This window comes from Caballeronia sp. LZ035 (assembly GCF_031451175.1).
Lineage (GTDB): Bacteria > Pseudomonadota > Gammaproteobacteria > Burkholderiales > Burkholderiaceae > Caballeronia.
Map to the genome: position 1 here is coordinate 201,693 of NZ_JARUXS010000002.1, position 56,574 is coordinate 258,266.

At 64.4% G+C, this 56,574-nt stretch carries 55 protein-coding genes (1 of these 55 cut by a window edge); 24 read left to right on the forward strand and 31 right to left on the reverse strand.

The annotated features are described in order from the left end of the window. The coding region (locus QCE88_RS16485) for an RHS repeat-associated core domain-containing protein (RefSeq protein WP_309903999.1) at positions 1-706 on the forward strand (706 nt) is incomplete at its 5' end. Then, on the forward strand, positions 707-985 hold the full coding sequence (locus QCE88_RS16490; RefSeq protein WP_309904001.1) for a hypothetical protein: 279 nt from the start codon (positions 707-709) through the stop codon (positions 983-985). 179 nt (positions 986-1,164) lie between these two features. On the opposite strand, the gene QCE88_RS16495 is transcribed toward QCE88_RS16490, so the two are convergent. The 3 genes from QCE88_RS16495 to QCE88_RS16505 form a co-directional block, all read right to left on the reverse strand. Continuing rightward, positions 1,165-1,302, reverse strand: coding sequence for a hypothetical protein (locus QCE88_RS16495; protein ID WP_309904003.1), 138 nt, complete (start codon positions 1,300-1,302; stop codon positions 1,165-1,167). 316 nt (positions 1,303-1,618) lie between these two features. After that, complete coding sequence (locus QCE88_RS16500) at positions 1,619-2,203, reverse strand: UbiX family flavin prenyltransferase (RefSeq protein WP_309904005.1); 585 nt, start codon at positions 2,201-2,203, stop codon at positions 1,619-1,621. Further along, positions 2,200-3,534 carry a UbiD family decarboxylase gene (locus QCE88_RS16505; RefSeq protein WP_309904007.1) on the reverse strand — a complete coding sequence of 445 codons (1,335 nt, stop codon included), beginning with the start codon at positions 3,532-3,534 and terminating at the stop codon, positions 2,200-2,202. The genes QCE88_RS16500 and QCE88_RS16505 overlap by 4 nt, the downstream gene beginning before the upstream one ends. Before the next feature lie 47 nt (positions 3,535-3,581). Here QCE88_RS16505 and QCE88_RS16510 point away from each other — a divergent pair, with 47 nt between their 5' ends. The 3 genes from QCE88_RS16510 to QCE88_RS16520 all read left to right on the forward strand — a co-directional run bounded on the left by QCE88_RS16510 (position 3,582) and on the right by QCE88_RS16520 (position 6,515). Further along, a complete protein-coding gene (locus QCE88_RS16510; RefSeq protein WP_309904009.1) occupies positions 3,582-3,773 on the forward strand; it encodes a hypothetical protein in 192 nt (63 codons plus the stop codon). Positions 3,774-3,823: 50 nt separating this feature from the next. Then, positions 3,824-4,954 carry an AraC family transcriptional regulator gene (locus QCE88_RS16515; RefSeq protein ID WP_309904011.1) on the forward strand — a complete coding sequence of 377 codons (1,131 nt, stop codon included), beginning with the start codon at positions 3,824-3,826 and terminating at the stop codon, positions 4,952-4,954. A 136-nt stretch (positions 4,955-5,090) separates the two neighbouring features. Further along, a complete protein-coding gene (locus QCE88_RS16520) occupies positions 5,091-6,515 on the forward strand; it encodes an aldehyde dehydrogenase family protein (protein WP_309904013.1) in 1,425 nt (474 codons plus the stop codon). A 989-nt stretch (positions 6,516-7,504) separates the two neighbouring features. Here QCE88_RS16520 and andAa read toward each other — a convergent pair. The 4 genes from andAa to andAc are packed head-to-tail and all read right to left on the reverse strand — an operon-like array spanning position 7,505 to position 10,815. Beyond that, positions 7,505-8,722, reverse strand: coding sequence for an anthranilate 1,2-dioxygenase system ferredoxin--NAD(+) reductase (gene andAa, locus QCE88_RS16525; protein ID WP_309904015.1), 1,218 nt, complete (start codon positions 8,720-8,722; stop codon positions 7,505-7,507). Then, positions 8,712-9,035 (reverse strand): anthranilate 1,2-dioxygenase ferredoxin subunit AndAb, encoded by a 324-nt coding sequence (gene andAb / locus QCE88_RS16530; RefSeq protein ID WP_309904017.1) that lies wholly within the window; start codon positions 9,033-9,035, stop codon positions 8,712-8,714. Before andAb ends, andAa begins: the two co-directional genes overlap by 11 nt. A 10-nt stretch (positions 9,036-9,045) precedes the next feature. Next, positions 9,046-9,519, reverse strand: coding sequence for an anthranilate 1,2-dioxygenase small subunit AndAd (gene andAd, locus QCE88_RS16535; RefSeq protein ID WP_309904019.1), 474 nt, complete (start codon positions 9,517-9,519; stop codon positions 9,046-9,048). Between the two features lie 24 nt (positions 9,520-9,543). Further along, positions 9,544-10,815, reverse strand: coding sequence for an anthranilate 1,2-dioxygenase large subunit AndAc (gene andAc, locus QCE88_RS16540; RefSeq protein WP_309904021.1), 1,272 nt, complete (start codon positions 10,813-10,815; stop codon positions 9,544-9,546). A 193-nt stretch (positions 10,816-11,008) separates the two neighbouring features. On the opposite strand from andAc, the gene andR reads away from it, so the two are divergent. From andR to QCE88_RS16560, 4 genes are all read left to right on the forward strand, one after another. Continuing rightward, positions 11,009-11,983, forward strand: a complete 975-nt coding sequence (andR, locus tag QCE88_RS16545; protein ID WP_309904023.1) for an anthranilate 1,2-dioxygenase regulatory protein AndR — start codon at positions 11,009-11,011, stop codon at positions 11,981-11,983. 112 nt (positions 11,984-12,095) lie between these two features. Then, positions 12,096-14,219 carry a hydantoinase/oxoprolinase family protein gene (locus QCE88_RS16550; protein ID WP_309904025.1) on the forward strand — a complete coding sequence of 708 codons (2,124 nt, stop codon included), beginning with the start codon at positions 12,096-12,098 and terminating at the stop codon, positions 14,217-14,219. Between the two features lie 5 nt (positions 14,220-14,224). Then, positions 14,225-15,931, forward strand: coding sequence for a hydantoinase B/oxoprolinase family protein (locus QCE88_RS16555; protein WP_409018185.1), 1,707 nt, complete (start codon positions 14,225-14,227; stop codon positions 15,929-15,931). 84 nt (positions 15,932-16,015) lie between these two features. Further along, positions 16,016-17,176, forward strand: a complete 1,161-nt coding sequence (locus QCE88_RS16560) for an AraC family transcriptional regulator (RefSeq protein ID WP_309904030.1) — start codon at positions 16,016-16,018, stop codon at positions 17,174-17,176. Here QCE88_RS16560 and QCE88_RS16565 read toward each other — a convergent pair. Further along, positions 17,133-18,029, reverse strand: a complete 897-nt coding sequence (locus tag QCE88_RS16565) for an oxidoreductase (RefSeq protein WP_309904032.1) — start codon at positions 18,027-18,029, stop codon at positions 17,133-17,135. The genes QCE88_RS16560 and QCE88_RS16565 overlap by 44 nt on opposite strands. Positions 18,030-18,181: 152 nt before the next feature. Then, the gene (locus tag QCE88_RS16570; protein WP_309904034.1) at positions 18,182-18,595 is read right to left on the reverse strand and encodes a thioesterase family protein; all 414 of its coding nucleotides are present in this window, start codon (positions 18,593-18,595) and stop codon (positions 18,182-18,184) included. Between the two features lie 178 nt (positions 18,596-18,773). On the opposite strand from QCE88_RS16570, the gene QCE88_RS16575 reads away from it, so the two are divergent. Genes QCE88_RS16575 through QCE88_RS16585 form a run of 3 tightly spaced genes read left to right on the forward strand, consistent with a single transcriptional unit; the run spans position 18,774 to position 21,531 of the window. Further along, positions 18,774-19,907 carry an acyl-CoA dehydrogenase family protein gene (locus tag QCE88_RS16575; RefSeq protein WP_309904037.1) on the forward strand — a complete coding sequence of 378 codons (1,134 nt, stop codon included), beginning with the start codon at positions 18,774-18,776 and terminating at the stop codon, positions 19,905-19,907. 2 nt (positions 19,908-19,909) lie between these two features. Beyond that, positions 19,910-20,677, forward strand: coding sequence for a 3-ketoacyl-ACP reductase (locus QCE88_RS16580; protein ID WP_309904039.1), 768 nt, complete (start codon positions 19,910-19,912; stop codon positions 20,675-20,677). An 8-nt stretch (positions 20,678-20,685) separates the two neighbouring features. Continuing rightward, positions 20,686-21,531, forward strand: a complete 846-nt coding sequence (locus tag QCE88_RS16585) for a sugar phosphate isomerase/epimerase family protein (RefSeq protein ID WP_309904041.1) — start codon at positions 20,686-20,688, stop codon at positions 21,529-21,531. Positions 21,532-21,546: 15 nt separating this feature from the next. On the opposite strand, the gene QCE88_RS16590 is transcribed toward QCE88_RS16585, so the two are convergent. The 16 genes from QCE88_RS16590 to QCE88_RS16665 all read right to left on the reverse strand — a co-directional run bounded on the left by QCE88_RS16590 (position 21,547) and on the right by QCE88_RS16665 (position 37,494). Then, a complete protein-coding gene (locus QCE88_RS16590; RefSeq protein ID WP_309904043.1) occupies positions 21,547-22,326 on the reverse strand; it encodes an enoyl-CoA hydratase/isomerase family protein in 780 nt (259 codons plus the stop codon). Further along, positions 22,319-23,914, reverse strand: coding sequence for an acyl CoA:acetate/3-ketoacid CoA transferase (locus QCE88_RS16595; RefSeq protein WP_309904045.1), 1,596 nt, complete (start codon positions 23,912-23,914; stop codon positions 22,319-22,321). The genes QCE88_RS16590 and QCE88_RS16595 overlap by 8 nt, the downstream gene beginning before the upstream one ends. A 23-nt stretch (positions 23,915-23,937) precedes the next feature. After that, positions 23,938-25,098 carry an acyl-CoA dehydrogenase gene (locus QCE88_RS16600; RefSeq protein WP_309904047.1) on the reverse strand — a complete coding sequence of 387 codons (1,161 nt, stop codon included), beginning with the start codon at positions 25,096-25,098 and terminating at the stop codon, positions 23,938-23,940. 38 nt (positions 25,099-25,136) lie between these two features. Beyond that, positions 25,137-26,657: a CoA-transferase gene (locus QCE88_RS16605; RefSeq protein ID WP_309904049.1), complete on the reverse strand. Its 1,521-nt coding sequence runs from the start codon at positions 26,655-26,657 to the stop codon at positions 25,137-25,139. Between the two features lies 1 nt (position 26,658). Then, positions 26,659-27,132, reverse strand: coding sequence for a MaoC/PaaZ C-terminal domain-containing protein (locus QCE88_RS16610; protein WP_309904052.1), 474 nt, complete (start codon positions 27,130-27,132; stop codon positions 26,659-26,661). A 10-nt stretch (positions 27,133-27,142) separates the two neighbouring features. After that, on the reverse strand, positions 27,143-27,961 hold the full coding sequence (locus tag QCE88_RS16615; RefSeq protein WP_309904053.1) for an aldo/keto reductase: 819 nt from the start codon (positions 27,959-27,961) through the stop codon (positions 27,143-27,145). Positions 27,962-27,965: 4 nt separating this feature from the next. Further along, positions 27,966-28,724, reverse strand: a complete 759-nt coding sequence (locus QCE88_RS16620; protein WP_309904056.1) for an enoyl-CoA hydratase/isomerase family protein — start codon at positions 28,722-28,724, stop codon at positions 27,966-27,968. Positions 28,725-28,734: 10 nt separating this feature from the next. Further along, entirely contained in the window at positions 28,735-29,901 is a 1,167-nt protein-coding gene (locus QCE88_RS16625; RefSeq protein ID WP_309904058.1) for a dihydrodipicolinate synthase family protein, read from the reverse strand. A gap of 31 nt (positions 29,902-29,932) precedes the next feature. Beyond that, positions 29,933-30,733, reverse strand: a complete 801-nt coding sequence (locus QCE88_RS16630) for a 3-ketoacyl-ACP reductase (protein ID WP_309904061.1) — start codon at positions 30,731-30,733, stop codon at positions 29,933-29,935. Next, positions 30,709-31,974, reverse strand: coding sequence for a TRAP transporter large permease (locus QCE88_RS16635; RefSeq protein ID WP_309904063.1), 1,266 nt, complete (start codon positions 31,972-31,974; stop codon positions 30,709-30,711). The genes QCE88_RS16630 and QCE88_RS16635 overlap by 25 nt, the downstream gene beginning before the upstream one ends. Then, entirely contained in the window at positions 31,971-32,537 is a 567-nt protein-coding gene (locus QCE88_RS16640; protein ID WP_309904065.1) for a TRAP transporter small permease, read from the reverse strand. The genes QCE88_RS16635 and QCE88_RS16640 overlap by 4 nt, the downstream gene beginning before the upstream one ends. A gap of 22 nt (positions 32,538-32,559) precedes the next feature. Further along, the gene (locus QCE88_RS16645) at positions 32,560-33,543 is read right to left on the reverse strand and encodes a TRAP transporter substrate-binding protein (RefSeq protein ID WP_309904068.1); all 984 of its coding nucleotides are present in this window, start codon (positions 33,541-33,543) and stop codon (positions 32,560-32,562) included. Between the two features lie 204 nt (positions 33,544-33,747). Next, positions 33,748-34,785: a LacI family DNA-binding transcriptional regulator gene (locus QCE88_RS16650; protein WP_309904071.1), complete on the reverse strand. Its 1,038-nt coding sequence runs from the start codon at positions 34,783-34,785 to the stop codon at positions 33,748-33,750. A gap of 64 nt (positions 34,786-34,849) precedes the next feature. Further along, a complete protein-coding gene (locus tag QCE88_RS16655; RefSeq protein ID WP_309904073.1) occupies positions 34,850-35,665 on the reverse strand; it encodes a shikimate dehydrogenase in 816 nt (271 codons plus the stop codon). Then, on the reverse strand, positions 35,662-36,708 hold the full coding sequence (locus QCE88_RS16660) for a Gfo/Idh/MocA family oxidoreductase (RefSeq protein ID WP_309904075.1): 1,047 nt from the start codon (positions 36,706-36,708) through the stop codon (positions 35,662-35,664). The genes QCE88_RS16655 and QCE88_RS16660 overlap by 4 nt, the downstream gene beginning before the upstream one ends. Positions 36,709-36,801: 93 nt before the next feature. After that, positions 36,802-37,494, reverse strand: coding sequence for a TetR/AcrR family transcriptional regulator (locus tag QCE88_RS16665; protein ID WP_309904077.1), 693 nt, complete (start codon positions 37,492-37,494; stop codon positions 36,802-36,804). A 324-nt stretch (positions 37,495-37,818) separates the two neighbouring features. On the opposite strand from QCE88_RS16665, the gene QCE88_RS16670 reads away from it, so the two are divergent. The 7 genes from QCE88_RS16670 to QCE88_RS16700 all read left to right on the forward strand — a co-directional run bounded on the left by QCE88_RS16670 (position 37,819) and on the right by QCE88_RS16700 (position 45,132). Continuing rightward, positions 37,819-38,577 carry an enoyl-CoA hydratase/isomerase family protein gene (locus QCE88_RS16670; protein WP_309904079.1) on the forward strand — a complete coding sequence of 253 codons (759 nt, stop codon included), beginning with the start codon at positions 37,819-37,821 and terminating at the stop codon, positions 38,575-38,577. Between the two features lie 111 nt (positions 38,578-38,688). Continuing rightward, a complete protein-coding gene (locus QCE88_RS16675) occupies positions 38,689-40,032 on the forward strand; it encodes an MFS transporter (protein WP_309904081.1) in 1,344 nt (447 codons plus the stop codon). A 73-nt stretch (positions 40,033-40,105) separates the two neighbouring features. Beyond that, the gene (locus QCE88_RS16680; RefSeq protein WP_309904084.1) at positions 40,106-41,710 is read left to right on the forward strand and encodes a CoA-transferase; all 1,605 of its coding nucleotides are present in this window, start codon (positions 40,106-40,108) and stop codon (positions 41,708-41,710) included. Further along, a complete protein-coding gene (locus tag QCE88_RS16685; RefSeq protein WP_309904086.1) occupies positions 41,707-42,540 on the forward strand; it encodes a shikimate dehydrogenase in 834 nt (277 codons plus the stop codon). The genes QCE88_RS16680 and QCE88_RS16685 overlap by 4 nt, the downstream gene beginning before the upstream one ends. A gap of 24 nt (positions 42,541-42,564) precedes the next feature. Beyond that, positions 42,565-43,722, forward strand: coding sequence for a dihydrodipicolinate synthase family protein (locus QCE88_RS16690; protein WP_309904087.1), 1,158 nt, complete (start codon positions 42,565-42,567; stop codon positions 43,720-43,722). Between the two features lie 24 nt (positions 43,723-43,746). After that, on the forward strand, positions 43,747-44,598 hold the full coding sequence (locus tag QCE88_RS16695) for a sugar phosphate isomerase/epimerase family protein (protein WP_309904090.1): 852 nt from the start codon (positions 43,747-43,749) through the stop codon (positions 44,596-44,598). Positions 44,599-44,640: 42 nt separating this feature from the next. Continuing rightward, complete coding sequence (locus QCE88_RS16700; RefSeq protein WP_309904092.1) at positions 44,641-45,132, forward strand: MaoC/PaaZ C-terminal domain-containing protein; 492 nt, start codon at positions 44,641-44,643, stop codon at positions 45,130-45,132. 10 nt (positions 45,133-45,142) lie between these two features. On the opposite strand, the gene QCE88_RS16705 is transcribed toward QCE88_RS16700, so the two are convergent. Continuing rightward, complete coding sequence (locus QCE88_RS16705; RefSeq protein WP_309904094.1) at positions 45,143-46,141, reverse strand: LacI family DNA-binding transcriptional regulator; 999 nt, start codon at positions 46,139-46,141, stop codon at positions 45,143-45,145. Between the two features lie 257 nt (positions 46,142-46,398). Between QCE88_RS16705 and QCE88_RS16710 the strand changes: the two genes are divergently transcribed. Then, on the forward strand, positions 46,399-47,112 hold the full coding sequence (locus QCE88_RS16710) for an enoyl-CoA hydratase/isomerase family protein (protein ID WP_309904097.1): 714 nt from the start codon (positions 46,399-46,401) through the stop codon (positions 47,110-47,112). Between the two features lie 15 nt (positions 47,113-47,127). On the opposite strand, the gene QCE88_RS16715 is transcribed toward QCE88_RS16710, so the two are convergent. The 4 genes from QCE88_RS16715 to QCE88_RS16730 all read right to left on the reverse strand — a co-directional run bounded on the left by QCE88_RS16715 (position 47,128) and on the right by QCE88_RS16730 (position 51,279). Beyond that, the gene (locus tag QCE88_RS16715; protein ID WP_309904099.1) at positions 47,128-48,078 is read right to left on the reverse strand and encodes an alpha/beta hydrolase; all 951 of its coding nucleotides are present in this window, start codon (positions 48,076-48,078) and stop codon (positions 47,128-47,130) included. Between the two features lie 214 nt (positions 48,079-48,292). Further along, positions 48,293-48,865, reverse strand: a complete 573-nt coding sequence (locus QCE88_RS16720) for a PAS and helix-turn-helix domain-containing protein (protein WP_309906472.1) — start codon at positions 48,863-48,865, stop codon at positions 48,293-48,295. A 60-nt stretch (positions 48,866-48,925) separates the two neighbouring features. After that, a complete protein-coding gene (locus QCE88_RS16725) occupies positions 48,926-49,897 on the reverse strand; it encodes a dipeptidase (RefSeq protein WP_309904101.1) in 972 nt (323 codons plus the stop codon). 23 nt (positions 49,898-49,920) lie between these two features. Then, positions 49,921-51,279 (reverse strand): MFS transporter, encoded by a 1,359-nt coding sequence (locus QCE88_RS16730; protein ID WP_309904103.1) that lies wholly within the window; start codon positions 51,277-51,279, stop codon positions 49,921-49,923. 191 nt (positions 51,280-51,470) lie between these two features. On the opposite strand from QCE88_RS16730, the gene bluB reads away from it, so the two are divergent. Beyond that, on the forward strand, positions 51,471-52,124 hold the full coding sequence (gene bluB, locus QCE88_RS16735) for a 5,6-dimethylbenzimidazole synthase (protein WP_309904105.1): 654 nt from the start codon (positions 51,471-51,473) through the stop codon (positions 52,122-52,124). Between the two features lie 4 nt (positions 52,125-52,128). On the opposite strand, the gene QCE88_RS16740 is transcribed toward bluB, so the two are convergent. Beyond that, positions 52,129-53,535: a sugar porter family MFS transporter gene (locus QCE88_RS16740; RefSeq protein ID WP_309904107.1), complete on the reverse strand. Its 1,407-nt coding sequence runs from the start codon at positions 53,533-53,535 to the stop codon at positions 52,129-52,131. Between the two features lie 351 nt (positions 53,536-53,886). Between QCE88_RS16740 and QCE88_RS16745 the strand changes: the two genes are divergently transcribed. The 3 genes from QCE88_RS16745 to QCE88_RS16755 all read left to right on the forward strand — a co-directional run. Continuing rightward, positions 53,887-54,690: an IclR family transcriptional regulator gene (locus tag QCE88_RS16745; protein ID WP_309904109.1), complete on the forward strand. Its 804-nt coding sequence runs from the start codon at positions 53,887-53,889 to the stop codon at positions 54,688-54,690. 66 nt (positions 54,691-54,756) lie between these two features. Continuing rightward, positions 54,757-56,070 carry an MFS transporter gene (locus QCE88_RS16750; protein WP_309904111.1) on the forward strand — a complete coding sequence of 438 codons (1,314 nt, stop codon included), beginning with the start codon at positions 54,757-54,759 and terminating at the stop codon, positions 56,068-56,070. 19 nt (positions 56,071-56,089) lie between these two features. Further along, a protein-coding gene (locus QCE88_RS16755; protein WP_309904112.1) for a 2-dehydropantoate 2-reductase crosses the window boundary here: on the forward strand, positions 56,090-56,574 show its 5' portion. It continues 535 nt past the right edge of the window; only the first 485 of its 1,020 coding nucleotides appear in the window; it begins with the start codon at positions 56,090-56,092; its stop codon lies off the right edge, out of view.

A 56,574-nucleotide genomic window follows, 5' to 3' on the forward strand; every position in this document is an offset into this window, starting at 1 on the left:
CTATGCCTATCACCTGGGCAGCTTCGAGCCCTTGGCGATGCAGACGCACGATGGCCAATCAAAGCAAATTTACTTCTATCAAACCGACCCGAACGGCGCACCGGTACGCCTGCACCACGCGAACGGCGAGATCGTATGGGAAGTACACTACACCGTAACCGGCCGCGCTGACCATGTCGGGACGCATCGCATCGAGCAACCGATTCGCTTGCAAGGTCAATACGAGGACGATGAGAGCGGGCTGAGATACAACCGGTACAGATACTTCGATCCCGACACTGGCTTCTTTGTATGCCAAGATCCGATTGGACTCAATGGCGGTATCAATCCGTATCAATATGGGCCTAATCCGGTTGGCTGGATTGATCCGTGGGGGCTGACGTGCAAGACGGCGACGGATGCAAAACAAGCTGCGGATCTGAAGCGCCACCTGGGATATCAAGAGAGGTACGGCCACGCGGGTAGCAGGGAACTCGAGGATGGTCGCATTCGTTACTATGGTGAGGTCAGTCCGGCTACGAAACCGGGGGAAATGGTGGGCCGTCGTTATGTACACGAATTCGATCCAAGCACTGGTCGAACACGGGGTTGGCACGAAACAATTGATCATGCGGCGAATGTGCGGCAGGTCAGACCGGAATTAAATGACGGAGTCAAAACGCACTACAGGTTTGACAGCACCGGTCAATACATAGGGAAATGGTGAATGGAAATCGATGTGCAAACCGTTCGACATGTGTTCGAAGAAATGCTGGCTGGCCGAATATCGCGCCAAGAGGCTGACAGGTGGGCGTATTCAGTTATCCAGCACGAGGAAGCAGGGAATTTAATATATTCTCCGCCCTCGGATAAGGACCGTATATGGTCGGGCGTGATGTATCTGTACGGTGTGGATTTGATGGAATCTCCGGATGAGTATTTGCACACGGACGAAGACATCAAGACCGCAATGAAATTGACGCTCAGGTTATACACGGGCGGATAGACCAAGAGGCCGCCGACTCGATCCCTTCGTTCGTCTACCCGTAGCAGTGACTAGCCTCTGCGCTTCTCAAAATCAGGGCCGATGTAGAGCTGGCGATGATCGAAGGAGAGGTAGATGCACTCACCGGGTTCGAAGCCAAACGGTAAGACATGTTTGTCGATCATGTCCCTGCATGGCAGTCAGGGCCGTCGATTGGCTGTCTGCTCGGCCAAGTCTGGCAGGGTTTGTTGAAAGGCGGTGGGATGCTCGGGCTTCGTGGAACGCGCTTCAAAATTGGCGTCGGCGATGATCAACTCCTGTGGTGAGTTGATGGTCATCGTACAGCGACGTCGCAGGCACACCAGCGCATGCACATGACCTAGCGGAACGGTTGTCTGATCAGAAGCGCATGCTGCGAAGTGGCGTGAGCGAGAATGAACCATGCATGCGCACACTGACCGCGATACATCTTATGCCTTGACCGTCCACGCTGCCCATCGCCGCGTTCGACCCTGCCCTCGCTTACGGCTATGACGCACTGGGCCAGCCGCCAACCCTCCAGATTGACGAAGCCCATCTGTCGGGTTGCGTGGAAAGGGATCAGTCACGCAATCTGCTCGACAAAATAAGGATCGTCACTGAAACCACCATCCCTCACCCCAGCCCACCCCACCGCGCATAAGCCTGCTCATCATTGAGCCCGAACTGATCCAGCACGCGCTGCACGGTGTAATCCACCAGTTCCTCGATGTTCGACGGCCGCGCATAGAACGAAGGCAGCGGCGGCATGATGACGCCGCCCATCTGCGTCACGAGCGTCATGTTGTTGAGGTGCGCGAGCGTCAGCGGCGTCTCGCGGGCCAGCAGCACGAGCTTGCGACGCTCCTTGAGCGTGACGTCGGCTGCGCGCGTGACCAGGTTGTCGTCGAGACCATGCGCGATGGCCGCAAGCGTCTTCATCGAGCAAGGCGCGACCACCATGCCGTCATGCTGGAACGAGCCGCTGGCCAGCGTCGCGCCAATCTCGTTCGGCTCGTGCCACACGCTCGCCCGTTCGCGCATGGCCTGGCGATCGAGCGCCATTTCGTCGTGCAGCGTCAGCCAGCCCGCGCGCGACACCACCAGATGCGTCTCAACGGCACGTTCGCGCAACGCCGCGAGCAGACGTACGCCGTAGACCGCCCCGGTCGCGCCCGTGATGGCGACGACGATGCGCCGCGGCCGATGCGCCGCCGTCATCGCTGCACGCCCTTGGGCAGATAGTCGTCGAGCACGAGTGTCTCGACGCCGGGAATCGACTTGCGCGCGAACTCCGCTTCGCGGCCCCAGGGCTTGGTGGCATCGATGGCGAGCCGTCCCCAGTGATCCTTGTGCGGATCGCGATAGAAGCCGGGCACGTCGTTGATGACCATTGTGCGGGTATCCGCGCGGCCGCGCGTGAGAAACGCCCAGATGACTTCGTTCATGTCGTAGATGTCGATGTCCTTGTCCACGACGATGCAAAGCTTGTTGTAGTCGAGATGCGAACCCAGCGCCGCGAGCAGCGCGTGTTGCGCGTGACCGTCGTATTGCTTGTCGATCTTGATGATGGTGTTCATCACGGTCGGCTTGCAGGTCACGTCGAGCACGCCGCGCACCTGTGCCGACACGGCCTTGTAGATGCGCGCGGCCGTCGCCGCTTCGAGCGGGCGCAGGTCTTCATCCGAGCCGCAGATCAGGCCATGGAACACCGCGCCTTCGCGCCAGCCGACGTGCGTCACTTCGAAGACATGGTTGTCGCCCACTTCGACGTAATAACCCATGAACTCGCCGAACGGTCCTTCCGGACGGCGCTCGTTCGGCAGGATGCGCCCTTCGATGACGATCTCCGCCGCCACCGGAATGTCGAGGTCGATGCTGCACGCGCGGCGCATGGCCAGCGGACCGCCACGAATGGCGGCGGCGAGCGCGAGTTCGTCGCCCTCCGGCGGCAGCGAGACGCACGCGCTCATGAAGAGCTCGGGGGCCGCGCCGATCAGGATGGCCGCTTCCAGCGCTTCGCCGCGTGCTTCGGCGCGCAGTTGGTACTGCGCGAGATCATGGCTGCTGCCCAGGCGAATGCGCAGTTCATCGTCGGAGACGACCATCGAGCGATGGAACGACAGGTTCGGCACGCCGCTGTCCGGGTCCTTCGCGAGAAAGATGCCGGACGTGATGTAGGGCGCGCCGTCGCGTTCGTGATAGGTGAGGATGGGCAGATCGGAGAGTGTGCCAGTGATCCAGTCGGAGGGCAGCGGCGCCGGCTCCGTCGCGGTCTCGATCGTGGAAGCCAGCGTGATCTCGCGATCGAGCCGCGCACAGAAGGTCTCGTCGGGCGCACAGCGGATGATCTCGCGCAGGCGGTCGTGGTCGCTATAGAGATTGAGCAGCACAGGCAGCTTGCTGCCGCGCACGTTCTCGAACAGCACGGGCTTGGTCGTTTCGCGCTGGAGGCGGCGCGCGACGGCGGCGGCTTCGAAGCGCGGGTCGACTTCGCGCGTGACGGTCAGCAGATCGCCGCGTGCGCGCAGCCGGGAAAGGTAATGTCGCATCGTGAGTGAATGGCGGTGGAGGCTTCGGAAAGGCGCGGCATGCGCCCGTGCCTTCTTATAACCGCCGCCATTTTTGTGGGGATGCGCAAAGACGACGCGAATCTAGGAAAAGCGATTTTTTCTTCACAGCTGTTCCGGAAATCGACATGCAAAAACCTGAACGAGTTTTGGCGACTGATAATGACGCGACTGAAATGATCCAGCGCGCGCATGTGGCAAGTTTGACTGACTTTGACTGACTCATCGTTGGCCGTCACTTGCGTGGCGCGATCGTCCGACCGGAGATGCGATGGACCACCCCTACCCGGCGAACCGGGGACTGTTCAGGGCCACGCTTGCGGGACCGCAGGCGCGTCTGACGGAAGCGTTCTATCAATTGCGGGTGCGCCCCGATTGCGTGAGCGTGCCCGAGTTCGGCCTCTATGGCGCGACGCTCGCCGTACCTGGCGATGCCGAAGAGGGCGCATGGAAAATGGCGAGTATCCGCGACGAAATCTTTGTCGTCGTGTCGGATTGCAACTATGCGCATAGCCGTTCGGAGCGCATCCTTCCCGAAGGCTTCGTCGAATTTCATTTTTCGATTGCGGGACCGGCGAGCGTCGACTTCTCGGATACCGGTCATCTGCATGTGAATGCGCCGAACCTGCTCGTGTGCAGCCAGGGCGCGGACGTGCAGTATCAGGTGACCTGCGGGCCGGGTCCATGGCAATCGGTGAGCATGTATGTGACGCGGCGCTACTTCGACCGGCTCGTGCATGCGCTCGGCGGCGAGGCCGAGCGGATTCGCACGGATCTCGCGTCCATTGGCCGCGACCAGATCTATAACCGCCAGATGCCCTTCAGCGTCGATGCCTTGCACATCGCCGAGCAGTTGCTGGCCTCGCCCTATAGCGGCCCGCGCCAGTTGCTTTATCTCGAAGGCAAGTGCACGGAAATGCTGTGCGCGTGCATCGAGATGTGGCTTGCGCATCTGCGCGACGACTCGCCGGGCGAGACCTTGTCCGCGCGCGACCTGCGGCTCATCGAACAGGCGCAGAAGATGATCGTCGCGGACCTGCGCGTCGCGCCGACCATTCCGGAACTGGCGCGCGCGGTGGGCACGAATGCGTCCAAGCTCAAGCGCGGCTTCAAGTTTCTCTACGGCATGACCATCTTCGAGTACGGACATCGATGCCGCATGAATCATGCGCTGCATCTGCTCGTCGATGAACGCATGCCGGTGGGACAGGTCGCGCTGGCGACGAGTTATCAGCATCAGACGAGCTTCACCGCTGCGTTCCGTGATTATTTCGGCTTTGCGCCGAAGGATGCGCGGCGGCTGGCGAGCCCCGCCACGCAGCAGCGCGCGGCCCCCGAAGCGCCTGAAGCCGCGCAGGCATCGATGCGCGCGCGCAGGACCGAAGACGCGGATAAATCCTGATGTTGGAGCAACGCACTCAGATATAGGAAATCGGCCTCAACATAGGCGTGTGCCTGCCGTGCCGGAAATTCTGTTGTTAGCATCGTCCTCACTTTTTGGACCACGCCCGTCATGGGCAGAACAACAGAACGGAACAATGATGAAGGCAATCAAGGTACGCAATCCGCGCACGGGCGAACACGACTACGAGTTCAACGCGGCCTCCGCGCAGGAGGTGGGCAAGGTCATCACGGAAGCGCGTGATGCGCAGCGCGCCTGGCAGTCGCTGGGACTCGAGCATCGCGCGAAGGCGCTGGGCGAATGGGCCGCACAGCTTGAGACGCACGGCAAGGATATCGTCGCGGCGCTGTCCGTCGATACCGCGCGCCACCGCATCTCCGAAGAAGAACTGGGCGCGGTGATTCACTTCATTCATGGCTTCTGCGATGCTGCGCCCGAGGTACTCGCTACGCCGTTCCGCAAGCTGGACTCGCATCCCGACATCGTCTTCAAGGTGACGTATGCGCCGTATCCGGTGGTGGGCGTCATCAGTCCGTGGAATTTCCCGCTGGTGCTGTCGTTCATCGATGCGATTCCGGCGCTGGTCGCGGGCGCGGCTGTCGTCATCAAGCCGAGCGAGGTCACGCCGCGTTTCGTCGAGCCGCTGATGCGTTCGATTGCTGCTGTGCCTGCGTTGAAGGGCATCATCAATCTGGTGCAGGGCGGTGCGGATACGGGCGCGGCGATTGTCGAGCAGACGGATGCGGTGGTCTTCACGGGCAGCATTCCGACGGGGCAGAAGATCGCAGCGGCGGCGGCGCAGGCTTTTGTTCCGGCGTTCCTCGAACTTGGTGGCAAGGATGCGGCGGTGGTGCTCGCGGGATCGGATGTGCAGCGAGCGGCCACCAGCATTCTGCGCAGCGCGCTCTATAACTCGGGGCAGGTGTGCTATGCGATCGAGCGTGTGTATGCGCATGAATCGCTTTATGACGCGCTGGTTGCTGAATTGTCGGCGCAGGCAAGGACGCTGCGGCGCAGCGAGGCGGCCGGCGACGGCGGCCACTATGGTCCGATGATCTTCGCGCAACAGGCATCGACGATCGATGCACAGCTGGACGACGCCGTGGCGAAGGGCGCCAAGATTGTTCTCGGCGGCAAGAGCGAGACGGTGGATGGGGCGGTGTGGATCGATCCGACTATCGTTACGGATGTCACGCATGAGATGACACTGATGATGGACGAGACTTTTGGACCGGTGGTGCCGGTGATGCGCTTCACGAGCGATGCAGAGGCCGAACATCTGATGAACGATTCGATGTTTGGTCTGAGCGGCGCGGTGTTTGGGCCGGATACGCATACGGCGGGTGATTTTGCAACGAAGATGGAAGCGGGCGGCGTCAGTATTAACGACACGGAATTGCCGCGGGTGATGATGTTCGCGGGGGAGAAGACCGCGTTCAAGAAATCGGGGATGGGGGGGTCGCGATATGGTGCGACGAGCATCATGAGGTATGTGCGCAAGCGGGCTTTGCTGGCCAATGAAGGATCGGTGCCGTCGCTCGATAAGCTCGCTGAGGTTTGAGGGAAGTTTGCCCACGCTTCGATGGATTTCCTGTGGTCGCGTCGGGCTATTTGCATTGCCCCTTCCCGGGGCCCGGGGTCTTCGCTCTGAGTCTTCGCGTGGTTCGCTGGGTTTGTCATGCGCTTCCATGGACTTCCTGTGGTCGCGTCGGTCTGCTTGCACTGCCCCTCCCCGGGGCGGGATCCTTCGCGCCGAGCCTTTGCGTGGTTCCTTGTGTTTGCCATGCGCTTCCATGGACTTCCCGTTATCACGTCGGTTTGCTTGCACTGCCCCTCCCCGGGGCGGGGGTAACTTTCTTTGCCGCTGCAAAGAAAGTCACCAAAGAAAGCAGCTTTCTTACCGCCCAAGGTTCACTAGCGGCACGACACAGAAAGACCTCACTGGCCCTGCACTAGCGAGTGCCCTCACAAGCCTAACCGGGCTTGGATCGCGGACCCACTGTGAAATCGCACCCTTGAACAAACTGGTGCAGCCCTTGCAGGCTCCGGCGCCGCGCTTCGCGCCGCCGTCCGGTCAATCGGGTCTGCCGGTGCTTGCTTGCTGACCCTTCCATCTCGGCTAACGCGTCCATCTCACTGTACCGGCCCGCCCCTCGTTGGTTTCCCTTGCATACCCTTCGGCAGCGCGTAGCGCTGGGCCGGCGCTTTCAATGGCTGCACCAGTTCGCTAAATGGCAGGTTGTCTCAGTGGGTCCGCGATCCAAGCCCGGTGTGGCCTATGAGGGCACTCGCTAGTGCCGGGCCAGTCCGGTGTTTCGGTGTCGCGCCGCGGGGTGGTCCTTTGGCGGTAAGAAAGCTGCTTTCTTTGGTGACTTTCTTTGCAGCCGCAAAGAAAGTTACCCCCGCCCCGGGGAGGGGCAGTGCTAATACACCGACGTGAATGCGGGAAGTCCATAGAAGCGCATGGTAAACAAGCGCATGGCAAACAAGCGCATGGCAAACAAGCGCATGGCAAACAAGCGCATGGCAAACAAACTTCCATAGCCTCCTTCAAAGCAATGACCGCAGCATCACAGCCCTATCCGCAAGCTTCGCGGCATCAAGCGCCTTGCCGCTATTCAAAAGCCGCTTGCAAACCGCCATATCGCTTCCCGCATTAACAGTCACAGCACCCGCAAGGCGAGATTCACCATCGAGGGCAAAAAACGAGAACGCACCTGTCGTCAGGTCCCCGCGCACCACACGCGAGTGCGCATGATCAACCACCCCAAGCATCTGCACGTTGCAGTCATACTGATCCGACCAGAGCCACGGAATCTCCGCATAAGAAGCATCGCCCCCGAGCATATTGCCCGCCGCCACCGCTGGCTGATTCTCGGCGACTTGCCACGACTCCACCCGCACATGCCGCATCAACAGCGGATTGAAGTGCGACGTCACCTCACCCGCCGCAAAAACGAACGAATCCGACGTACGGCATTGCGCATCAACAACAACGCCATCTTCCGTTTCAAGACCGGCTTCTTGCGCCAGTTCCACATTCGGCACGACGCCAATACCCACTACCACGACATCGGCTTCAACAGCACCGTACTGCGTATCAACGACACATCCGCCGCCATTCCTTCGAATAGCCAGAACCGGGGTCCCAACGCGCACATCCACGCCCCGCGCCCGATGCAGCGCCTGCATATATTCACCAATCTCCACAGGCATCGAACGATGCAGAACACGCGGCGCAGCTTCGATCACCACGGTCTCGCACCCGAGCGTGCGCGCCGAAGCAGCCACTTCGAGCCCGATGAACCCGCCACCCAGCACCACAACACGCTTTCCCGGCAGCAACGCGGCGCGCAACCCGCGGGCATCCTCGACGGTACGCACATAGTGCAACACGACACCTTCATCAACCGGCCCAGGAAACGCCCTCACCCGCGAACCCGTCGCGATCAACAGGCGGTCATACTTAAACGCTGTGCCATCCGCCAACAAAACCCGCCGCTCAGCGCGGTCAATAGCATCGACACGCATACCAAGCCTGAGCTCGATCCGCTGCGCCGCATACCACGCGGCATCGCGAATGAAGGCGCGCGCTTCGCCGTCGGCGCGCGTCAACGCGTCCTTCGACAACACCGGACGGTCATAAGGCAACGCGCCCTCAGCGCCGATCATCACGATACGCACATCCGCATCCAGCGACCGCAAGGTCTCGGCCGCACGACGCGCCGCGTGCCCCGCGCCGACAATCACGCACGTGTCATTCGACATGAATCTGCACCTGACCATCGACGATGCGGATCGGATACGCCCGCACCGCTTCCGTCACCGGCGCACAACGCGGCGCACCCGTGCGGATGTCGAACAGTCCCTGATGCAACGGACATTCGACACACCCGTCCTCCACGAACCCATCCGACAGACGAGCATGACCATGCGTACACAGGTCGTGCAGCGCGAACACATCGTCGCCAAGACGAAACACCGCTACAGGCTTCTCTCCCGCCACGACAGCCATGGGCTCGCCTTCCGTGAAGTCATCGAGCGCGCCGAGATCCTGCCAGCCATCCACGATTGCATTCATGACGATCTCCTCAAATGGGCGTAGCAAGCAGCGTCTGCACACGCGAGGTGTCGTACACGACGCGCTTCTGCTGATAACGCAGCCCATCCGGCGTGCGCACCACGCGGTCGTAATACTTGCCCGCCTGGTACACGTCGGACTCGCCGTTGGTGCGCGTTTGTACGACAACGTAATTGCTCTCCGTCTCGATCACACCATCCTTCTCCGCGATCACCGCAAGCCCCGACGTCATGTGCCGGTAGCTGTGCTCCTCGAAAATGTTCGCGTGACGCAGCGACACCACGCGGTCGCGCAGCATCTTCTGGTTCGTGCAATGAATGATCCCGATGGGCAAGCCCATGTCGGCATTCTCCTTCGGCACGATTTCATACACGCAGTCTTCGGTAAACAGCGCAGGCCACGCTTCGAGACGGTCGTTGTCGAGCGTATTGATGTACTGGTTCTGGAGCATGCTCAGCTCGAACCACAGTTGCATGTCGGTCATCGTTCGGTTCTCGTGCACGGTGAATCAATAACCCATCAGTTTCTGATAACCCACCCAGAACTTGCGGATCAGGCTTTCGGTAATGACCGTGTCCTGCTGGTCGGGATTGGCGCGCGACATCTCGATCACCGAGGTCGCATCGCCGTCGCGCACGGTGCCGCGCTGCACGAGTTCGGTCGCTTCCGTGTCCTCCATCGAGATGTATCCCGCCGGACCCACCAGATTCGCCTGCTTGATGCGCAGTGCGCGCAACTCGGGCGTGTCGTCCGCGTAGCCGAAGAAATGAAAGATCAGTTCGAAGTTGTTTGGCCCCTTCGGCAACAGCTGACGCGCGACCAGCGTGTTGTGGATTTGCTGGATGACGAGCTGCGGAAAGATCGGCTGGATATGGTTGGTCGTGTCTTCCTCGTATTCGGAGACGAGGCCGAGAATGGAGTCGTCTTCGAGCGCAAAGCCCTCGTCGAAGGAACGGATGTTCTGCTGCTTGTAGGCGCTCGACGTATCCTCACCCGTCTTCGTCACGGTGATGATGCTGTGCAGGCCATGCGTCGCATCCGGAATCGAACGCGCCTTCATGCCCACGCGGAAAATGTTGAACGTGGTGTGGAACAGATGCAGCATGCTCGCGTGATACGGGTCCTTCACGTTCTCGAAGTAGAGCTTCCAGTTGGACTTCGAGTACTGGCGCGTGCAGCCAAGGTATTCCACCGGCTTGTGAAAGATGCGGTCGATCCACGGGCGCATCTCATCGCCGAGATACTCGGGCAGCGGTCCGACGGTCTCGCTGAAGGTCGCGAAGATCAGCCCCTTGTAGCTGTCCACGCGCAGTTTGCGCAGGCTGTGCTGCTTCGGGTCGAAGTCGGCGGGCATGCCGCTCATCCCTTTCTGGCCGCGTCGGAAAGGCACGCCGAGCAGGTTGCCGGCGTTGTCGAAACTCCATTGGTGATACACGCAAGTATGCGAGGTCGCATTGCCGCGCGCCTTGCGGCACACCGACGCGCCGCGATGCGCGCAGCGGTTCACCCACGCGGACAGCGAGCCGTCTTCGGCGCGCGTTACGACCACCGGCGTATCGCCGACGAAGGTGCTCTTGAAGTCGCCCGCGTTCGGCACTTCGGCTTCCAGGCCGAGGAAATTCCACGTCGGCCCGCGATAGATGCGCTCCTGTTCGCGATCGTAGACAGCTTGCGAGCTGAACACCTTGTAGGGCACGCGCGATCCGTCATCGTGCGGAAAGACGACCGCGTCGGCGTCGAGCGGCTCCATGCGGCGAAGTGGCGTTTCGACCGTATCCATCGTGTATTTCTCCAGTTGTGGGGCGTCGTCCTGTTCGCGGACGGTACAGCGGGATTTTTGGAGAGCCACAATGGCGGGTCTATCCACCAAAAACGCGGCATGCGCCGGTTTATCCAGATTCGGCAGTTTTCTGCATTGCATTGCATTGCATTGCCGGATCGTCGAGTCAGTCCCGGCTGACGGAGTCGTCATCGTGTCGCCCTTAAATTTCAGTCCCTGCGCGCTGCGCAATTACCGCTTGTTCGAATCGAACAATCTCGACGAGACACGCGAGTCCATCTCCCGCGTGATGCAGCCACATGCGCTGCGTCCATGGGGCGCGCACGAAGGCCCCGCTCACATGGATTTCGTGAAGGTCGGCGGGCTGGGTCTCGGCACCATTGCGTTCGGCGCAGAGATGGAAGTCGATGTCGAAGCGGTGGACGGCTACTACCTCCTGATGTTCTGTCTCGCGGGCCGCGCCCATGCCCGCACGCGCGACGTCACGCTTCAGGTGGATCGCAATAACGGCATCCTGTGTCGCCCGGGTCATTCGTTCGAGGCGCGCCTGTCGAGCGAGTGCGAGCAGTTCGTGCTGCGCATCGACGCGCAGGCCTTCGCCTCGGTACTCGGCGACGAACCGCGCACGATTCCGGCGCATGTCTCGCTGGATAGCCCAGCGCTGCGCGGATGGATGGAGCAGTTGCGCACGCTCACCGGCTCGCCGGAACTGCTCGAAAGCGCGCGCACGAATCAGCGGATCGCCTCGCACATGGAGTTCCTGCTGATCGAATTGCTGTCTTCGGCTCATGCCTGCACCACAGAGCGCCAAGCTTCCGCCGCCATGCCCCGGCGCAGTGCGAGCGCGCCCGCCTATGTGCGCCGAGCGATGGACTTCGTGCGTGCCCACTGTGCGCAGGCGCTGCAATTGCAGGACATCGCGGACGCGGCCGGCGTGTCGTCACGTACCTTGCGCGATGGTTTCCAGCAGAGTCGCGGATTAAGCCCGATGCAGTTCGTCCGCGAAGCGCGCATGGAACGCGCGCGCGAAGCGTTGCTGGCGGCGGGGTCGGAGGTGCGGGTCGCGGATATCGCGCTGGAATGCGGCTTCTTTCATCTGGGCCGTTTTTCGGTGGGCTATGCGCGCGCTTTCGGCGAGTCGCCATCGGAAACACTCCGGCGCCGCTGACGAAAACCAAAAGCGAAGGACAGAGTTCCGCTATCGAATACGGCCATCGCACGATGTCCGTATCGTTCAGGTTCCAGGTGCAAAGCGCGCCTGTCACCTTGCTCCATAGCTCATGAACTCATCCGTTGCACCCGGCGCGCATGCGTCGAAGCCGCGACTGGGCATCGATATCGGCGGCACCTTCACCGACTTCGTGCTCGAGGCAGGCCATCTCCGCCATACCCACAAGCGCCTGACCACGCCCGACGCGCCCGAGCGCGCAGTGCTCGATGGCGTGCAGCAGTTGCTGCGGGAGGCCGGCGTCGCGCCGGATACGCTCGGCGCAATCGTGCACGGCACCACGCTCGCCACCAATGCCGTGATCGAACGGCGCGGCGCGCGCACGGCCTTGCTGACCACCGAAGGCTTTCGCGATGTCATCGAAACCGGCTTCGAAGCGCGCGCCGATCACTATGATCTGCGCGTGCGTCAACCCGCGCCGCTGATTCCGCGCGATCTGCGCTTCACGATCAAAGGGCGTCTGAGCGCGCAAGGTGACGAACTCGAAGCGCTCGATCTCCACGCGCTCGAAGGCATCGCCGCACAAATCGAAACCCGTGACGTCGAGAGTCTTGCCATCGGCTTCATGCACAGCTATCGCAATCCGCGTCATGAAGTTGCCGCGGCGCACTGGCTTTCTGGGCGACTGCCGCGTCTATCGATCAGCCTGTCGTCGGACGTGTCGCCGGAAGTGCGCGAGTTCGAGCGCTTCTCGACTACGGCGGTCAACGCCTATGTGCGCCCGCTGATGGCCTCGTATCTCACGCGCCTCGTCGATGCCTTGCACGCGCTGTCGATCGACGCACCGCTCCTGCTGATGTCCTCCGATGGCAGTCTCTGCGATGTCGATACAGCCTGCCGTCTGCCGGTGCGCCTGCTCGAATCGGGACCGGCGGGCGGGGCGCTGCTTGCTGCACATCTCAGCGAGGCGCTCGGCTTGCCGAAGGTGCTGTCGCTGGATATCGGCGGGACGACGGCGAAGCTGTGTTTCATCGACGATGGCCGTCCGCACATGTCACGTTCGCTCGAAGTGGCGCGTCTGTATCGCTTCAAGCCGGGCAGCGGCATTCCGCTGCGTATTCCAGTGGTGGAACTGTGCGAGATCGGCGCGGGCGGCGGTTCGATTGCCCGCGTGGACGTGCTCGGCCGCGTGCAGGTGGGTCCGGCAAGTGCGGGCTCGGCGCCCGGTCCTGCGTGCTACGGGCTCGGCGGTCAGCGTGCCACGCTCACGGACGCTCACATGAGCGCCGGGCGTCTGGATCCGGCGTACTTCGCAGCGGGCACGCTGACGCTGGATGCGCAGGCCGCACGCGAGGCGATCGATACCGACATCGGCATCCCGCTTCAGGTGGACACCGATGCCGCCGCGTACGCTGTCGCCGAACTCGCCGACGAAGCGATGGCGTGTGCCGCGCGCGAACATGCGATCGAACTCGGCAAGTCAGTCGAAGGCCGCACGCTGATTGCGTTCGGCGGTTCCGCGCCCTTGCATGCGGCGCGTCTTGCGGACAAGCTCGGCATCGATCGCGTGGTGATTCCGACTGGCGCGGGCGTCGGCTCGGCCTATGGTTTCCTGCTCGCACCGGTCGCCTTCGATGCAGTGCGCAGCCGCTTCGAACCGCTCGCGCAACTCGATGCCCACGCGGTGAACTCGCTGCTCGATACGCTCGAGACCGAAGCGGCGGCCATCGTTGAACGCGTGGTGTCGCGCGAGACGTGCAGTGTCGAGGCAACTGCTTTCATGCGTTATCGCGGACAGGGTCATGAATTGCAGATCACGCTGCCGGCCGCGCGTCTCGCGACCGATGCAGCGGTGATGTTACGGGAGCGCTTTGAAGAGGTCTATCGCGCGCGCTTCGGACGGCTCGTTCCGCGCGCGGCGATCGAAACGCTTGGCTGGAGTGTCCGCGTGAGCGCCCCGCAACGCACTGCGGTGACGCACGTGCAGCACGAGGAAACTTCCGTGACGCCTGAGCAAGCCACGGAACGCCCCGTGCTCGACCAATCGCGCCGTGCTCGCGTCACTGCGCGCTTCCATCGTCGCGACACGCTGGCAAAAGGCGCTGACGTAAGCGGTCCCGCCGTGATCGTCGATCGTGAAACCACGGTCGTCGTGCCGCCCGATTTCATCGCCCGTATCGATGCGGCAGGTCATCTGCTGCTCGAACGCCGTACCGCCGGAACCTGCACGTCATGAACACCATGCACATCGATCATCAGGATGCATCCACGCCGCTCGATCCGATCCGGCTGCAAGTGATCTGGAACCGTCTCATCGCCGTCGTCGAGGAACAGGCGCGTCTCCTGATGCGCACCGCGTTCAGTCCGACCGTGCGCGAGGCAGGCGATCTCTCGGCAGGCGTCTTCGATGCACGCGCGCGGCTCGTCGCCCAGGCCGTCACCGGCACGCCCGGCCATGTCAATTCGATGGCCGCTGCCGTGGGCCATTTCCTCGACGTGTTCCCGATCGCGACCATGCGTCCCGGCGATCACTTCATCACCAACGATCCCTGGCTGGCATCGGGGCATCTGCACGATGTGACCGTGGTGTCGCCCGTGTTTCGTGGCGAGCGTGTGATCGCGTTCTTCGCGTGCACCTGTCACCAGGTGGATATCGGCGGGATCGGGCAGGGGCCGGACGGGCGATCCGTATTCGAAGAGGGTTTGTGCATTCCGCGTCTGCCGCTGGCGCGCGCCGGTGTGATCAACGCGGACCTGATCGAGATCATTCGCGCCAACGTACGCACGCCCGATGAAGTGGAAGGCGACATCCTCTCCTACGTGGGCGCGAACGAAGCCAGTGCTGCGCGGCTCGTCGCGATGCTCGACGAGTTCGGCGAGAAGGACATGGTGCGCGTGTCCGACGCCATCATCGACCGTTCGCGCGCCGCCATGCAGCAGGCCATCGCAGCGCTGCCGGAAGGGCGCTATCCGTATGCGATGCGCATCGACGGCTTCGACACACCCGTGGATCTCGCCGCCACCCTCGAAGTGGCAAACGGCCGCGTGAGCGTGGACTTCGCGGGAACCTCGCCTGCGAGTCATCGCGGCATCAACGTGGTGCTGAACTACACGCGTGCGTATGCGGCGTTCGGCGTGCGCGCCGCCGTCGCACCCGAAGTGCCGAACAATGCCGGCTCGCTCGAACCGCTCGACATCAGCGCGCCCGAAGGATCGATCCTCAACGTGCAGCGGCCCTGGCCAGTGTGCGCGCGGCACATCATCGGGCAGTTTCTTCCGGATGTCGTGTTCGGTGCGCTTGCCGGCGTGCTGCCGGACCGCGTGCCGGCCGAAGGGGCGTCGTGTGTCTGGGGCGCGCAGTTGCGCGGCGGCGCGGCGGCGTGGATGGCGGCGGGCGAGGCCTTGCCCGATGCATCGTCGGCGCAACAGCCGCGCGCGTTCGAGACGCTGTTCTTCAACAGCGGCGGCGCGGGCGCGCGTACCGGCGACGACGGCATGTCGGGCACGGCGTTCCCGAGCGGCGTGCGGGCGATCGCATGCGAGATCGTCGAGTCGCTCTATCCGGTGGTGATCTGGCGCAAGGAGTTGCGGCCCGACAGCGGCGGCCCCGGACGCTGGCGCGGCGGCCTCGGACAACGGCTGGAGATTGCATCCGTCGATGGCGCCCCGTTCCAGTTCTTCGGCATGTATGACCGCATCGTGCATGCGGCGCGTGGCCGCGACGGCGGAGGCGCGGGTGCGCCGGGCGCCGTGACGCTCGATGACGGCACGCCGCTGGCCGCCATGGGCCTGCAAACCGTGCCGCGCGGACGGCGCTTGTGTCTGGACCTGCCAGGCGGCGCGGGCATTGGCGCGGCACGCGAGCGTTCACGCGAGCAGCTGGCGGAGGATGTCCGGCTCGGCTATGTCAGCGAGGCGTGCGCCGTGCAGGCCTATGGCCTGGGTTGAGCATGGAATATTGGCCGGACGCAAGCCATCGCTAGAATGAACGCCGTGTTTCCGACGATGGAACCGCGCCGCGCGGTGGCAGTCATGGATCGAGCTTCAACTTCCGATTGCGCTTCCGTGGAAGCGCAATCGCTGCACGTCAACGGCGAACAACGCGCCGGTCTCTTCCGCACCGCGCTCGCCCGTGCGGGCGCGCCGCTGACCGAGGCGTACCGGCGCCTGCGCGACGATCCGCGTTGCGTCGAGGCGCGCGCACTGGGTCTGTATGGACGCATCGTCGAGGTGCCGGGCGACAGCAACGAAGGCACCTGGAAGATGATTTCGATCCGCGACGAGATCTACGTCGCGGTGTCCGATTGCTGTTATGCGCACGCGCGCACCGAGCCCGTGCCGCCCGAGGGCTTGATCGAATTCCACTATCTCGTGACCGGGACGGCGAGCGTCGGCGTGGACGATGCGGATGACGTGCAGGTCGAGGCGCCGAACTTCGTCATCTGTTATCAGGGCAGGGAACTGCGTTATCAGATCACCTGCCCCGAAGGGCCGCGCCGTGCGCTTGCGCTGTATGTCGCGCCTTCGTGCTTCCGGCGCGTGCTCGACGCGCTGGGTGGCGAAGGCGAGGTCATCCGCGCGCGTCTGGCCGCGGTGCAGCCCGACGAGCTGTATCACCGCCGGATGCGTCTCACGCTGGACGCGGTGCAGGCCATCGAGCGGCTGCTCGCCAGTCCGCATCGAGGGGCGCGCGACCTGTTGTTCGTCGAGGCGAAGTGCATGGAGATCTTGTATGCGAGCGTCGGCGTGTGGATCGACGGCTTGCAGAGCGACGCGCCCGACGAGATTCTCTCGTCCCGCGACCTGATGCTGATGGAGCGCGCCCGCGCGATGATCGACGCGGACCTCAAGCGCACCATGACGATTCCCGATCTGGCGCGCGCGGTGGGCACGAACTCGTCCAAGCTGAAGCGCGGCTTCAAGTTCCTGCATGGCGTGACCGTGTTCGACTACAGCCTGCGGCGGCGGATGCAGGAAGCCTTGCGTCTGCTGGTCGATGAACGGCAGTCGGTGGGCGAGGTGGCGGCGGCGGTCGGCTATCAGCATCCGACCAGCTTCACGACTTCGTTCCGCGACTTCTATGGCTTCGCGCCCAAGGACGCGCGGCAGTTGCGGGGCGCGCAGCGGCCGCGCCAACGTTGCGTTGCGCTTAACCTGGCCCGTCGCTGGCGGCGGCCAGCAGCGGCACGATGAAATCGCTGATGGGTGTCGCCATGCCATGCGCGCGGCCACGGCGCTGCACCACGCCGTTGCGGCAATCCCATTCGAGCGGTCGGCCCGCTTGCCGGTCGGCCAGTATCGACGTGCCCAGGTCGGCCGGCGAGCGTCGAAAGCCATCGACGACTTCCTGCGCCACTTCATCATCCAGTGTTGCGCCCTCGGCCCGCGCCACCGCGAGACATTCCTTTGCATAGGCGAGCGCCAGCGCGGCGATATCGTCGCGGGCGAACATGCCGGCGCGGCGGCCGCTCAGCACCATCAGGCCCGCAACGGCATTCAGCAGCAGCTTGCGCCATGCGAAGGAGGTGTAGTCTTCGGCGATGTCGACCCGGCAGCGCGTGCCATGCAGCGCTTCGATCACCAGGCGGCTTTCGGGCAGGTCTGGCAAGGTGAGACGCGCCTCGCGGCGCAGCCACACCGAGGCGTCCGGTTCGCGTTGCGCGGGGAACCAGACGACCGAAGGCAACACCGGATTGCCCGACAGATACGGTGCGAAGAGCCGCTGCTGTTCGACGCCGTTCTGCAGCACGCAGACTACGGTCTTGTCATTGCACAGGACGGAGAGCCAGGGCGCTGCGGCTTCGATCTGCGTCGACTTGACGGCGACGAACACCAGGTCGTAAGTGTCCGCGATCTCTTCCGGACGGGTCAGCACCGGTCCCGGCACGATGATGCGCTCGTCTTCAAAGCGCAGTTCCAGTTGCGGGAGCGCGGAGCGGCCGCACAGGGTGGGCGTGCGGCCGACCTCATGCAGCGAGGCGGCTACGGTGGTGCCGATCGCCCCCGGGCCGATCAGGGCGATTTTCATGGTGTCACGCTGGGTCATCTTTCCTGGCGTCCCTTGTCTGTTGGCCGGGCAGAGGCCCGGGCGTCAGCAGGCGAGGGTAGCGCAACTTGCTTCAGGCTGCTGGCGGGTGTACAGGCTGCATGCTTGCTGTAAGCACGGCTGCCCTGATGCCCGATGCGGCCTGTAACCGGTCACCCGCACGCCCCCCGAATGAACTCCGGTATCGCGACCGCCTTGAGCGTGCCATCCGCCTGCTTGACGCACAACGCGCGCGTCGCGCGGAACTCGCAGACCAGCGTATCGCCGCGCAGAATGCGATGCACCTGAATGAAGACCTTGTTGCGCCATTCCTCGGTAGCCGTATGAATCTCCAGCGTTTCGCCATACGTAGCCGACGCATGAAAGCGGCTGTGTATTTCCAGCAGCGGCGCACCCACGCAACCGGGCAACGCGTCAAGATCACGCCACGGCGGCAGACCGCATTGCATGAAGTAATCGTGCGATGCGGCATCCATCCAGCGCGAGAAGTTCGGGAAGAACACGATCCCCGCAGGATCGCAATCGCCGAACTGCACCTCGACACGAAAAATCGTTTCCTTGAGCACGCGTCCGACCTCGGAATAAGTTGAGCCAGCCGTATGGTAGTGCGCCGGATCGGCCAGCGTCCAGCAAACCAGTCCGTGAATTCATCAACTTGCTAGATCGATCTACTTGGCTTAGAGTAACGCTCACGGATCAGCCGATCACGGCGCTGAAACGCACGCTCACAACCGAGGAGACGAGGTGATTCTGTCCACCGAGCATCAACAGGTCGCCGACATGGCCCGGCGCTTCGCCAACGAAGTCATCCGTCCGCAGGCGGAGCGGCTGGACCGTGAAGAAAGCTTCCCGGCGGAGATCTACCGGCAGATGGGCGAGACCGGCCTGTTCGGCATCACCGTGCCGGATTCGCTGGGCGGCGCAGGGCTGGATTGCCTCGCGTATGCCATCGTGATGGAGGAGTTGAGCCGGGGCTATGCGTCCGTCGCGGACCAATGCGGCCTGGTCGAATTGCTGGGTACGTTGTTGAGCCGGCACGGCACGCCGGCGCAGATCGACCGCTGGCTCGGACCGCTGGTGCGTGCCGAGACGAAGGGCGCGTACTGCATCACCGAGGCCGGCGCGGGCAGCGATGTCTCCGGCGTGAAAACCACGGCCGTGCGCGACGGCGAAGGCTGGCTGCTCAGCGGCTCCAAGCTGTGGATTCACAACGCGCCGGTCGCCGACGTGGCGCTCGTGCTGGCCCGCACGGACCCCGCTGCGGGCAAGCGCGGCATGAGCATCTTCATTGTGGATTGTGCAGCGCGCGGTGTGTCGCGCGGGCCGAAGGAGCACAAGCTGGGGCAGCGCGCCTCGCAGGTCGGCGAACTGCATTTCGATGAAGTCAGACTGCCCGCCGACGCATTGCTCGGCACCGAAGGCCGTGGCTTCCACATGATGATGAGCGTGCTCGAGAAGGGACGCGTGGGCATCGGTGCGCTGGCCGTCGGCATCATCCAGGCCGCGCTGGAGGCAGGCATCGAACAGGCCAGGATGCGCAAGCAATTCGGCCAGGCGATCGCCGAGTTCCAGGCCGTCCAGTTCATGCTGGCAGACATGGCCAAGGATGGCGAGGCAGCGCGTCTGCTGGTGCGCGCCGCCGCGAGCAAGATGGACGCGGGCCTCGAAGTGACCGCCGCCGCCTCGATGGCCAAGTGCTTCGCCGCCGACGCAGCGGTCCAGCACACCAGCAACGCCATTCAGATCTTCGGCGGCAGCGGCTACATTCGCGGCTACGAAGTAGAACGCCTGTACCGCGACGCCAAGATCACGCAGATCTACGAAGGCACCAACCAGATCCAGCGCATCATCATTGCGCGTCAATTAATGAAGGCATGAGCATGAGCAGAACCGCAGTCGTCACGGGCGCGTCGCGCGGCATCGGACGGGCCGTCGCACTGGCGCTGGCCGCAGAAGGATTCGATATCGCCGCCATCGCGCTCGGCGACACGGAGCGTCTTCAGACGCTCGTCACCGAAGTCGAGGCGCTCGGGCGCGCCTGCCTGCCGCTGGATCTCGACATCGGCGACATCGAGCGTCACGCGGGCGCGCTGGACGCCGTCACGGCGCGTTTCGGCGGCATCGACTGTCTGGTGAACAATGCGGGCGTTTCGGTGCTCAACCGTGGCGACCTGCTCGACGTGAATCCGCAAAGTTACGACCGCTGCTTCGACATCAACACGCGCGGCACGTTCTTCCTGACCCAAGCCGTGGCCCGGCAGATGACGCAGCAGACGCCCGCTGGCGAGGGCGCGCGCAGCATCGTGTTCGTGACGTCGTCGAACGCGGTGGTTGCTTCGGTCGAACGTGGCGAATATTGCATGTCGAAGAGCGCGCTGTCGATGGCGGCGCGCCTCTTCGCGCTGCGTCTGGCGTCGCATGGCATCGGTGTGTTCGAGGTGCAGCCCGGCCTGATCCTGACCGAGATGACCGCGCCATCGAAGGCAAAATATGACGCGCTGATCGCCGAGGGCATGACCGCGACGCCGCGCTGGGGCCACCCCGACGACGTGGCGCGCGTGATCCGCACGATGGCGGCCGGACTGCTGCCCTATACCGTCGCGCAAGAGGTGCGTGTGGACGGCGGCCTGATGATCCAGCGCTTCTGAGGCACGACATGCGCGAACTGAACGGACGTGGCGATCTCTGCTGCATCAATACCGCGACGCTGGGCCATCGCGAGGCGCTCGACGTGACGGCGGCGCGCATCGCGGAACAGGGCTTCGGCTGGATCACGCCGTGGCGTCATGAGGTCGACGAGACGCGCCCTGAAGCTGCGGCCAGCGCGATCCGCGCGGCCGGTCTGAAGGTGAATGCCTATTGCCGCACCGCATACTTCGCGGCGCCTGACGCGGCGGGCCGTCGCGCCGCACTCGATTCGAACCGCCGCGCGCTGGAGACCGCCGCCGTGCTCGGCGCGCCGGTGCTGGTCGCGGTGGTGGGCGGCCTGCCGCCCGGTTCGCGCGACATCGACGATGCCCGCGAGCAGATTCTCGACGGCCTCGCCGCCTTGCAGCCGACGATCGACGAGACGGGCGTGCGCATCGCGCTCGAACCGCTGCATCCGGTCTATGCCGCCGACCGCAGCCTGCTCAATACGCTCGATCAGGCGCTCGACTGGTGCGAGCGGCTCGACCCGTCGCGCAACGGAAGCTATGGCGTGGCAGTCGATGCCTACCATGTGTGGTGGGACCCGGCGCTGATGCCGGCGATTGCCCGCGCGGGGCAGCGCATTCTCGCGCTGCATGTATGCGACTGGCTCATGGAAACGCGTGACCCGTTGCAGGACCGGGGCATGATGGGCGACGGCGTGATCGACCTCGAACGCCTGCGCGCGGCGGTGGAGAACGCAGGCTACGAGGGTCCGGTGGAAGTGGAGATTTTCTCGCGGCTGGACTGGTGGATACGTCCCGCCGACGAAACGCTGCGCATCTGCCGCGAGCGTTTATTCGAGTGCTGCTGAAGCGCTCGAATCGCGTCAACGTCCCTCATAAACCGGCGAACGCTTCTCCCGGAAACTGCGAATGCCTTCCGCCGCGTCATGCGTGGTCGCGGCGAGCGCACCGGCCATTGCTTCAAGCGTCGCTGCGGATTCCTCGCCGCTGGCGGCATTCACCAGTTGCTTCGTGAGTTGCAACGCAAGCGGCGCGCGCGCGGCGATCTCCAGCGCCAGTTCGTGGGCGCGCGCCGTCAGTTGTGCGCGCGGCACGACTTCATGAATCAGCCCGCAGGCGTGGGCATCGGCGGCATTCACGCGCATGCCGCTCAACGCCAGATACTTCGCGCGACTCCCGCCGATAAGCCGCACCAGCCGCTGCGTGCCCGACCATCCGGGGCATGTCGCGATGGACGCTTCCGGCAACGCAAAGCGGGCTTCCGTGGCCGCGATGCGCACGTCTGCCGTTATCGCCAGTTCGAGTCCGCCGCCGAAGGCATGGCCGTTGACCGCCGCGATCACCGGCTGACGCAGCCGCGCCCATTGATCGAAGACCTGGTGTCCCCGGCGCACCCAGCGCCGCCACATGTCGAGCGGTTCGAGCGCGGCCCATTCGTTGATGTCCGCGCCGACGCAGAACGCTTTGGCGCCGCCGCCCGTGAGGATGACGACGCGTGTTTCATTGTCGGCTTCGAGTTCGCGGGCGATCTGTTCCAGCCGCTCCAGCATCGCGGGGGTCAGCGCGTTGAGCTTGTCAGTCCTTTCCAGCGTGACGGTCGCGATGCAAGCCTCGCGGGTGACGGAAACGAAGCAGTCAGTCATGGCGGGTCTCGCGAGGTTTCAGACGCAATCCGAAGGGCGCGTCGGTGAAGAGCGCGGGATCCATCGTGCGCAGGTCCGTCGCCACGTTCAGCGCGACTTCGGCCTGCTCCAGGATGTCGCGTTGCAGGTCCACGCCGGGCGCGATCTCGGTCACGGTGAGGCCGTCTTCGAGCAGATCGATGACGCAGCGCTCGGTGACATAGGTCACGCGCTGCCCGCGCTCGCGACCGACGCGCCCGCTGAAGGTAATCTGTTCGGCGGCCTGCACGAACTTGCGGGTGCGGCCTTCCTTCAGGATCGCGAGCTTCCCGCCACCCACTTGCAGTTGCGCGCCAGCGGTAAAGAAGCCTGAAAACACGATGCGCCGCGCATGCGCCGTGATATCGACGAAGCCGCCGCAACCGGCGGTCAGATACGGTTTCGATGCGAGTCGCGAGACGTTCACGCTGCCGTCGCTGTCCACTTGCAGGAAGGACAGCAGCGCGATGTCGAAGCCGCCGCCCTGAAAGTAGGTGAACTGATTCGGCGACGGCACGATGGCATCCGCATTCGACGCGCAGCCGAACGCAAAGCCAAGCAGCGGCATGCCGCCGACGGCGCCTTGCTCGATAGCCCATGTCACCGCGCCATGCAGGCCTTCTTCGAGCAGGATGCGCGGCACGTTGGCCGAGATGCCGAAGCCCAGGTTGGCGGCATGGCCGTGCGCGAGTTCCATCGCCGCGCGTCGGGCGATGACTTTCTCGGGCCCCCACGGCGTAGGCTCGAAGGCGCTCGACGGCAACGCGATCTCGCCGCTGATGGCGGGGTCGTAGGGCGTCTGGGTGGTCTGCCACTGGTCCGGATCGGCGACGATGTAATCCACCAGATTGCACGGCACGCGCACATCGTGCGGACGCAGCGTGCCGGATTTCACCACGCGCTTGACCTGCGCGATCACGATGCCGCCATGATTGCGCGCCGCCAGCGCCTGATCGATTCCGCCCAGCAGCGCGCCTTCGTGCTCGTAGCTCAGGTTGCCTGCTTCGTCGGCGGTGGTTGCGCGGATGATCGCCACGCGCGGCACGAGCGCGGGGAAGTAGAGCCAGTCGTCGCCGTCGAAGGACACGCGCCGCACGATCGGCCGCGCGGACGCTGCGGCGTTCATCGCGCAGCCTTGCAGATCCGGATCGACGAAGGTGCCCATGCCGACTTTCGTCAGCACGCCGGGGCGTCGCGCGGCGGCGTCGCGGTGCATGTCGAACAGGATGCCGCTCGGCACGTTGTAGGCTTCGATCCGGTTGTCCACGATCATGCGCCAGATGTCTGGCATCGGCAGCGAGGAAGGCCCGCTCGGATACGAACCCGCGAGCGTGCGCGTGAGCAACCCGGGCCGCGCGAGATGATCGATGCCCTTCACGCCGTACATGTCGCCGGCGGCGATCGGGTTCAGCGTCGTGAGATTGCGCGGCTGGCCTTCGCGCTCGAAGCGCGCGCCGATGGCGGCCAGCACTTTGTCGGGGCAGCCGAGCGCGCTGGACGAACTGATGCTGACGACATCGTTCGTGCGGATCAGCCGGGCTGCTGCTTCGGCGGTGATGAGTTTGTTCATGTCGTGAGGAAGAGAAGCCGTGCTCAGCGGTGCAGGTCGAACAATGCCGCGCCGCGCTTCAACGCATTGCGCGCGATGATGCCGCGATGAATCTCCGAGGTGCCGTCGAAGATGCGATAAACACGCGCATCGCGGTAATAACGTTCGATGGCCAGTTCCTTGCAGAAACCCATGCCGCCGAACACCTGCACCGCCCGGTCCACCACGCGGCCGAGCGTTTCTGACGACTGCACCTTGACCATCGAAATCCAGTCGCGTGCGTCCAGCCCCGCGTCCATCATGCTGGCCGCGTTGAGCAGCATCAGCCGCGCGGCGTTGATTTCCATCACGCTGTCGGCGATGAGCTGCTGGATCATCTGGAAGTCGCCAATCCGCTCGCCGAACTGGCGCCGCTCGGCCGCATGGTCGATCATCATCTCCAGCACATGCGCCGCCTTGCCGATGCCGCGCGCGCCTACCAGCGCGAGGCGCACGCGACCGAGCATCCGCATGGCGAGCCGGAAGCCCTCGCCTTCACGTCCGAGCAGCGCGAGCGGCTCCAGCGGGACATCGTCGAAGAAGAGTTCGTGATGAGGCGTGCCGCGCAGGCCCATCATCGGCTGATCGCGGCCCACGGTGAAGCCGGGCAGCGCCTTGTCCAACACGAACAACGAGATCTCTTGCTCGCCGGTCCGGGCCGAGACCAGGAAGAAGTCGCTCCATTGCGCGTCGCTGATGAAGTGCTTGCTGCCGTTCAGTACCCAGCCGGAGGCGGTCTTGCGGGCCGTGGTCTTGATGGCTTGAGCGTCCGAGCCCGCGCCGGTTTCGGTAATGGCAAGACCGCACGTGCGCTCGCCGCGAATCGCGGGCGCGAGCCAGCGCTCGATCTGCTCGCCCTCGCAGGCCAGCAGCGCGTCGTAGACGTTGCCGAAGGCGCGCCGCACGAGGATGTCCGAGCTATGGCCGAACTGTTCCTCGCACAGCATGGCATCGACCGTGTTCAGTCCGCCGCCGCCGAGTTCGGCGGGCATGTTGACCGCGTACAGGCCGAGTGCCTGAGCGCGCGTTTGCAGTTCGCGCGCATGCTCCGGCGACAGCGCGCCCTCGTCCTCCACCTGTTGTTCGAGCGGCTGCAACTCGGTCCGCACGAAGCGGCGCGCCGTTTCGATCAGCATCTTCTGCGTGTCGCTCAGCGTGAAGTCCATCGGTTTCCGTGCTCCCTATGCCTGAATCTAACCGCTGCCTACGCCGTGGCCGCGCGCTCGCGCAGCGATGGATGCAGCGCCACGTCGAAGGGCATGCGTTCGAGCACATCGCGCACGAGATCCACGCCGGGCGCGACCTCGATCAACTGCAAGCCCTGCGCCGTCAGTTCGAACACGGCGCGCTCGGTGACATAGAGCACCTGCTGGCCGTCCGCGCGGGCGCGCTTGCCGCTGAAGGTGATGTGGCGCACCTGCTCGACCAGCTTCGGCACCGCGCCATGGCGGCGGATATGCACGATGCCGTTTTCGTGCTCCACCTCCAGTCCCTTGGCTTCGAACGCGCCGCAGAAGACCACCTTGCGCGTGCGCTGCGTGATATCGACAAACCCGCCCGGCCCGACGATGTTCTCGCCCAGCCACGACACATTGACGTTGCCTTGCGCGTCCAGCTCGCCCATGCCGAGAAACGCGATGTCGATGCCGCCGCCGCTGAAGAAGTCGAACTGGTCGTTGGATTTGAGGATCGCGCTCGGATGGCGCGTCGCACCGAACAGGTCGCCGCCCAGCAGTTCGCCGTTGTGCGAGCCCTGTTCGATCACGGTCCAGCTGATCTCGCGGCCTTCCGCATGCGCGACGGCGGGAATGCCGTCGGGCAGGCCGTAGCCGAAGTTGACGCACGCGCCGGGCGCCAGTTCCTGCGCGGCGCGTTTGGCGATCAGATAGCGGAGGCCCTCGGGCAACGGCGGTGGCGTGCGCGTGCCGGGGGCGGCCAGTTCGCCGCTGATGGCCGCGTCGTAGGCCGCGCCGGTGGTCTGCTTCTGTTCCGCATGCACGCAGATTTGATCGACCAGCACGCCCGGCACCGTGACCGCGCGTGCGGGCGCAATCGGCGTGGCAGACACGTCGCGCACCTGGGCAAACACGCGGCCGCCGCTGTTGTGGGCAGCGAGCGCGGCGGCGAAGGCGTCAATGTCGGCGGGTTCTTCGCGCGAGGTGAGATTGCCTTGCCCGTCCGCCGTGGTGCCGCGTACGATGGCGAAGTCGATCCGCAAGGGCTTGTACCAGAGCATTTCCTTGCCGCCGAGCGCGACCACTTCGACCAGATCGTCGCGGGCGCGGGCGTTGACCCGGCCGCCGCCGTGACGCGGATCGGCGAAGGTGTCGAGGCCGATATGCGTGACGAGTCCATGACGGCCCGCGCCGGCTTCGCGGATCAGCGTCTGGATCACGCCGGCGGGCAGCGTGTAGGCTTCGATGCGTTCTTCGCGGGCAAGCGTCTGCATGCGCTTCGACCAGGTCCAGTGGCCGCCGATCACACGCCTCACCATGCCCTCGTGCGCGAAGCGGCTGACGCCGCTCTCCCGGCCGTCGCCGATGCCCAGCCCGTGGATCAGCGTGAGATCGCAAGGATGACCCGTGGCGAGAAAGCGCCGCTCGATGGCCGCCGCGATGTGATCCGGCTCGACCAGTCCGCCGCCGGAACCACTCAGCACGATCACCGCGCCGTCGAAGACCGCTGCCGCCATCGTGTCGGCGTCAACCAGATTGGCTTGCTTCATGTCATCGTTCCTCGTTGCTCGTCTTTTCGGCGTGCGCGCGGGTCCGCACCATCAGCACGTTGATCCCTTCCTGAATCACCACCTCGTCCTGATTGCGCACCTCCACCTGCAAGCGCACGATGCCGCGGTCGGTGCGTTTCGTCGGACGCTTGTCGAGCACGCTGATGCGCCCCTGGATGCGATCGCCGATCAGCACCGGCTTGTGGAAGCGATACGTCCATTCCAGCGTCGCGATCGAAGCGAGGCTCGTGGCCGCGCGATTCTTCAGGCCGTCGACCATCGCGAGGCACAGCAGTCCATGCGCGATGCGGCCGGGGAAGCCGACACTGCGTGCAAATTCGTCGTCCATGTGGACGTCGAAGAAGTCGCCCGAGAGGCCGGCGAACTGCACCACATGGCTCTCGGTCACGACGATGCCCGAGGTTGCGAAGCTGAGCCCCGGCTCGATCTCCTCGAACAGCAGCGGTTGGGTCATGAGGTCTCCTTCAGTCGAAGTCGGGCGCGTCGGGCATGCGCTCGCGATTGACGATGCGGTAATTCGTCGAGTTGAGCGCGTCGATGCGATCCATGTCGATGCTCGACAGCGTGAAGTCCATCACGTCGAAGTTGGCCTGGATGTTTTCGCGCCGGGTGGACATCGTGTTGATGGTCACGCCCTTCTGCAGGATCCAGCGCAGCGCGGCCTGCGCGGCGGTCTTGCCATAACTCGCGCCGATCTCCCCGAACAGCGGGTAGTTGAAGATCTCGCCGCGCGCCACCGAGCAATACGACGACAGCGGAATGCCCGTCTCCGTGGCGGTGCGCAGCAGCACGCGCTGATCGAGCAGCGGATGAAACTCGACCTGGTTCGTGACGAGCGGGAGCTTCGTCGCGGCTTTCGCGGTGCGCATCATCGCGGCGGTGAAGTTGCTGATGCCGATATGACGCGCCAGTCCCGCCTGCACCGCTTCTTCGAGCCGCTGCACCGAGGGCGCGACATCGCCATGAGCGGGCGGCCAGTGCAGCAGCAGGATATCGACCTGATCGATTTGCAGCTTCGCGAGGCTCTCGCGCAGCGACGGCAGGAAGGCTTCGGCGGAATCGTTGGCCGGCGCGATCTTGGTCGTGATGCACAAGTCCTCGCGCGTGACGCCCACGGCTTGCAGCGCCGTGCCGACATCGGCTTCGTTGCCGTACATCTGCGCGGTGTCGATGGCGCGGTAGCCGGTGTCGACCGCGATACGCAACGCGTCCTGAAGCGCCTGGCCTTGCAGCGGCCAGGTACCGAACGCGCGTTGATGACTACCCTGGAAGAGTGGATTCATGGTGTCAGAAGGAAGCAGTGGTCTTGTCGAAGAATGCGCGGATGCCGCGTTCGGCGTCCGCGCTGGAACGGACCGCGAGCGCGGCCGCCGGATAGGCCGTGCGGGCGTCCTTGTGGTCGTCGATGATCAGCGCCTTCGCCAGCGCGGCAGCGCGCGGCGACACGCGGCACAGGCGCGTGGTCCAGTCGTCGAGGCGGGCAAGCAGGTCCTCGGGCGCGCAGACTTCGTTGAGCACGCCCCAGTGCAGCGCCGTCTGCGCGTCGATCTCGCGCGACAGCAGCACCGCTTCGAGCGCGCGTCCCCGGCCCGCGATCCGTTGCAGCCGGTCGCCGCCTTCCCAGCCCGGAATGGCGCCGATGGCGACTTCCGGAAAGCGCAGGCGGGCGCTGCGGGTCGCGAGCCGCAGATCGCAACACAGCGCCAGTTCCAGTCCGCCGCCGAAGCACAAGCCCTCGATCACGGCGACCGTCGGGCAACGCAAGCGCTCGAAGCGGCCGAACAACTCGTTGCCCTTGCCGATCCAGTGTTGCGCAAAGGTCTCCGGATCGAGCGCCGACCATTCGCGGATATCGGCACCGGAGCAGAACACGCCGCCTTCGGTGCCGCGCAGCACGACGGCGCGGATCGTATCGTCCTGCTCGACGCGCGCGATGGCGTCGTCGAGTGCGGCGAGCATCGCGAAATCGAGCGCGTTGGCCTTGCCCGGGTTGCTCAGTTGCAGTGTAAGCACCGCGTCTTCGCGGCGCGCGAGTAGCTGTCCCATGCGCGTCGCCTCAGTCCTGGGTGACGCCGTGGACGGCGAGGAAGGTTTTCATGCGCATGACCGCGAGTTCGGGTTGTCGCAATAGACCAGCGGCATCGGCGAGCTTGAATAGATCGACGAAGTAGGGCAGCGGACGCATGGCCTGATGGCCGGCCAGCATCGTCATGTTCGGCTGATGGCCGTTCAGCCAGGCCAGGAAGACTATGCCGGTCTTGTAGAAGCGCGTCGGCGCCCGGAATATGTGGCGCGACAGCGGCACCGTGGGCGCGAGAATCTCGAGGAAGCGCTCGCGCCGTCCCGCGGCCAGTTCGCCGAGCGCGGCCGATGCGGCGGGCGCGATGGCATCGAAAATGCCGAGCAGCGCGTGCGAATAGCCGTGCTCGTCGCCGGCAATGAGTTCCGGATAGTTGAAGTCGTCGCCGGTGTACATCTTCACGCCGGCGGGCAGCAGGCGGCGCATGTCGATCTCGCGTTGCTTGTCCAGCAACGACACCTTGATACCTTCGACCTTCGAAGCGGATTCGGTCATCACCTCAAGCGCGACGTCGCGCGCGGCGCTCAGGTCATCGGTGCCCCAGTAGCGGGCCAGCGCGGGATCGAACATGTCGCCAAGCCAGTGCAGGATCACCGGCTGGTCCACCTGCGCCAGCACCCGCCGATACACCGACTCATAGTCCGCCGGCGTGCGCGCCACGCGGGCCAGCGCGCGGCTCGCCATCAGGATCAGGCGGCCGCCGGCGGTCTGGATTGCATCGACCTGTTCGAGATAGGCGCTCACCACGGCATCGACCGAATTGACGGAGGCGGGATCGAGATGATCGGTGCCGCAGCCGTTGAAGACCGGCACCGGACTATCCGACAACTCGGCGCGCGTGCGGCGGATCAGTTGCAGCGAGTCTTTCCAGCTGAGGCCCATGCCGCGCTGGGCAGTATCCATTGCTTCGGCGATGCCCAGACCCAGTCCTGCCAGATAGCGGCGGTATTCGAGCGTCCGGTCCCAGTCGATGGCGCCGCCCTCGGACGGCTCGACGTCCGCCAACGGATCGGCCACGACGTGCGCCGCCGAAAGCGCAATGCGGTTGAACGGCGCGGCGGGGCGGCCGTCCGGAAGCGGCGTGCCGGCGAGCGTGTAGCGCTCCAGCGCACTGGTCGATGCAGGCAGGTTCAGGCTGTTCATAGGACGTGACTCGGAAGAAGAAGGAAAGGGCTCACAGGCGCGGAACCGACAGCGCGCCGTCGATGTTGAGCACGCTGCCCGTCGCGAACTGCATCTGTCCGGAGGCCAGCGCCGCGACCGCCGAAGCGACGTCGGCCGGCGTGCCCCAGCGCCGCATCGGCACGACGCCGTCGGCGATGCGTTCGTCATGGCGCGCGGCAACGGCCTCCGTCATCGGCGTGCGGATGATGCCGGGCCGAATCTCGAACACGCCGACGTTCAACGGCGCGAGGCGCAGCGCGAACAGCTTGGTGAGCATGCCGAGGCCGGCCTTCGACATGCAGTATTCGCCGCGCTCCGTCGAAGCCAGTTCGGCGCTCACCGACGACACCGTGACGATGGTGCGGGCATGTCCGGCATGATGCGTGTGCTCTGCCATGTGGCGTGCCACGGCCTGCGTGAAAAAGAACGTGCCGCGCATGTTGATGTCGATGACCTTGTCATAGGAGCGCTCGCCGAGTTCGAGCAGGTCGCCGCGCGCGTCGGCGGACACGCCCGCGTTGTTCACCAGGCAGGCGATCGGCCCGCACGCCGCAACGATGCGCTCGACCAACGCGCGGTGCGCGCCGCTGTCGGCGAGATCGTGTTGCCAGAAGCCCGCGTGCGCGCCGTGCGCTTCGGCGGCGGCGAGAACCTCGTCAGCGCCGTCTTCCGCGATGTCGAGCAGCGCGAGATCGAAGCCCTGCCGCGCCAGTTCCGTCGCGATGCCCGCACCGATGCCGCGCCGCGCGCCGGTGACGAGCGCCAGCGGCCGGACGGCGCGCGCCGCTAGTAGAGAAGATGAGGAAGCCATTCGGAGAACGCGGGCACGAAGGCCAACAGCAGGATGGTGACGAACATGATCGCCATGAAGGGCAGCATCGGGCGCATCAGGTTGACCATCCTGATGTTGGCGACGCCGGTGACGATGAAGCATGCGGTGCCAATCGGCGGCGTCACGAGCGAGATGCCGACGATGGCGATGGCGAGAATCGCGAAGTGGACGTCGCTGTAGCCGGCGTCCTGCGCGATGGGCAGGAACAGCGGAATCAGCAGGATGAGGGCTGGAATGCCGTCGAGCAACGCGCCCAGCAGCCAGAACACGACGACGATGAACACCGTGAAGACGAAGCGGTTGCCGGTCAGGTGCGAGGCGAACTCGGCTACCTGCTCGCCCACCGAGTTGTACGCCAGCATGTAGCCGAGAATCTGCGCGACGCCCACGAGCGACAGCACGATGGCGCTGGTGCGGCCGGCCTTGATGAGAATGCCGGACCAGGCGCGTACCGGAATCGAGCGTTGCAGCAGCGTGATGACGGTCACGTAGGCTACTGCCGCCGCCGCGGATTCCGTCGCGGTGAAGAAGCCCATGAAGATGCCGCCAAGGATGATGACGGGGGCACCTAGCGCCGGGATCGCGAGCAGGAAGGCGCGGCCTAGTTCGCGCACGCTGAAGTGGACCGGCGCCACCGGCGGCTCCGACCGCGCGCGGTACATGATGATGAACATCTTCGTGACGCCGACCAGGATGGCGGGCAACGTGGCCGCGAGGAACAGCTTGGTCACCGACATGTTCGCGACCGTGGCGAGCACGATGATGGTGATCGACGGCGGAATCAGGATGCCGGTGCCGGCCGCCGCCGCGATGATCGCCGACGACCATTCCTTGCGATAGCCGGCCTTCTCCATCGAAGGCAGCATGGCCGAACTGATGGCGGCGGCGTCGGCATTGACCGAGCCGCTCAGGCCGGAGAACACCATGGTCGAAGCCACGGCGCTGACGCCCAGCCCGCCCGGCACGCGACCCACCAGCAGGTTCATGAAGCTCACCAGCTTGCCGGCCGAGCCCGAGTGAAACAGGATCTCGCCAGCGAGGATGAACAGCGGCACGGCCAGCAGCGTGAACGAGTCCACGCCGTGATACATCGCCTGCGCGATGTTGGTGAGCGGCAGGCCCTGCATCAGTCCGTCGATGGTGCCCACCACGCCCAGCGACGCGATGATCGGCGCGCCCGCCAGCACGAACAGCGCGAGAAGTCCGATGGTCAGAATCATTGCGTCCTCGTTTCGGCGGAGCCGTGTGCGTGGGCATGGGCGTGGTCGGCATCGGCATCGGCATGGGCGAGCAGGTCCCAGGCATGCGCCAGCAGATGCAGCAGGCCCAGTGCGCTGCCGGCCGGGATGGCGGCGAACGAGATCCATTGCGGGATGCCGCTCGGCGTGATCTGGTCGAAGCCCAGTTGCATGAACTGCCAGCCGCCCCATGCGAGCGCGACGAGCAGCGCGCCCATCAGCAGCATCTGGACGAGCGACGCCAGCACGAGCCAGCGGCCCGAGAGCCGGTCTTCGAACAGTTCGAAGGCCACGTGCACCCGGTCGCGCACGCCGACCGCAATGCCGATGAAGGTCATCCAGATCATCAGCGTGACGCTGACCTCGATGTTCCACGAGAGCGACACATGGAAGACGAAGCGGGACACGATGCCCGCGAGCACGACGCAGAAGATCGCGAAGACCAGGACGGCGATCAGCAGATCTTCGACGCTCGCGAGCACGCGGAACGGCGCAGTCTGGTTGAGGCCGTCCTTGCGCGCGGAGGAACGCGAATCGGGTTTCATGGCGGGCACCGGTGGCGGGTGATCAGAGGTCCGGCAGATACTTCGCCAGCTCGGCGAAGTTCGAGCGGTACTTGGCGTAGATCGGCTTGACGGCTGCGCGGAACGCGGCGCTGTTCGTGTCGTTGAATTCGACGCCGTTCTTCTTCGCTTCGGCGAGATACTTCGCATCCGACGCCAGCCACAACTCGCGCTCGTGCTGCTGGGCCTGCGCGGCGGCCTGCTTCACGGCGTCCTGCTTCTTCGGGTCGAGCGAGTCGAACCACTTCTTGCTGGCAAGCATCGGGTCGATCGAGAAGAAGTGATTCGTGTACGAGTAATGCTTCGCCACCTCGCTGTGATGCTGCTGGACGAAGAAGGTCACCGAGTTCTCGGCGCCGTCCACCACGCCCTGCTGCAACGCCGAATAAATCTGCGTCGTGTCCAGCGGCGTGGCCTGCGCGCCGAACTGGTTAAAGGTCGCAATCATGATCTGGTTGCCCTGCGTGCGGATCTTGAGGCCCTTCATGTCGTTCGGCTCGTTGATGGCGCGCGTGCGGTTGTAGACGCTGCGCAGACCCGAATCGAACCAGCCGAGCAGCACGAAATCGAGCTTGTCGAGAATGCCGCCGTAGGCCTCGCCCAGCGCGCCGTCCTGCGCGGCGAACAGCGTCTTGCGATCGGGAAACGCGAAGGGCATCGCGAACAGACCGAGGCGCTTGTCATAGCCTTCGAGGTCCGCCACGTTCGCCACGGTGATCTCCAGCGTGCCGTTGCGCAGTTGCTCGTTCATGCGGGTATGCGAACCGAGCACGCCGTCCGGGAACACGCGGGCGTCGAAGCCGGTGGTCTCCTTGAGACGCTTCGCCATCAGGTTCTCGGTGATCACTTCCGGGTTGTGCCGGTCCACCACGTCGCCGATGCGGATCGTCTGAGTGTCCGCGCTGGCGAAGCGCGGCAGGCAGCCGGCCGCCGCCGAGGCGACCGTGAGCTTCAGGAGTTTTCTGCGAGAGAGAAGAGTGTCGCGCATGCGTCGGATTCCTGTGGTTCTTATGGCCGCGACGCACGACAGGCGGCACGGATGGGCCTTCGGCCGTCGTGTTTGCGCACACGCTTCCGGCCGTCAGGAAGATTGAGTAGATCGATCTACCTGAAAGGTTAGGGGCTGTCCCGATGTGACGCAAGCGGATTTTTATAAGGGAAACCCGAACGGGCGAAGCAGCGGGCGCGACGTTCAGGCCGCGTCGGGACGTCCGCCGCAGGTGCCGCGAACGATGAGCACAGGGTCGGAGAGGATGCGCGTGGCGGTGCGCGACGGCTCCGTCATGCGCTTGAGCAAAAGGTCAGCGGCGCTCTGGCCGATCTCGTCCTGCAAGACCTGGACCGTGGTGAGCGGCGGCTCCCAGAGTGCGGCTTCGGGTACGTCGTCAAAGCCGACGACGCCGAAGTCGCGGCCCGGTTCGATGCCGTGCGCGCGCAGACCGAGCATCACGCCGAACGCGACGATGTCGTTGCCGCAGACCACGGCCGTAGGCGGATTCTTCAGGCGCAAGAGTTCGGTGATGATGCGCTTGCCGTCGTAACGCGTCAGCGGCGAGGGCACGAGCAGACGTTCGTCGAACTTGATCTTCGCGGCCTGCAAGGCTTCGCGATAGCCTTCGGCGCGATCGCTGCCGGTGGAGGCGAGCATGATGCCGCCGATCATCGCAATGCGCTTGTGGCCGAGCCCGATCAGATGCGAGGTCGCGAGCGCCATGCCGCGGCGATTGTCCACGCCGACGTAATCGGCCTGGAGCCCGGTCACGTAGCGCGACGCGAACACGCACGGAATGCCCCACGCCAGCACCTGGCGCATCTGCGCGGCCGTGGTGGATTCGGTCGGACAGACGATGAGGCCGTCGATGTTGTGCTGCCTCACGGTTTCGAGAAAGCGGCTCTGGCGGTCCAGCGACTCGTCCGTGTTGCCGAGCAGCGTCATGAATCCCTGCGTGCTGAGGCTCGCCTCGATGGCGCGCACCAGCATCGTGAAGTAGGGATTGGCGAGGTCGTTGACGACCACGCCGACCGTGTGCGTCTGGTTGCTGCGCATGCCCGCCGCATGGCGGTTGTAAACATAACCCTGGCGTTTGAAGGCTTCCAGTACGCGTTCGCGGGTGGCTTCGGAAATGCGCGGGCTGTTGCGCAACACGAGCGACACCGTGGCGCGGGACAGGCCGAGTTCGTTGGCGATGTCCAGCAGCGTGACGGGAGAGCCTGGTTTGCCTCGGGACATGGGGAGCGCTTGAAGATTCGTATGTCCGGAGTGTATATGAATCAGCTGCGCTGACCGGGGCGCACTACATCGGTCTCAGGCCAAAGAATTCGGCGACGATCTCCGCCTGGTTCTCCAGCAGATGCCGTCCCAAGTGCGTGCGATGCCCGCGCTCTTCGGCCCGTCGCAACAGCGGCGTCCATTCCGGTTTCATGATGATGTCGGCGACCAGCACGTTGCGGTCGAGTTGCTCGATGGAGAAGGGCAGCGGATCGCCTTCGGCCATGCCGCAGGGCGTGGCGTTCACGACCATGTCCACGTCAGCGGGCTGCGGGTTTCCTGCTGCCACGTCCACCTGCGGATAAGCCTGCGCGATCTCCGCAACGAGCGCGTCCTGCTTCGCCGGGTCCACATCGATCAGGCGCAGCGACTTCACGCCGGCGCTGGCAAGCGCGTGCGCCAGCGCCTTGCCCGCACCGCCTGCGCCGGCCTGGAACACGGCCATGCCGCGCGGTTCGTGGCCCTGCTTGCGCAGGCCGCGCGTGAAGCCTTCGCCGTCATACATCTCGCCGACCCACTCGCCGGATTCCGCACGGCGCATGCAATTGATCGCACCGACTTTCTGCGCGATGGGCAGCAGCCGGTCGACCCAGCCGGTCATTGCAATCTTGTGCGGCACCGTGACGACGATGCCATCGAGGTTGGCAATGCGCTTCAACCCGGCGATGGCGGTTTCGAGCGATGCGGCGGGAATCTGCATCGGCACGAGCACCGCGTTCACGCGCATGCGCTGGAAGATGGCGTTGAACACGAGGGGCGAGCGCGCCTGCGCAATCGGATCGCCGACGATGGCGAACAGGCGTGTATCACCGCCGACGGCGGCATTCAGGGCAGAAGTCATGATGTCGAACCTGGGTTGACGGGCGTGGGTTGGCGGGCGGCCGACGAAGCGATCAGTGCATCGATCAGCACATGGACATCCAGTGCGCTGCGCAACGAGGCGACCGGTTCGACGCCGCGCGTTGCGGCCTCGACGAAGCTGGCCATCACGGCTCGGTGTGCATGATGCGAGAAGGCCATCGGGTCCGCGCCGGAGCCGAGCGAGGCTGTCTCGCCTTCTTCGAGCGTCGAGCCGTCCATGTATTGCACGCTGAGCTTGCCGCCGCCGAGCATGGCGCTGCCCTTGCTGCCGCTGATCTCGATGCGTTCGGGAAAGCCGGGATAGATGGCCGTGCTGGCATGCAGCGACACCACACAGCCGTTGCGATAGCGCATGACGCCCGCCACGGTGTCTTCGCATTCCATCCGATGCGCGGGACTGGTGACCGCGTAGGCGAAGACTTCATCCGGCAGCCCGACGAGCCACACGAACAGGTCCAGCGTATGAATGGCCTGCGTCATCAGCACGCCACCGCCGTCGCGCGCCAGCGTGCCGCGCCCCGGTTCGTCGTAATAAGACTGCGGTCGCCACCATGGCACGGACACACTGGCGCTGTGAATCTCGCCGAGCGCACGTGCATCGAGCAACTGGCGCAGCTTGCGCGCAGCATCGCGTGTGCGGTGCTGCAATACCGCCGCCGCGACGATGCCATGCTGCTCGCAACACGCAACCAGTTCGCGTGCGCGCGCGGTGGTGACGTCGATGGGTTTCTCCACCAGCAGATGCTTGCCCGCCGCCGCGATCCGCGCGCCGAGTTCGAGATGCGTGTTCGGCGGTGTCAGCAGCAGCACGCCGTTCACGTGTTCGTCGTTGAGGGCCGTGTCCAGATCCAGCGTGACGCGCGCGTGCGGCAAGCGGCTGGCGAAGGCGCCTGCGCGTTCCGCCGAGCGCGCCACGACGTGACGCACGCTGACCCGGTCCTGCAAGTCGAGCAACCCCGCCAGATGCGGCGCGGAAGCCATGCCCGCGCCCACGACGGCAATGCCAAAGCCAGTCTCGTTCATGGAATCTCTCCGTGAGAAGACATTAAGGTAGATCGATCTAATTGTCCAGTAGGCTTAACGCCGACTGTGCGATCCGCAGCGTGTGCGGGAGACTTACCGGGTGTATTTCGCGAGCACCACGCGCGAGAACGAGTTCATGAACTGTTCGACGCGTTCGAAGCCGCCCGCGTCCTGTGCGAACACCGAGAGGCTGTCGATCAGATGCGTCAGCAGAAGAATCAGGTCTTCTTTCGGTGTATCGCGTTTCAGTTCGCCGCTGCGGCTCGCTTGCTCGACGGCCACTTCGACCGCCGCGTGTATTTCGGTGGTGAAGCCCGCGAGCGCCGCGCGCGACTCGTCGGTCAGCACGTCGCTTTCCATGCGCAGGCGACCGATCAGGCTCCACGGCTTGCGTGTCTTGCCGCCCGGATTGTATTTGCGGAACAGGTTGCGGTTGTAGCCGATCTCGGCCTGCAATTTGTCCTGCAACGAGAGCGTCTCATCGAGCCAGATCTTCTTCTGGCCTTCCGTGGCGCCCGCCACGTAGTCCTTCACCACTTCCTCGACGAGGCTGTTCTTGTTGCCGAAGTGATAGTGGATGTTGGTCGTGGTGATGCCGAGTTCCTTGGCGATCACGCCAAACGTTGTCTTGTGATAGCCGTGCGCGATCAGGAGCCGCTTTGCCAGGTCCTTGATGCTGTCGTACATCGACGAACGCTTCGGTGCAGCGGCGCCTGGGTCGCCCTTGCCGGCCTTGATGGCTTTCGCGGGCTTCGCGGGTTTCGCGGCTTCTGTGGTCTGACTCAACGTGGCACCTCGGTGAGGATCGGAGGGTTGACTGGGCCTCACACGGGGCGAAGAAAACGGGCGTGGCGGGCGGGGACCGGAGCGTGCCGCGTTCAGCGATCCGGCACTTTTCCGCGGCTGATTTTACACGACCTCATTCTTTTCCCCTTGCCGCCCGTGCCGAAAAGCGACTGCGCCGCCTTCGTTCGCTGCCCCTCAAATTTCCGTTGCATGACGCCTGAGATTGATGATAATGTCCGCTCAAGCTACTTACTAGTAAGTAAGTATGAGGGAAAACGCGAACAGCACAGGACTGCTCCGGCGGTCGACAGAACAGGAGGCGCGATGCAGGAGAACATGGTGGTGCGGCGTCACGGCGCGGTGGCCGAGATCGTCATCAACCGTCCGGAGAAGATGAACTCGATGACGCCCGAGATGACTCAGGCGCTGCTCGAAATTCGCCAGGACATCGAGCGCGATGCGGCGATCCGCGTGGTGCTGCTGCGCGGCGAAGGCGAGCGTGCGTTCAGCGCGGGCAGCGACCTGCACTCGCTCAAGACCTACCAGACGGCGTGGGAGTTTCGCGCGCGCACCGACTACGCGATGGTGGTGCGCGACTTCACCAAGCCTGTCGTCGCGGCCTTGAAGGGCTGGGTGCTGGGCGGCGGCTTGGAGATGATGCTCGGCGCGGATATCCGGGTCGCGGGCAAGAGCGCGAAGTTCGGCGCGCCCGAAGTGCTGCGCGGCTGGGTGGGCGGCGGCGGTGCGTCGCAGATGCTGCCGCGTCTCGTCGGTTACGGTCAGGCCATGCGTCTGCTATTGACGGGCGATACCGTCGACGCCAACGAAGCGCGTGATATCGGGCTGGTCGAGATGGTGGTCGACGATTCGGAAGTCGTGGACAGCGCCATGGCGCTGTGCCGCAAGATGGCCGAGTTCAGCCCGATCGCGACGCAATCGGTGAAGGCTGCCGTGCGTGCGGCGCTGTCGATGAGCGTCGAGCAGGGCATCCGCTACGAGAACGAATTGACCTCGCTCTGTTTCGCGTCGGGCAATTACGAGTCGGGCGCCAACGCCTTCGGCAACCGGGCGAAGCAGGACTGATTCACGCAGCAGTACCGTCCGCCGAACCGAAACAGGCGGACGGATTCCGTCAACGTGCACCGCGAGGTCGCGGTGTCGCACAAAATCAAAAGCGAAGCAGGAGACAGCGCCATGCAATCAGCACACGCGCAGAAGGCCGACCGCAGGAACATCCGACGCGCCGTGTTCGCGTCGACCCTCGGCACCATCATCGAGTGGTACGACTATGGCCTGTACGCCGCAGCGTCGGGCCTCATCATCAACAAGCTGTTCTTTCCGCACCTCTCGTCGCTCGCCGGCACGCTGGCCGCGTTCGCGACCTTCGCGGTGGGCTTCATCATTCGACCGCTGGGCGGCATCGTCATCTCGCACATCGGCGACAAGTACGGCCGCAAGCCGGCGCTCGTGTTCTGCGTGACCATCATGGGGGTGGCCACGGTCGGGCTGGGATTACTGCCGACCTGGCAGCAGGCCGGCATCATCGCGCCGCTGCTGCTGGTGCTGATGCGGATGATGCAGGGCTTCGGCGCAGGCGCGGAACTGGCGGGCGCCATCACATTGATCGCCGAATACACGCCGCCGAGCCGGCGCGCGTTCTTCACGTCGATTCCGAATGCGGCCACCAACTTCGGCGTGATGATTGCAATCGCAACTTTCCTGCTGATCTCGTATGTGCCTGAGGACATCCTGTTCTCGTGGGCATGGCGCGTGCCGTTCCTGCTGTCGCTGGGCTTGTTCGGCGTTGCCATCTACATCCGCTCGAAGCTCGATGAAACGCCCGAGTATGTCGCCGCCATGGAGAAGGCCAGCTCGAAGGCCAAGGCCGAAAAGGTGCCGGTGGCGGAACTGTTCCGCAAGAGCCGGCGCGAACTGCTGTGCGGTTTCTTCGCGATGGGCGGCCATCAGGCGCTCAGCTACGTGCTCAATACTTTCGCCCTCAGCTACATGACCAACACGGTCGGCATGGCGAAGTCGGACAGTCTGGTGGTGCTGATCATCGCGCTGTTCTTTTCATTGTTCTGCGCGCCGGTCGGCGGCATGCTCGCGGACCGCTTCGGCAGCGCCAATATCTTCGCGGCCGGCGCGATGATCGCCCTGGCGCTCGTGTGGCCGCTGTTCCTCGCGATCGATTCGAAGAACGTCGTGCTCGCCACCATTGCGATGAGCGCGGTCTACGGCATCAGCTGGGGATGCACCTGCGGCGCGCAGGGCGCGTTCCTCGCCAACCTGTTTCCCACGCAGTACCGCTTTTCAGGCATCGCGATGTGCCGCGAATTGTCCGGCGCACTCATAGGCGGGCCGACGCCGTTCATCGCCACCGCACTCGTGGCCTATGCGAACGGCAAGCCGACCTACGTGATGGTGTTTCTCGCGGTCTTCAGCTTCCTGACGCTGATCGCGGCGGTGCTCGGCAAGCAGCTCTCGCGGCATCGGGACGATGAGCCCTCCATGCCGGAAGCACGCTCGGCGGCGTGACGAAAGCGAACACGCCACGACGTTGACACATAGAAACAAGCAGAAACAAGCAGAAACAAACGGAGTTGAAACCATGCAAATCTTGACCGCCGACCAGGCTGCATCCCTGCTGAAAGATGGCGATACATTGATGATCGGCGGATCGGGGAGCGGGCATGCCGTGCCGGAAACGCTGATCGAAGCGCTCGAACGGCGCTTTCTCGCGCAGGGCGAACCGCGCCAGTTGACGTCGGTGCATCCGGTCGGTCTGGGCGATCGCGGCGAGCGCGGCGCGTCGCGACTCGCGCATGCGGGACTGCTCAAGCGCGTCGTATGCGGCACGCTGGTCGATTCGCCGCCGCTCGCGCAGATGGCGCTGAACCAGGAGATCGAGGCGTGGACGCTGCCGCAAGGCGCGCTCTCGCTGCTGACGCGCGAGATGGCGGCGGGGCGTCCGGGGCTCATCAGCCATGTCGGCCTGCATACCTTCGTGGATCCGCGCAACGGCGGCGGCATTCAGGGTGCGCCGAGCGACGACAAGCTCGTGAGCCTGATCGAACTCGAAGGCCGCGAGTGGCTGTTCTACAAGCCCTTCGAAGTCGATGTCGCGTTCCTGCGCGGCACCACTGCGGACGAGGACGGCAACATCTCGATGGAACACGAAGCCGTGTTCGGCGACATGCTCTCGATGGCGCAGGCCACGCGCCGTAACGGCGGCATCGTCATCGTGCAGGTCAAGCGGCTGGCGAAGCGCGGCACCCTGCCGGCCAAGACGGTGAAGATTCCCGGCATGCTGGTGGATGTCGTGGTCATCGATGCTGAACAACCGGTGACCTACCAGACCGCCTACGACCCCGCCTTCACCGGCGAAATGCGCATTCCGCTGGAAGGCTTTCCGCGCCTGCCGCTCGACGAACGCAAGATCATCGCGCGGCGTCTCGCGATGGAACTGCGCGTCGGCGCGGTGTGCAATGTCGGCTCTGGCGTGTGTACCGGCATCGGACTTGTGGCGGCCGAGGAAGACGTGCTGCATCACATCGTGCTCACCAACGAGCAAGGGCTGATCGGCGGCGCGCCCGCAGCCGGACTCGATGCGGGCGCCGCGCGCAACTACAGCGCCATCGTCGACATGCCGTATCAGTTCGACTTCTACGATGGCGGCGGTATCGACATTGCGTTTCTTTCAGCTGTCGAGATCGATGCGCAAGGCAGCGTCAATATCAGCCGCTTCGCGAACAAGCTGATCGGCGTGGGCGGCTTCATCAACATCAGCCAGAACGCGCGCAAGATGGTCTTCGGCGGCACCTTCACGGCGGGCAGCCTGAAAGTCGCATGCGAAGGCGGCCAGTTGCAGATCCTGAAGGAAGGCACGCATCGCAAGTTCGTGTCGAAGCTTCAGCAGGTGTCGTACAGCGGACCTTATGCGCAGGAACGCGGCCAGACCACGCTGTTCGTGACCGAGCGCGCTGTGTTCCGCGCCATCGACGGTGCGCTCGAACTGATCGAGATCGCGCCGGGCATCGATCTCGAGCGTGACGTGCTTGCGCACATGGCGTTCCGTCCGGTCATCTCGCCTGATTTGAAGCTGATGGACGAGCGCCTGTTCCGTCCGGAGCCGATGGGCCTCGATGCCGCCATGGACGAACAAAGCTGGCCGTCGCATCCGCGCCTCGCTGCGTTCAAGGAGCTGCAGTCGTGACGAAGCAAGCGCAGCAGGGGCCGCGCATCGGCGGATCGACGCGGCTGTTCGGCATTCTCGGCAATCCGGTCACGCAGGTGAAGACGCCGCAGTTGATGAATGCGCTGTTCGAGACCGGCGGCATCGATGCCGTCTGCCTGCCGTTCGATGTTCCCGTGAACGTGTTCGAGCCCGCAGTCGCGGGTCTTCAGGCGCTCGGCAATCTTGACGGCCTCGTGGTCACGGTGCCGCACAAGGTGCGCGCGATGTCGATGGTCGATGAAGTCTCCGACACCGCCCGCCGCGTCGGCGCGCTCAACGTGATGCGCCGTCAGCCGGACGGCAGCTGGTTCGGTGACCTGTTCGACGGCACCGGTCTCGTGCAGGGTCTTACGCGCATCGGCTTCGAGGTGCGCGGCAAGCACGTGAAGCAACTCGGCGCGGGCGGCGCGGGCGCGGCTGTCGCGCATGCGCTGGCGGACGCGGGTGCGGCGAGCATTGCGCTGAGCGATCCGCAGCGCGAACTGCCCGAGCAATTGTCGGCGCGGTTGAATCACTACTATTCGGGCTGCCCGGCGAACGTGGATGTCGATCCCGCGAATCTCGCGGGCGTGGACTTGCTGGTCAACTGTTCGCCTGTCGGCATGAAGCCGGGCGACGGCATGCCCGTCGCGTTCGGCGCGTTCCCGCCTGCGCTTCAGGTGGTCGACATCATCATGACGCCCGCTGAAACGCCGCTGCTGAAACATGCGCGGGAATGCGGCTGCCGCGCGACCAATGGCCGGCCGATGATCGAAGGACAGCTCGCGGCTTTCGCGACGTTCTTCGGCATCGAGATGCCCGCGTCGTAACTGAACCATCAAGCCTTCGACATCATGCAAATCGTTCTTCCGGCCGCTTCCGGCCAGTTGGAAAACTACCGGCTCACAGGCGACCCGATCGGCGGCGCGCCGGCGGGCGCGAAGTTCAACCGCATCGCCTACTCGGCGGCGCACGTCGTGGCCGATCCGCAGCGCAGCGGCGAACTGAACCAGCCCGCTGTGCTCGACTGGGCGCGCACGATCGAATACCGGCGTTATCTCATCGGGCAGGGCCTGGGCATCGCCGAGGCCATGGACACCGCGCAGCGCGGCATGGGCGTGACGTGGGACACCGCGCGCGAACTCGTCGAGCGCACGATGCAGGAAACCCGCGATCTTCCAGGCGCACTGATTGCCTCGGGCTGCGGCACCGATCATCTGCCGGCGCATGAGGCCACCTCCTGTGACGACGTGATCCGCGCCTACGCGCTGCAACTCGACGCCATTCAGCGCACCGGCAGCCGCGTGATCCTGATGGCGAGCCGTGCACTGGTGCGTGTGGCGCGCCATCGCGACGACTATCTGCGCGTGTATCGCGAAGTGCTGGCGATGTGCACGCAGCCCGTGATCCTGCACTGGCTCGGCGACATGTTCGATCCCGAGCTGAAGGGCTACTGGGGCAGCAACGATCTCGACGCAGCCGCCGATGTCTGTCTCCAGGTGATCGCGGAGAATGCGCACAAGGTGGACGGCATCAAGATCTCGCTGCTGGACGACGCACGCGAGATCGCCTTCCGGCGCCGCCTGCCGGAAGGCGTCAAGATGTACACCGGCGACGACTTCAACTATCCGTCGCTCATCAAGGGCGACGAGCAAGGCTATTCGCATGCGCTGCTCGGCATCTTCGATGCCATCGCGCCGGCTGCATCGCAGGCGCTCGCTGCGCTGGCGGCGGGCGATGTCGCACGCTATGACCGCCTGCTCGAACCTACCGTTGCGCTGTCGCGGCACATCTTCCGCGCGCCCACGCAGTACTACAAGACGGGCGTCGTGTTTCTCGCGTACCTGAACGGATTTCAGCCGCACTTCTTCATGCCGGGCGGGCATCACGGCGCGCGTCCGCCGCGATATCTCGCGGACGTGTTTCGTCTCGCGGACGCCGCGAACCTGCTGCGCGATCCCGAACTCGCAATGCAGCGCATGCGGCTCGTGATGCAGACCTTCGGACTGTAAGCAGCGACGATAAAGGAGACACGCATGGAGACGCTTGAAAACCGGCTGGACCGCTGCGCGATCAATACCGCGACACTCGGACATCGCGAGTCGCTCGACGTCACGCTCGAACGCGTGGCGCGCGCCGGCTTTGGCGGCGTCGCGCCATGGCGGCACGAAGTGGAGGCCATGGGCGCCGCTGCCGTGGCGCGCCAGCTGCGGGCGCTGCAACTCACGGTGACCGGCTATTGCCGCTCCACGTATCTGACCGGCGAGACGCAGGCCGCGCGGCGCGCGAGCATCGACAGCAATATCAGGGCGCTGCATGACGCGGCGGAACTCGAAGCGCGCTGCTTCGTCATGGTGGTGGGCGGCGTGAGCGCGAACGGGCGCGATCTTCCCGGCGCGCGTGCGCAAGTGGAAGACGGCATCGCCGAGTTGCATGCCGAAGCGCGCAGGCTCGGCGTGCCGCTTGCCATCGAACCCTTGCATCCGATGTACGCAGCGGAACGCGCCGTCATCAACACGATCGGGCAGGCGCTCGCGCTGTGCGAGAAGATCGCGCCGGGCGATCCGTCGATGCTGGGGGTCGCCATCGATGTCTATCACTGCTGGTGGGATCCGCTGCTCAGCGAGTCCATCGCGGCGGCGGGACGCGCGCAACGGATCCTTGCGTACCACGTGTGCGACTGGCTCGCCGATACGAACGACATGCTGCTGGACCGCGGCATGATGGGCGACGGCGTGATCGATCTGGCGGCCTTTCGCGGCGAGATGGAACGCGCGGGATACGCGGGCATGGTGGAAGTCGAGTTGTTCTCGCGCGACCGCTGGTGGAAGGTCGAGCCGGACGAAGTGCTGAAGATGTGTGCGCAGCGCCTGCAAACGGTCTGCTGAAGCGGCCGCCCATCACTTGAAGAACAAGGAGACAGAACGCCCATGGAAGTACGACAGGATACCGATGCCGCAGCCCAGGGCCGTGCACTCGCGCCAGGCATGTACGACCTCAACGACATCGAGGCCGGCGACCACTTCGCGACCTCGGGCATGACGGTCACGGAAACGCACGTGGTCAATTTCGCAGGCGTGTCGGGCGATCTCTACGATCTTCATCTCGACGACGTCGCCGCTCAGGAAGCCGGCTTTCCCGGCCGTATCGCGCATGGACTGCTGGGCCTCGCGCTCGCCGACGGCCTCAAGACCCGTTGCGCCGTCCGCCTGAAGGGACTGGCGACCTTGAGCTGGAACTGGTCGTTCCGCGCGCCGCTGATGATCGGTGACCGGATTCATGTCGAGGTCGAAGTCGTTGCGAAGCGGCCGACCAAGCGCACGGATCGCGGCATCGCGACGCTCAGGCTGAAGGTGCTGAACCAGGCCCGCGAGGTGGTCCAGGATGGGGAAACGCTGTTGCTGATGGCGAACCGGGTCTGACTTTGCCCGTTCAGCGGCCGTCAATCATGGCCGTCGAATCGCGCACGATCAGGCACGGCTCGATGGTCACATGCTCGATGTGATCCTTCCCGCCCAGCATGTCCACGAGCTTTCGCATCGCGACTTCGCCGATCGTCTCGCTCTGCGTGTCCACACTCGTCAGCGTGGGCGCGGACAGCTCGCCATAGGGTATGTTGTCAATGCCGGTCACGGCGACATCGTCGGGCACGCGGATGCCGAGCGCACGCGCCGCCTTGATGAAGCCCAGCGCGATCAGATCGTTGTAGCAGATCACCGCCTGCGGACGGCGCGGTCCCAGCATCACGCGCGAGCACGCATGCTCGCCGGCGCGGCTGGTTGGCGCGTGGGCGTCGTGCACGGCGAGTTCGATGCCGGTGTCAGCGAGGCCGTCGCGCACGCCGGCAATGCGCGCGGCGTTGATCTGCGCGTGACCGAATCCCAGATAAGCGAAGCTCCGAACACCGCGCTCCAGCAAGTGCCGCGTGAGCATGTAGGTCGCGAGGCTGTTGTCGATGCCCACGCTCGAAATAGGCAATGTCTCGCTGTGCCGGAGCATGACCAGCGGCCGGTCGAGATCGAGCAGCCAGGGCGATTCGTCTTCAGGCAGGCGCGAGCTGAGAATGAGGCCATCCACGCGGCGCGCCAGAGCTTCAACGAGCGGACGCTCGCGGGCCTGGTTTTCATCGACATCGACGAGCAGCAGCGTGTAGTTGTGTTCGAGCGCGATGCGATTCGCGCCCTTCACGACGTTGGAGAAATGCGGATTGCTGATGTCGAGGATCGTGAGGCCGATGGTGCGCGTCTGCTTCGTCACCATCGAGCGGGCCAGCGGATTGCCCTGATAGCCGAGCCGCTCGATGGCAGCCTTGATTCTGGCCTCGACGGGGCCGGTGAAACGCTGCGTGCCGTTGACGAACTTGGAGACGGTGCCCACGGAGACGCCGGAGTGGGCGGCAACGTCGCGAATGGTTGGCAACGGTTTCCTCATGAGCGAGGCCCGTCCAGCCTTTCAGCCGCTTGTGCAACGAGATTGCGTGTCATCTGACATCTCCTCACGAGCGCGACGAGCGGAGCGGGGCCGGCTGTTCCCGACTATATAACAGCCTGCCTGACTTCCGCATGAGCCGTTACGGTTGGCAGACAGCCGGCTGACGAGAACCTGCTTTACCCTTCTTAACCTCAATTTATTTGGAAACCGTTTTCCGGGCGACCATACTCGACCTCATGCTGCAACGGAGAACCGAGATGGCCGAGCGATGCCGCCAGGACGACAGGAACGAAGAAGCGCTCGAAGGCTTTCATATCGAGTTCATCGAGGAAGACCGGCGGGCGGATATCGTGTTCGACAGCGCCGGCTTCCAGTCGATCACTCACCGCCAAGGCAGACAGCTCGACCATGCGTTCCGCGCACTCGAGGCGCAGGCGGATGTTCACGTGATCGTGCTGCGCGCGAGTGGCGAGCATTTCTGTCGCGGCGGGGCCGACGCGCTCCGCCACGCGAGTCATGCGGCGGACTGGAAGACCGACGCGCCCGCGCGCTGCACCAAGCCCGTGATTGCCGCGTGCCGGGGCTATTGCTTCGGCGCCGGGTTCGAGCTGGCGCTCGCGTGCGATTTCCGCATCGCGACGCAAACCACGCTGTACGCGTTTCCATCGGATCAGGTCGTACAGATTCCGGGCGCCGGCGCATTGCAGCGGCTTGCCGGAATCGTGGGCGGAGGACGGGCCAGGGAGATCCTGATGCGCTCGCGCTATGTCAGCGGGTCGCAGGCGTATGAATGGGGACTGGCGACCGACTTCGCCGTGGACAGCGATCTGGAAAGCGCCACCGATCTGCTGGTTCAGGAACTGTTGTCGCTGTCGCCTTCGGTCCAGCGCGCCGCCAAGATGTTCTTCAACGAGATCGACGACGAACCCGAGCCTCTCGCGTGGGCTCCTGCTATCGAAGCCTGTACCTGAGGCCCGGGTCTCTGTTCAGCCGCGCAAGAATTCGAGCAGGTCGGCGTTGACCTTGTCGGCGTGGGTCGTACACATGCCATGCGGCGCGCCCGGATATACCTTTAACGTCGCGTGGCGCAATATCTTCGCCGACATCTTGCCGGCCACGTCGATGGGCACGAGTTGATCGGCGTCGCCATGCAGGACCAGCACGGGAATGTCGATCTTCTTCATGTCGGCGGTGTAGTCCACCTCGAACTGCTGTACGCATTGATACTGCGCCAGGATCGAACCCGCCATGGCTTCGCGCCAGAACTCGTCCACCGTGGCCGGATCCGTTTTCGCGTCCGGCTTGTTGAAGCCATAGAACGGACCTGCGAGCGTCTTGTAGAACGCCGAGCGGTTGCCGGTGAGATTCTTGCGGATGTCGTCGAAAGCCGATCCCGGCAAGCCTTCCGGATTGCCCTCGGTCTTCAGCATCAACGGCACGACGGCGCTGATCAGCACCAGCTTCGACACGCGCGAAGCGCCATGACGCCCGATATAGCGCACCACTTCGCCGCCACCCATCGAATGGCCGACGAGCATCGCATCCTTGATGTCCAGCGCATTCATGACGGCGGCCAGATCGTCCGCATAGGTATCCACGTCGTTGCCGCCCGACGACTGGCCCGAGCGTCCATGACCGCGCCGGTCATGCGCGATGACGCGACAGCCATTGCGCACGAGGAACAGCATCTGGGCGTCCCATGCGTCGGCATCGAGCGGCCAGCCATGCGAGAGCACGACCGGTTTGCCGGTGCCCCAGTCCTTGAAGAAGATGCGCGTGCCATCCTTGGCCGTGACCGAATCGGCCGATGCGCCGCCCGGCGTCCTGTGCGCAGGTGCCACGCGTTCGGCAGCCGATGCCAGCGGTACCGCCGCGGCCGCCATCGCGGCGATGGCGGTGCCGGCGCTCACGGTGAGCATGTTCCGGCGTTCGATCATGGGTGTTTCGATCAGCTTTGCCACAGTGTCCTCCCTGGATGCTGCTGTGAGATCAGTCAGGACCGGGCTTGAAGCGCGTGAACACGTGCGTGGTTCAGGTCCCGGCTCTCGAAGGGATTCACCTTCGAGCCGGGTTCATGCTAAGTCGGGAAACCCTTTTCGTTCTTTCGGCAATGCACGCTATTCGCCGAAACCGTCTTGAGTCGACGGACTGTCAGGCGAGCAGACGCGTGATGAGTTCCGGCGTCGCCCTTACACCGTACTTGCGCAACAGGCTCGCACGATGAATATCCACCGTGCGCGGGCTGATGTTCAGTTCCTTGCCGATCTCCTTGCTCGTCAGGCCGTGCACGAGACAGGCGGCGACGTCGCGCTCGCGGTCTGTCAGCGTGCTGGTGACATCGGGCGGCTTGGCGCTGTCGGAAAGATCCGTGAAGGTCCAGACGGCGAGTTCGAAAGGGCGCTGCGGGTTATAGCCGAAGCCGCGCACGGTGACCCAGAAATGACTGCCGTCGATGCGGCGCATGATGCGGTCGTCGCTGAAGACCGCGCGCTTCGCGATCAGCGGACCCAGACGGTGACCGGTGCTCGCGAAGTCCTTCTTTTGCGGGTAAAGCTTGGAGAACGACTGATCGACGATATCGTCGCGTTCTGCCCGGAACAGTTCGAGTGCGCGCGCATTGCAGTCCACCATGATGCGCTCGCGGGCCACGATCACCGCAACGGGCAGATGCCGGAATAAATCCTCATAGTCCAGCTTGGACGTCGCGTCGCTCGGGTTCGGCATGATGGCGTGCATGGGTACACAGGCGTCGGGATTGTACGCCCGCGAAACTGGCCGGCACGTTCAGACGTTCCAGACCTCGCCGAAGAAGCGCATCCAGTTCTCGCCCATCACCTTCTTGATGCGCGACTCGCTCCAGCCCGCGCGTTCCATCGCGGCCGTCAGGTTCGGAAACTCGCCGACGGTGCGGATGCCTTCCGGATTCACCACCTTGCCGAAGTTCGTCAGGCTGCGATAACGGCCCTTGTCGTGCGTGATCCAGTCGAAGAACTCGGTGCTGTAGCCCTGCGTGAAGTCCGTGCCGATACCGACCTTGTCTTCACCGATCACATCGATCGTGTATTCGATGGCTTCGAGATAATCCTCGACGGTCGCATCCGGGCCTTTCTTCAGGAACGGCGAGAACATCGTCACGCCGACGAAGCCGTTGGCATCGGCGATCTCGCGAAGTTGATCGTCGGTCTTGTTGCGCGGATGATCTTTCAGGCCGGAGGGGCAGCAATGGGAATACGTGACCGGCTTCTTCGAGCATGCGATAGCGTCCGATGAAGTCTTCGGTCCCACGTGCGAGAGATCCACCATGATGCCCACGCGGTTCATCTCGTGAATCACTTCCTTGCCATAACCCGACAGTCCGCCATCGGGTTCATAACAGCCGGTGCCCACCAGGTTCTGCGTGTTGTAGCAGAGCTGCACCACGTTCACGCCGAGTTCCTTGAACACTTCGATATAGCCGAGGTTGTCCTCGAACGCATATGAATTCTGGAAGCCGAAGATGATGCCGGTCTTGTTCTCTTTCTTCGCGCGCAGGATGTCGTCGGTGGTGCGCACCAGCGTGAGAATGTCGCTGTACTCGCGGATCTGCTGCTTCATTTCCGCGATGTTGTCGATGGTCTTCTGGAAGTCTTCCCACACCGAGACGGTGCAGTTCACGGCGGTGACATTGCCTTTACGCATGTCCTCGAACACGGAACGCTCGAACTTCGAAATGTTCAGGCCGTCGATGATGATGCTCGAATCGTGCAATGCACTCATGGTCGTGGTCCGTTGACGTGGCTTCAGTGGGTGCGGGAAAACGCGTCGGCCGTTGCGGTGCCGCTTGCGCTCTGCTTGGCGAAGCCGGCTTCTTCGAGCGCCGTCTTCGACGTCTCGCGCAGCGAGAGGCCGCCGATCATCGCGAGAATGGACACGGCGATCAGGTAGTACGCCGGCGACAGGTTCGTGCCGGTCACCGAGATCAGCCAGGTGGCGACGAGCGGCGCCGTGCCGCCGAAGATCGTGTACGCGAGGTTGTAGGTGATGGCGGATGCGGTATAGCGCGTCTTGGTCGCGAACACTTCCGACAGCAACGGCGCCGTCACGACGCCCGACAGCACCGCGCCCACGGCGAGCAGCGCGACGCCGAACAGGGACTGTGACAGATCGCCCGAACCGCCCAGCGCGAAGGCCGGATACACGGAAGCGATGATGAACACACACGTACTGCCGATGGTCACGCGGCGGCCGACGGCATCGGAGAACAGGCCTGCCAGCGGACACAGCGCGGCGGCGAAGAAGAGGGCGAGCACGGTCACGAGCAGCGAGGTGCCGCGTGACAGATGTCCGGCCACCTGGAGATAGGTCGCGAAGTAGGTGGTGAAGGTGTAGAACGACAGCGCCGTCACCGAGACGAACGCGCCCAGCTTCAGGATGTTCCACGACTGCGAGCGCAGGGTTTCCGCGAGCGGCGCATGCGCGACTTCATGCTTGCCTTCGAGTGCCTTGAAGGCGGGCGTTTCATTCAGGTTGACGCGCAGATAGACGCCGATGAGACCGATCGGCGCGGCAATCAGGAACGGCACGCGCCAGCCCCAGTCGACCATGGCCGACGAGGACAGCGACGATTCCAGCGCGTAGGCGACGACGGCCGCGCAGGCGAACGACGAGAACGTCGAGACCGGCACGAAGCTGCCGAAGAACGCGCGACGGCGGCGCGGCGCATGTTCCATCACATAGGCACAGGCGCCCGCATATTCGCCGCCGGCGGAGAAGCCCTGCACGCAGCGAATGATGGTGAGCAGCAACGGCGCCCAGTAGCCGATGCTTGCATACGTGGGCAGCAGGCCGATCAGCGTGGTCGAACCGGCCATCAGCAGGATGGTGAAGGCGAGGGTGCGCTTGCGTCCCACCCGGTCGCCGACGATGCCAAAGAACAGCCCGCCGAGCGGCCGGAACGCGAAGGCCACCGCGAACACTGCGAAGGTCTTCAGCAGACCCACGGTGGGATCGCCGCTGGGGAAGAACTCGCGCGTGAGGATCGTCGCGAGAAAGCCGTATGCGGCGAAATCGAACCATTCGACGAAATTGCCAATGGAGGCCGCCGCAATGACGCGCCGCAGCGTTCGGGTGTCGACTTCCTGACCTGGTTGAGCTGACATGTTCATCTCGCCTTTCACGTGTCGGTGTGCATCGGAGGGGTGAAAACGAGAGTAGGCGCTCAAATTACCTAGGTCCATACGTGTCAATTACCTAGGTAATCCGGGTTTCGAGGCGCAGGAATGCGCGATCGGCTCGCGCAGGCGATATCATCGCGTGCCCGGATCCCACCCTCGCCGCACCTTACGCCGACATGAACAAAGCTTTCAGCGACACGGATCGCGATGCCGTCTACCGCGCCATTCACGAGCGTCGCGACATGCGCCATTTCGTCGGCGATCCGGTCGATCCGCAGGTCATGCGGCGGCTCATCGACGCGGCACTGCATGCGCCGAGCGTCGGTTTCATGCAGCCTTGGCGCATCGTGCGGGTTACGTCGAAAGAACTCCGCGCGCAGTTATACGATGCCGTCGAGCGCGAACGCATGCTCACCGCCGACGCCCTCGCGGAGCGTCGCGACGCGTTCATGCGCCTCAAGGTGGAAGGCTTGCGCGAGTGCGCTGAAGTGCTCGTGATGGCGCTGATGGACGGCCGTGAACAGCATGTGTTCGGCCGTCGCACGCTGCCGGAGATGGACCTGGCGTCGGTGGCGTGCGCGGTGCAGAACATGTGGCTCGCGGCGCGCGCCGAGGGGCTCGGCATGGGCTGGGTATCGCTGTTCGATCCCGCCGCGGTGGCCGCGTTGCTGAACATGCCGGTAGGCGCGCGGCCGGTCGCGATCCTGTGCGTGGGGCATGTAGAACGCTACTACGATGCCCCGATGCTCGAAACCGAACGATGGGCCGCGCGCCGCTCCTTCGACGAATGCGTGTTCGAGAACACGTGGCCGGCGGCGCTGGCTGTGTAGTGGTTCAATCGGCGGCGCCGAGATCGCGCAGGCGCTTGCCGGCCATCAGGTCGTTGCCCAGCTTTTCGAGCGATACGCCGCGCGTTTCCGGCACATAGAAGAACACGATCACCGCGAACAGCGCGTTGAGAAACGCGTACAGCACGAAGGTATTCGCTTCGCCGATCGTCGAAAGCAGGCTCAGGAAGGTGGCCGCGACGATCATGTTCGCGACCCAGTTGACCAGCGTGGAGGCGGCCACGCCGAAGTCGCGTCCCTGTTGCGGCTGGATCTCCGAGCACAGGATCCACACGAGCGGGCCCGCCGACATCGCGAAGCCCGCGATGAACAACAGCAGCGACACGACCGCCATCCCCTGCGCCGCCGTACCCGAAACACCTGCATGCAGCAGGAAGCCGAGCGCGCACATCCCCAGCGCCATCACCGCGCAGCCGGCATAGAGAATCGGCTTGCGTCCCCAGCGATCGACGAAGGCAATCGCGCCGAAGGTCGCAATGACATTCACGAGGCCGACGATCACGGTCGCCCACAGTTGCTGCTCATGCGTCGCGAAGCCGGCCAGCTGGAAGATGCGCGGCGCGTAGTACATCACGACATTGATGCCCGTCAGTTGCTGAAAGATTTGCAGCACGACGCCCAGCGCCACTGAACGGCGGAAGTTCGGGTTGGTGCGCAGCAGGCTCCAGCCGCGCTGCGGTTGCTTGTTGTCGTCGCCGACCTGTTCGAGTTCGTTTTGCACGTCGGCGGGATTCGCATACAGGCGTTGCAGCACCGCACGGGCTTCGTCGCCGCGATTGCGTTGCAGCAGCCAGCGCGGACTGTCGGGCAGCGCGAGCACGCCTGCCAGAAAGAACGCCGCCGGAATCGCGATGACGCCCAGCATCCAGCGCCAGTCGGCGATGTAGGTCAGCGCAATGTTGGACAGGAACGCGGCCAGAATGCCGACGGTGATCATCAACTGATAGGTCGAGATCATGGCGCCGCGCCATTGCCTCGGCGCGACTTCCGACAGATACAGCGGCGCCGTGAACGACGCCATGCCCACCGCCAGACCGAGCACGAGCCGCGCGCCAATCAGATGAGCGGGGCCGCTCGCGAACGCGGACCACAGCGAGCCAATGATGAACAGGATCGCCGCGAGCACCAGCGCATAGCGGCGTCCGAGACGCCACGAGAGCCAGCCGGCCGCGAGTGCGCCGAGCGCTGCGCCGACCATCATCGAGCTGACGATCCATTCCTGCGAGCGATCGTTCAGGACGAACTGTTTCGCGATGAACGGCAGCGCGCCGGAGATCACGCCGATATCCAGCCCGAACAACAGGCCGGCAAGCGCGGCCATGAAGCAGACGAAGAGGCCGTAGCGTTTGGATCGGGCGGCGGCGGGAGCGCCGCGGTCGGCGAGGGTGCTCATATGAGGATCTCCAGGTGAGGTTCAGAGGATCGTGGCGGCCCGCATGCGATCGGCACGAGATCGCTTTGCCGAAACGATCTTGCGCTCATCCGGACGTGTGCGCTCTTTTCCTGCGCAGGCGTGCGATGGCTCAGGTTCCGTAACGGGAAGACACGCGTGGCGCAACAGGCCTTTCGCCGGGCTGACGAACGCTCTGATCGAATCGGGTGTTCATTGAACTGCGTGGGTGCAGATTTCGGACCTGATGTGCTTGTCGTTCCTCTGCGTCGGTGACATCGGGTTTTCCCTTACTTGCTCGTTCTGTTTTGGCCGTGAACAATCGATTCACACCAATGAATCGAGTTCGTATATATGAACGACGCAGTCCGATCAGCCGCACGGGTCCTCGACCTGCTCGAATATTTCGCGTCGACGGAAGAGGGGGTCGCGCTGACCACCGTATCCACGATCTTCGCAATGCCCAAGAGCAGCACGCTGGCGCTGTTGCGCACGCTGCTTTCGCGCGGGTACCTGGAGCGCGACGACCACAATCTCTACCGGCTGAATCCGGCGTTTCGCAGCGGCGGCTTCGGCTGGAACGGCGACCTCGGCGCGCGCCTGACCGCCATCGCCAAGCCGGCAATGGACGATCTGTGCGTTGAAGTCGGCGAGACTGTCGTGCTCAGCGTGCTCACTGACGATGGACAGTTCAGAACAGTCGCGAAGTCACTCGCGCAGACCGTGGTGCGTTACGACCTCGAAATCGAGAAGTCGTATCCCGCCTATTGCGGCGCGATGGGACGCGCGATGCTCGCCTGCCTGCCGCGCGAAAAGCGCGATGAACTGCTCGCGCTCTGGCCGCTGGAACAGCGCACGCCGTACGCGCTTTCCGACCTCGCGCGCATCAACGAGAAGATCGATCAGGCGGCCATCGAGGGCGTGGCCATCGTCGAGGAAGAGTTCGCGCTGGATGGCGTCGGTATCGCGATGCCGATCTGCGATGCCAGCGGCGCGCCCATCGCGGCGTTGGACGTGGGCTGCGTGGCCAGCCGCTATCCGGCGAAGCGCGAGAAGATCCTCACGGCGATGCGCGCCTGCATCGACCGCTTGCCACCGCCCTTTGGCGCATTGACGCCGGCGCCATCGCCATCGCCATCGCCGCGCGAATCGGCTTAAGAGTCGCTTGACCAACATCGCATGCCGGGTTTCGGCATCTCCACATCGAAAAATTAGGGTTCCTGTATGCTCAATCAGGCTGATACGCAAGCTGCCGTCCCGCCTCTGACGACGAACGCGCCGCAAGCCCATTCGACGCGCCAGCAGCTCATGGCCGCCATGATCGGCAACGTGCTCGAGTACTACGACTTCATCGTGTACGCGTTCCTCGCCGCCACGCTCGCGCGCAACTTCTTCCAGGGCGACAAGTACGGCGGCCTGCTGGCGAGTTTCGCCGCCTTCGGCGTCGGCTTCCTGGCGCGGCCGGTGGGCGGCGCGATCATTGGCCGCATCGCCGATGTGCACGGCAGACGCGCCGCGCTCCTCATCACGATCTTCGGCATGGCGGTCGGCACCGCGGGCATCGGCCTGTTGCCCACGTATGCCACGGCGGGCGCGCTGGCCCCCGCGCTGCTCGTGTTCCTGCGGCTCGTTCAGGGCCTCGCGGCGGGCGGCGAATGGGGCAGCGCCACGTCGTTCATCGTCGAATCCGCGCCGCCCGGCAAGCGCGGCTTTTATGGCGGCATGGGCCAGGCTTCGATTGCGGCGTCGTCGCTGGCGAGCAGCGTGGTCGCGACCATCGTCAGCGCGTCCTTCACCGCCGATCAACTCGATGCCTGGGCCTGGCGCCTGCCGTTCCTGTTCGGCGGCATCCTGCTGCCGATCGGTCTCTACATGCGCCGCAACATCGTCGAAACGCCTGCGTTCACGAAGGTGCAGGAGAACCTGGAGCAGGTCGAACGCACCAGCAAGTCCGACGCGCTCGGCATGATGTCGAAGGCCTTCGGCTTCACCATCATCTGGACCGTGTCGTACTACGTGATGCTCAGCTACATGCCGACCTTCCTCGGCAAGTACGCCGGACTCACCACGACGCAGGCGCTCATGTCGAACTCGATTGCGCTCGCCGTGCTGGTCGCGGCCACGCCGTTCTTCGGCGCGCTCTCGGACCGCGTTGGTCGCAAGCCGTTGCTGATCGGTTGCTGCGTGGGCTTCCTGCTGTTCTCGTATGTGCTGTTCCGCGTGGTGCTCGGCGGCGCGAGCTTCGGCGTGATCCTGGCCATCCAGATCTTCTTCAACCTGTTCATCGCGGCCTTCTCAGGCGCAGGCCCTTCGGCGCTCTGCGAACTGTTTCCGACCTATGGCCGCACCACGCTGATGTCGATCGGCTACAGCCTCTCGACCGCGATCTTCGGCGGCTTCGCACCGTTCATCTCGACCTGGCTCATCGGCGTGACCGGCTCGCCCATCGCACCGGCGTTCTATCTGACGGCGGCGGCGATCGTCTCCGGCATCGTCATCTCGACTTTCCGCGAAACCGCACGCGAGCGGCTTCGCTAAACCAACGGGCATTCACTCAATGAAACAACGCATTCTGATCTGGGGCGCGGGCGCCATCGGCGGAACGATCGGCGCGTACCTCGTGCGCGCGGGTCACGACATCACCTTCGTGGACATTGACAGCGAGCACGTCGAAGCGATCCGCGATCCGGCACGCGGTTTGTCGATCACCGGTCCGGTAGATCGATTCACGGTCAGCGCGCCGGCGTTTCTTCCCGAGGAGATCGACGGGCAATGGGACCGCATCTTCCTCGCGGTGAAGGCGCATCACACACGCGAGGCGTGTGAGGCACTGTGGCCGCATCTCTCGAAGGATGGCTATGTGCTGTCGCTGCAGAACGGCCTGTGCGAGCACGTCATTGCGCAGGTCGTGGGACGGGAGCGGACGGTCGGCGCATTCGTCAACTTCGGCGCGGACTGGATCAAGCCGGGCGAGATTCACTACGGCAACCGGGCAGCGGTGGTGGTCGGGGAAATCGATGGTGCCTCTACCGAGCGTATCCA

Bases quoted from the DNA above. Each gene is read 5' to 3' on its own strand.
- QCE88_RS16490 (WP_309904001.1), top strand. From the start codon at position 707: ATGGAAATCGATGTGCAAACCGTTCGACATGTGTTCGAAGAAATGCTG.
- QCE88_RS16495 (WP_309904003.1), bottom strand. From the start codon at position 1,302: ATGACCATCAACTCACCACAGGAGTTGATCATCGCCGACGCCAATTTT.
- QCE88_RS16500 (WP_309904005.1), bottom strand. From the start codon at position 2,203: ATGACGGCGGCGCATCGGCCGCGGCGCATCGTCGTCGCCATCACGGGC.
- QCE88_RS16505 (WP_309904007.1), bottom strand. From the start codon at position 3,534: ATGCGACATTACCTTTCCCGGCTGCGCGCACGCGGCGATCTGCTGACC.
- QCE88_RS16515 (WP_309904011.1), top strand. From the start codon at position 3,824: ATGGACCACCCCTACCCGGCGAACCGGGGACTGTTCAGGGCCACGCTT.
- QCE88_RS16520 (WP_309904013.1), top strand. From the start codon at position 5,091: ATGATGAAGGCAATCAAGGTACGCAATCCGCGCACGGGCGAACACGAC.
- andAa (WP_309904015.1), bottom strand. From the start codon at position 8,722: ATGTCGAATGACACGTGCGTGATTGTCGGCGCGGGGCACGCGGCGCGT.
- andAb (WP_309904017.1), bottom strand. From the start codon at position 9,035: ATGAATGCAATCGTGGATGGCTGGCAGGATCTCGGCGCGCTCGATGAC.
- andAd (WP_309904019.1), bottom strand. From the start codon at position 9,519: ATGACCGACATGCAACTGTGGTTCGAGCTGAGCATGCTCCAGAACCAG.
- andAc (WP_309904021.1), bottom strand. From the start codon at position 10,815: ATGGATACGGTCGAAACGCCACTTCGCCGCATGGAGCCGCTCGACGCC.
- QCE88_RS16550 (WP_309904025.1), top strand. From the start codon at position 12,096: ATGAACTCATCCGTTGCACCCGGCGCGCATGCGTCGAAGCCGCGACTG.
- QCE88_RS16555 (WP_409018185.1), top strand. From the start codon at position 14,225: ATGCACATCGATCATCAGGATGCATCCACGCCGCTCGATCCGATCCGG.
- QCE88_RS16560 (WP_309904030.1), top strand. From the start codon at position 16,016: ATGGATCGAGCTTCAACTTCCGATTGCGCTTCCGTGGAAGCGCAATCG.
- QCE88_RS16565 (WP_309904032.1), bottom strand. From the start codon at position 18,029: ATGACCCAGCGTGACACCATGAAAATCGCCCTGATCGGCCCGGGGGCG.
- QCE88_RS16580 (WP_309904039.1), top strand. From the start codon at position 19,910: ATGAGCAGAACCGCAGTCGTCACGGGCGCGTCGCGCGGCATCGGACGG.
- QCE88_RS16585 (WP_309904041.1), top strand. From the start codon at position 20,686: ATGCGCGAACTGAACGGACGTGGCGATCTCTGCTGCATCAATACCGCG.
- QCE88_RS16590 (WP_309904043.1), bottom strand. From the start codon at position 22,326: ATGACTGACTGCTTCGTTTCCGTCACCCGCGAGGCTTGCATCGCGACC.
- QCE88_RS16595 (WP_309904045.1), bottom strand. From the start codon at position 23,914: ATGAACAAACTCATCACCGCCGAAGCAGCAGCCCGGCTGATCCGCACG.
- QCE88_RS16600 (WP_309904047.1), bottom strand. From the start codon at position 25,098: ATGGACTTCACGCTGAGCGACACGCAGAAGATGCTGATCGAAACGGCG.
- QCE88_RS16605 (WP_309904049.1), bottom strand. From the start codon at position 26,657: ATGAAGCAAGCCAATCTGGTTGACGCCGACACGATGGCGGCAGCGGTC.
- QCE88_RS16610 (WP_309904052.1), bottom strand. From the start codon at position 27,132: ATGACCCAACCGCTGCTGTTCGAGGAGATCGAGCCGGGGCTCAGCTTC.
- QCE88_RS16615 (WP_309904053.1), bottom strand. From the start codon at position 27,961: ATGAATCCACTCTTCCAGGGTAGTCATCAACGCGCGTTCGGTACCTGG.
- QCE88_RS16620 (WP_309904056.1), bottom strand. From the start codon at position 28,724: ATGGGACAGCTACTCGCGCGCCGCGAAGACGCGGTGCTTACACTGCAA.
- QCE88_RS16625 (WP_309904058.1), bottom strand. From the start codon at position 29,901: ATGAACAGCCTGAACCTGCCTGCATCGACCAGTGCGCTGGAGCGCTAC.
- QCE88_RS16630 (WP_309904061.1), bottom strand. From the start codon at position 30,733: ATGGCTTCCTCATCTTCTCTACTAGCGGCGCGCGCCGTCCGGCCGCTG.
- QCE88_RS16635 (WP_309904063.1), bottom strand. From the start codon at position 31,974: ATGATTCTGACCATCGGACTTCTCGCGCTGTTCGTGCTGGCGGGCGCG.
- QCE88_RS16640 (WP_309904065.1), bottom strand. From the start codon at position 32,537: ATGAAACCCGATTCGCGTTCCTCCGCGCGCAAGGACGGCCTCAACCAG.
- QCE88_RS16645 (WP_309904068.1), bottom strand. From the start codon at position 33,543: ATGCGCGACACTCTTCTCTCTCGCAGAAAACTCCTGAAGCTCACGGTC.
- QCE88_RS16650 (WP_309904071.1), bottom strand. From the start codon at position 34,785: ATGTCCCGAGGCAAACCAGGCTCTCCCGTCACGCTGCTGGACATCGCC.
- QCE88_RS16655 (WP_309904073.1), bottom strand. From the start codon at position 35,665: ATGACTTCTGCCCTGAATGCCGCCGTCGGCGGTGATACACGCCTGTTC.
- QCE88_RS16660 (WP_309904075.1), bottom strand. From the start codon at position 36,708: ATGAACGAGACTGGCTTTGGCATTGCCGTCGTGGGCGCGGGCATGGCT.
- QCE88_RS16670 (WP_309904079.1), top strand. From the start codon at position 37,819: ATGCAGGAGAACATGGTGGTGCGGCGTCACGGCGCGGTGGCCGAGATC.
- QCE88_RS16675 (WP_309904081.1), top strand. From the start codon at position 38,689: ATGCAATCAGCACACGCGCAGAAGGCCGACCGCAGGAACATCCGACGC.
- QCE88_RS16680 (WP_309904084.1), top strand. From the start codon at position 40,106: ATGCAAATCTTGACCGCCGACCAGGCTGCATCCCTGCTGAAAGATGGC.
- QCE88_RS16690 (WP_309904087.1), top strand. From the start codon at position 42,565: ATGCAAATCGTTCTTCCGGCCGCTTCCGGCCAGTTGGAAAACTACCGG.
- QCE88_RS16695 (WP_309904090.1), top strand. From the start codon at position 43,747: ATGGAGACGCTTGAAAACCGGCTGGACCGCTGCGCGATCAATACCGCG.
- QCE88_RS16700 (WP_309904092.1), top strand. From the start codon at position 44,641: ATGGAAGTACGACAGGATACCGATGCCGCAGCCCAGGGCCGTGCACTC.
- QCE88_RS16705 (WP_309904094.1), bottom strand. From the start codon at position 46,141: ATGAGGAAACCGTTGCCAACCATTCGCGACGTTGCCGCCCACTCCGGC.
- QCE88_RS16710 (WP_309904097.1), top strand. From the start codon at position 46,399: ATGGCCGAGCGATGCCGCCAGGACGACAGGAACGAAGAAGCGCTCGAA.
- QCE88_RS16715 (WP_309904099.1), bottom strand. From the start codon at position 48,078: ATGATCGAACGCCGGAACATGCTCACCGTGAGCGCCGGCACCGCCATC.
- QCE88_RS16720 (WP_309906472.1), bottom strand. From the start codon at position 48,865: ATGCCGAACCCGAGCGACGCGACGTCCAAGCTGGACTATGAGGATTTA.
- QCE88_RS16725 (WP_309904101.1), bottom strand. From the start codon at position 49,897: ATGAGTGCATTGCACGATTCGAGCATCATCATCGACGGCCTGAACATT.
- QCE88_RS16730 (WP_309904103.1), bottom strand. From the start codon at position 51,279: ATGTCAGCTCAACCAGGTCAGGAAGTCGACACCCGAACGCTGCGGCGC.
- bluB (WP_309904105.1), top strand. From the start codon at position 51,471: ATGAACAAAGCTTTCAGCGACACGGATCGCGATGCCGTCTACCGCGCC.
- QCE88_RS16740 (WP_309904107.1), bottom strand. From the start codon at position 53,535: ATGAGCACCCTCGCCGACCGCGGCGCTCCCGCCGCCGCCCGATCCAAA.
- QCE88_RS16745 (WP_309904109.1), top strand. From the start codon at position 53,887: ATGAACGACGCAGTCCGATCAGCCGCACGGGTCCTCGACCTGCTCGAA.
- QCE88_RS16750 (WP_309904111.1), top strand. From the start codon at position 54,757: ATGCTCAATCAGGCTGATACGCAAGCTGCCGTCCCGCCTCTGACGACG.